Origin of the sequence: Chryseobacterium sp. (assembly GCF_022869225.1) — a bacterium.
Classification (GTDB): Bacteria; Bacteroidota; Bacteroidia; order Flavobacteriales; family Weeksellaceae; genus Chryseobacterium.
In genome coordinates this window covers 1,209,926-1,267,596 of record NZ_JALIHL010000001.1, presented here as the reverse complement: position 1 = coordinate 1,267,596, position 57,671 = coordinate 1,209,926, and the positions used below count along the sequence as shown (strand labels likewise).

General features: G+C 37.7%; 50 protein-coding genes, 1 tRNA gene and 1 pseudogene (2 of these 52 running past the window's edge). 21 read left to right on the top strand and 31 right to left on the bottom strand.

Annotated features, from left to right (window positions below; all coding sequences use genetic code 11):
• Positions 1 to 644, top strand: partial view of a T9SS type A sorting domain-containing protein gene (locus MUW56_RS05965; protein WP_292012332.1) — the 3' end only. The gene continues 1,069 nt to the left of window position 1, outside the view; only the last 644 of its 1,713 coding nucleotides appear in the window; the start codon falls outside the window, past its left edge; it ends in the stop codon at positions 642 to 644.
• Between the two features lie 203 nt (positions 645 to 847).
• Here the strand turns inward: MUW56_RS05965 and lnt are convergent, their stop codons facing one another.
• A complete protein-coding gene (gene lnt, locus MUW56_RS05960; RefSeq protein WP_292012331.1) occupies positions 848 to 2,482 on the bottom strand; it encodes an apolipoprotein N-acyltransferase in 1,635 nt (544 codons plus the stop codon).
• Positions 2,483 to 2,537: 55 nt separating this feature from the next.
• Between lnt and MUW56_RS05955 the strand changes: the two genes are divergently transcribed.
• On the top strand, positions 2,538 to 2,951 hold the full coding sequence (locus tag MUW56_RS05955) for a VanZ family protein (RefSeq protein ID WP_292012330.1): 414 nt from the start codon (positions 2,538 to 2,540) through the stop codon (positions 2,949 to 2,951).
• Here MUW56_RS05955 and proC read toward each other — a convergent pair.
• The 4 genes from proC to MUW56_RS05935 all read right to left on the bottom strand — a co-directional run bounded on the left by proC (position 2,941) and on the right by MUW56_RS05935 (position 6,767).
• Positions 2,941 to 3,744 (bottom strand): pyrroline-5-carboxylate reductase, encoded by an 804-nt coding sequence (gene proC, locus MUW56_RS05950; RefSeq protein WP_292012329.1) that lies wholly within the window; start codon positions 3,742 to 3,744, stop codon positions 2,941 to 2,943. The two genes, MUW56_RS05955 and proC, sit on opposite strands and share 11 nt — an antisense overlap.
• 308 nt (positions 3,745 to 4,052) lie before the next feature.
• Positions 4,053 to 5,072 carry a UDP-N-acetylmuramate dehydrogenase gene (gene murB / locus MUW56_RS05945; RefSeq protein ID WP_292015386.1) on the bottom strand — a complete coding sequence of 340 codons (1,020 nt, stop codon included), beginning with the start codon at positions 5,070 to 5,072 and terminating at the stop codon, positions 4,053 to 4,055.
• On the bottom strand, positions 5,069 to 5,551 hold the full coding sequence (locus MUW56_RS05940) for a hypothetical protein (protein ID WP_292012328.1): 483 nt from the start codon (positions 5,549 to 5,551) through the stop codon (positions 5,069 to 5,071). The genes murB and MUW56_RS05940 overlap by 4 nt, the downstream gene beginning before the upstream one ends.
• Before the next feature lie 10 nt (positions 5,552 to 5,561).
• The gene (locus tag MUW56_RS05935; protein WP_292012327.1) at positions 5,562 to 6,767 is read right to left on the bottom strand and encodes a pyridoxal phosphate-dependent aminotransferase; all 1,206 of its coding nucleotides are present in this window, start codon (positions 6,765 to 6,767) and stop codon (positions 5,562 to 5,564) included.
• Between the two features lie 223 nt (positions 6,768 to 6,990).
• Here MUW56_RS05935 and MUW56_RS05930 point away from each other — a divergent pair, with 223 nt between their 5' ends.
• Complete coding sequence (locus tag MUW56_RS05930; RefSeq protein ID WP_292012326.1) at positions 6,991 to 8,787, top strand: T9SS type A sorting domain-containing protein; 1,797 nt, start codon at positions 6,991 to 6,993, stop codon at positions 8,785 to 8,787.
• Between the two features lie 112 nt (positions 8,788 to 8,899).
• Positions 8,900 to 9,355 (top strand): DUF1801 domain-containing protein, encoded by a 456-nt coding sequence (locus MUW56_RS05925; RefSeq protein WP_292012325.1) that lies wholly within the window; start codon positions 8,900 to 8,902, stop codon positions 9,353 to 9,355.
• 197 nt (positions 9,356 to 9,552) lie between these two features.
• On the opposite strand, the gene MUW56_RS05920 is transcribed toward MUW56_RS05925, so the two are convergent.
• The 5 genes from MUW56_RS05920 to MUW56_RS05900 all read right to left on the bottom strand — a co-directional run bounded on the left by MUW56_RS05920 (position 9,553) and on the right by MUW56_RS05900 (position 16,522).
• Positions 9,553 to 10,821 (bottom strand): TolC family protein, encoded by a 1,269-nt coding sequence (locus tag MUW56_RS05920; RefSeq protein ID WP_292012324.1) that lies wholly within the window; start codon positions 10,819 to 10,821, stop codon positions 9,553 to 9,555.
• The gene (locus MUW56_RS05915) at positions 10,811 to 13,927 is read right to left on the bottom strand and encodes a CusA/CzcA family heavy metal efflux RND transporter (protein ID WP_292012323.1); all 3,117 of its coding nucleotides are present in this window, start codon (positions 13,925 to 13,927) and stop codon (positions 10,811 to 10,813) included. The genes MUW56_RS05920 and MUW56_RS05915 overlap by 11 nt, the downstream gene beginning before the upstream one ends.
• Before the next feature lie 227 nt (positions 13,928 to 14,154).
• The gene (locus MUW56_RS05910; RefSeq protein ID WP_292012322.1) at positions 14,155 to 15,258 is read right to left on the bottom strand and encodes an efflux RND transporter periplasmic adaptor subunit; all 1,104 of its coding nucleotides are present in this window, start codon (positions 15,256 to 15,258) and stop codon (positions 14,155 to 14,157) included.
• A gap of 284 nt (positions 15,259 to 15,542) precedes the next feature.
• Positions 15,543 to 15,800: a cation-transporting P-type ATPase gene (locus MUW56_RS05905; RefSeq protein ID WP_292012321.1), complete on the bottom strand. Its 258-nt coding sequence runs from the start codon at positions 15,798 to 15,800 to the stop codon at positions 15,543 to 15,545.
• A 23-nt stretch (positions 15,801 to 15,823) separates the two neighbouring features.
• Positions 15,824 to 16,522, bottom strand: a complete 699-nt coding sequence (locus MUW56_RS05900; RefSeq protein ID WP_292012320.1) for an MgtC/SapB family protein — start codon at positions 16,520 to 16,522, stop codon at positions 15,824 to 15,826.
• A gap of 537 nt (positions 16,523 to 17,059) precedes the next feature.
• Between MUW56_RS05900 and MUW56_RS05895 the strand changes: the two genes are divergently transcribed.
• Entirely contained in the window at positions 17,060 to 17,905 is an 846-nt protein-coding gene (locus tag MUW56_RS05895) for a DMT family transporter (protein WP_292012319.1), read from the top strand.
• On the opposite strand, the gene MUW56_RS05890 is transcribed toward MUW56_RS05895, so the two are convergent.
• Both MUW56_RS05890 and MUW56_RS05885 read right to left on the bottom strand, forming a co-directional pair.
• Positions 17,895 to 19,262, bottom strand: coding sequence for an ATP-binding protein (locus MUW56_RS05890; protein WP_292012318.1), 1,368 nt, complete (start codon positions 19,260 to 19,262; stop codon positions 17,895 to 17,897). The two genes, MUW56_RS05895 and MUW56_RS05890, sit on opposite strands and share 11 nt — an antisense overlap.
• 27 nt (positions 19,263 to 19,289) lie before the next feature.
• A complete protein-coding gene (locus MUW56_RS05885; RefSeq protein ID WP_292012317.1) occupies positions 19,290 to 19,994 on the bottom strand; it encodes a response regulator transcription factor in 705 nt (234 codons plus the stop codon).
• Between the two features lie 104 nt (positions 19,995 to 20,098).
• Between MUW56_RS05885 and MUW56_RS05880 the strand changes: the two genes are divergently transcribed.
• A complete protein-coding gene (locus MUW56_RS05880; RefSeq protein WP_292012316.1) occupies positions 20,099 to 20,833 on the top strand; it encodes a YiiX/YebB-like N1pC/P60 family cysteine hydrolase in 735 nt (244 codons plus the stop codon).
• Positions 20,834 to 20,950: 117 nt separating this feature from the next.
• Here MUW56_RS05880 and MUW56_RS05875 read toward each other — a convergent pair whose 3' ends face one another.
• Positions 20,951 to 21,385 (bottom strand): IS630 transposase-related protein, encoded by a 435-nt coding sequence (locus tag MUW56_RS05875; protein WP_292012315.1) that lies wholly within the window; start codon positions 21,383 to 21,385, stop codon positions 20,951 to 20,953.
• A 285-nt stretch (positions 21,386 to 21,670) separates the two neighbouring features.
• Between MUW56_RS05875 and MUW56_RS05870 the strand changes: the two genes are divergently transcribed.
• From MUW56_RS05870 to MUW56_RS05840, 7 genes are read left to right on the top strand one after another with little or no spacing between them, the layout of a single operon-like run.
• Positions 21,671 to 22,933, top strand: coding sequence for a T9SS C-terminal target domain-containing protein (locus MUW56_RS05870; protein WP_292012314.1), 1,263 nt, complete (start codon positions 21,671 to 21,673; stop codon positions 22,931 to 22,933).
• A gap of 3 nt (positions 22,934 to 22,936) precedes the next feature.
• Entirely contained in the window at positions 22,937 to 23,218 is a 282-nt protein-coding gene (locus MUW56_RS05865; RefSeq protein ID WP_367118561.1) for a T9SS type A sorting domain-containing protein, read from the top strand.
• A 12-nt stretch (positions 23,219 to 23,230) separates the two neighbouring features.
• Positions 23,231 to 26,563: a hypothetical protein gene (locus tag MUW56_RS05860; RefSeq protein ID WP_292012313.1), complete on the top strand. Its 3,333-nt coding sequence runs from the start codon at positions 23,231 to 23,233 to the stop codon at positions 26,561 to 26,563.
• Between the two features lie 11 nt (positions 26,564 to 26,574).
• Positions 26,575 to 26,976 (top strand): DUF6443 domain-containing protein, encoded by a 402-nt coding sequence (locus MUW56_RS05855; protein ID WP_292012312.1) that lies wholly within the window; start codon positions 26,575 to 26,577, stop codon positions 26,974 to 26,976.
• Between the two features lie 27 nt (positions 26,977 to 27,003).
• Complete coding sequence (locus tag MUW56_RS05850; protein WP_292012311.1) at positions 27,004 to 30,186, top strand: polymorphic toxin type 8 domain-containing protein; 3,183 nt, start codon at positions 27,004 to 27,006, stop codon at positions 30,184 to 30,186.
• 12 nt (positions 30,187 to 30,198) lie between these two features.
• Complete coding sequence (locus tag MUW56_RS05845; protein WP_292012310.1) at positions 30,199 to 30,579, top strand: DUF2750 domain-containing protein; 381 nt, start codon at positions 30,199 to 30,201, stop codon at positions 30,577 to 30,579.
• A 58-nt stretch (positions 30,580 to 30,637) separates the two neighbouring features.
• A complete protein-coding gene (locus tag MUW56_RS05840) occupies positions 30,638 to 31,057 on the top strand; it encodes a hypothetical protein (protein WP_292012309.1) in 420 nt (139 codons plus the stop codon).
• A gap of 95 nt (positions 31,058 to 31,152) precedes the next feature.
• On the opposite strand, the gene MUW56_RS05835 is transcribed toward MUW56_RS05840, so the two are convergent.
• A complete protein-coding gene (locus tag MUW56_RS05835) occupies positions 31,153 to 31,374 on the bottom strand; it encodes a hypothetical protein (RefSeq protein ID WP_292012308.1) in 222 nt (73 codons plus the stop codon).
• Positions 31,368 to 32,291 carry an IS1595 family transposase gene (locus MUW56_RS05830; protein WP_292012307.1) on the bottom strand — a complete coding sequence of 308 codons (924 nt, stop codon included), beginning with the start codon at positions 32,289 to 32,291 and terminating at the stop codon, positions 31,368 to 31,370. Before MUW56_RS05830 ends, MUW56_RS05835 begins: the two co-directional genes overlap by 7 nt.
• Before the next feature lie 572 nt (positions 32,292 to 32,863).
• On the opposite strand from MUW56_RS05830, the gene MUW56_RS05825 reads away from it, so the two are divergent.
• From MUW56_RS05825 to MUW56_RS05815, 3 genes are all read left to right on the top strand, one after another.
• Positions 32,864 to 33,232, top strand: coding sequence for a hypothetical protein (locus MUW56_RS05825; protein ID WP_292012306.1), 369 nt, complete (start codon positions 32,864 to 32,866; stop codon positions 33,230 to 33,232).
• Positions 33,233 to 33,413: 181 nt separating this feature from the next.
• A complete protein-coding gene (locus MUW56_RS05820) occupies positions 33,414 to 33,725 on the top strand; it encodes a DUF2750 domain-containing protein (RefSeq protein ID WP_292015384.1) in 312 nt (103 codons plus the stop codon).
• Between the two features lie 159 nt (positions 33,726 to 33,884).
• Entirely contained in the window at positions 33,885 to 34,196 is a 312-nt protein-coding gene (locus MUW56_RS05815) for a cysteine methyltransferase (RefSeq protein WP_292012305.1), read from the top strand.
• 222 nt (positions 34,197 to 34,418) lie between these two features.
• On the opposite strand, the pseudogene murA reads toward MUW56_RS05815, so the two are convergent.
• Positions 34,419 to 35,725, bottom strand: a pseudogene (gene murA / locus MUW56_RS05810) (UDP-N-acetylglucosamine 1-carboxyvinyltransferase).
• Positions 35,725 to 36,387: a DUF4290 domain-containing protein gene (locus MUW56_RS05805; RefSeq protein WP_292012304.1), complete on the bottom strand. Its 663-nt coding sequence runs from the start codon at positions 36,385 to 36,387 to the stop codon at positions 35,725 to 35,727. Before MUW56_RS05805 ends, murA begins: the two are co-directional and overlap by 1 nt.
• 189 nt (positions 36,388 to 36,576) lie before the next feature.
• Between MUW56_RS05805 and MUW56_RS05800 the strand changes: the two genes are divergently transcribed.
• Positions 36,577 to 38,016, top strand: a complete 1,440-nt coding sequence (locus MUW56_RS05800) for an alpha-amylase (RefSeq protein WP_292012303.1) — start codon at positions 36,577 to 36,579, stop codon at positions 38,014 to 38,016.
• 115 nt (positions 38,017 to 38,131) lie between these two features.
• Here MUW56_RS05800 and MUW56_RS05795 read toward each other — a convergent pair whose 3' ends face one another.
• A complete protein-coding gene (locus tag MUW56_RS05795; RefSeq protein ID WP_292012302.1) occupies positions 38,132 to 38,542 on the bottom strand; it encodes a thiol-disulfide oxidoreductase DCC family protein in 411 nt (136 codons plus the stop codon).
• Positions 38,543 to 38,547: 5 nt separating this feature from the next.
• Positions 38,548 to 39,015, bottom strand: coding sequence for a heme-binding domain-containing protein (locus MUW56_RS05790; RefSeq protein ID WP_292012301.1), 468 nt, complete (start codon positions 39,013 to 39,015; stop codon positions 38,548 to 38,550).
• A gap of 334 nt (positions 39,016 to 39,349) precedes the next feature.
• Here MUW56_RS05790 and katG point away from each other — a divergent pair, with 334 nt between their 5' ends.
• Complete coding sequence (gene katG, locus MUW56_RS05785; RefSeq protein WP_292012300.1) at positions 39,350 to 41,626, top strand: catalase/peroxidase HPI; 2,277 nt, start codon at positions 39,350 to 39,352, stop codon at positions 41,624 to 41,626.
• Between the two features lie 81 nt (positions 41,627 to 41,707).
• On the opposite strand, the gene MUW56_RS05780 is transcribed toward katG, so the two are convergent.
• Positions 41,708 to 43,441, bottom strand: coding sequence for a helix-turn-helix domain-containing protein (locus MUW56_RS05780; protein ID WP_292012299.1), 1,734 nt, complete (start codon positions 43,439 to 43,441; stop codon positions 41,708 to 41,710).
• Between the two features lie 322 nt (positions 43,442 to 43,763).
• Here MUW56_RS05780 and MUW56_RS05775 point away from each other — a divergent pair, with 322 nt between their 5' ends.
• Complete coding sequence (locus MUW56_RS05775) at positions 43,764 to 43,985, top strand: hypothetical protein (RefSeq protein ID WP_292012298.1); 222 nt, start codon at positions 43,764 to 43,766, stop codon at positions 43,983 to 43,985.
• A gap of 88 nt (positions 43,986 to 44,073) precedes the next feature.
• Here MUW56_RS05775 and MUW56_RS05770 read toward each other — a convergent pair whose 3' ends face one another.
• The 6 genes from MUW56_RS05770 to MUW56_RS05745 form a co-directional block, all read right to left on the bottom strand.
• Positions 44,074 to 45,150: a lactonase family protein gene (locus MUW56_RS05770; RefSeq protein ID WP_292012297.1), complete on the bottom strand. Its 1,077-nt coding sequence runs from the start codon at positions 45,148 to 45,150 to the stop codon at positions 44,074 to 44,076.
• Positions 45,151 to 45,401: 251 nt separating this feature from the next.
• Entirely contained in the window at positions 45,402 to 45,965 is a 564-nt protein-coding gene (locus tag MUW56_RS05765) for a DUF6705 family protein (RefSeq protein WP_292012296.1), read from the bottom strand.
• Positions 45,965 to 46,534: a DUF6705 family protein gene (locus MUW56_RS05760; RefSeq protein ID WP_292012295.1), complete on the bottom strand. Its 570-nt coding sequence runs from the start codon at positions 46,532 to 46,534 to the stop codon at positions 45,965 to 45,967. Before MUW56_RS05760 ends, MUW56_RS05765 begins: the two co-directional genes overlap by 1 nt.
• On the bottom strand, positions 46,534 to 47,103 hold the full coding sequence (locus MUW56_RS05755) for a hypothetical protein (protein ID WP_292012294.1): 570 nt from the start codon (positions 47,101 to 47,103) through the stop codon (positions 46,534 to 46,536). The genes MUW56_RS05760 and MUW56_RS05755 overlap by 1 nt, the downstream gene beginning before the upstream one ends.
• Before the next feature lie 17 nt (positions 47,104 to 47,120).
• Positions 47,121 to 48,422, bottom strand: a complete 1,302-nt coding sequence (locus tag MUW56_RS05750) for a hypothetical protein (RefSeq protein WP_292012293.1) — start codon at positions 48,420 to 48,422, stop codon at positions 47,121 to 47,123.
• Positions 48,423 to 48,818: 396 nt separating this feature from the next.
• Positions 48,819 to 48,892, bottom strand: a tRNA-Gln gene (locus tag MUW56_RS05745).
• 260 nt (positions 48,893 to 49,152) lie between these two features.
• On the opposite strand from MUW56_RS05745, the gene der reads away from it, so the two are divergent.
• Positions 49,153 to 50,463, top strand: coding sequence for a ribosome biogenesis GTPase Der (gene der, locus MUW56_RS05740; protein WP_292012292.1), 1,311 nt, complete (start codon positions 49,153 to 49,155; stop codon positions 50,461 to 50,463).
• A 48-nt stretch (positions 50,464 to 50,511) separates the two neighbouring features.
• Here the strand turns inward: der and MUW56_RS05735 are convergent, their stop codons facing one another.
• The gene (locus MUW56_RS05735) at positions 50,512 to 50,994 is read right to left on the bottom strand and encodes a GNAT family N-acetyltransferase (RefSeq protein WP_292012291.1); all 483 of its coding nucleotides are present in this window, start codon (positions 50,992 to 50,994) and stop codon (positions 50,512 to 50,514) included.
• A gap of 145 nt (positions 50,995 to 51,139) precedes the next feature.
• Positions 51,140 to 55,060, bottom strand: coding sequence for a Pls/PosA family non-ribosomal peptide synthetase (locus tag MUW56_RS05730; RefSeq protein ID WP_292012290.1), 3,921 nt, complete (start codon positions 55,058 to 55,060; stop codon positions 51,140 to 51,142).
• Between the two features lie 140 nt (positions 55,061 to 55,200).
• On the opposite strand from MUW56_RS05730, the gene upp reads away from it, so the two are divergent.
• On the top strand, positions 55,201 to 55,851 hold the full coding sequence (gene upp / locus MUW56_RS05725; protein WP_292012289.1) for a uracil phosphoribosyltransferase: 651 nt from the start codon (positions 55,201 to 55,203) through the stop codon (positions 55,849 to 55,851).
• Here the strand turns inward: upp and MUW56_RS05720 are convergent, their stop codons facing one another.
• The 3 genes from MUW56_RS05720 to MUW56_RS05710 form a co-directional block, all read right to left on the bottom strand.
• Positions 55,852 to 56,538 (bottom strand): alpha/beta hydrolase, encoded by a 687-nt coding sequence (locus MUW56_RS05720; RefSeq protein ID WP_292012288.1) that lies wholly within the window; start codon positions 56,536 to 56,538, stop codon positions 55,852 to 55,854. It lies immediately after the preceding gene.
• Between the two features lie 153 nt (positions 56,539 to 56,691).
• On the bottom strand, positions 56,692 to 57,345 hold the full coding sequence (locus tag MUW56_RS05715) for a ComF family protein (RefSeq protein WP_292012287.1): 654 nt from the start codon (positions 57,343 to 57,345) through the stop codon (positions 56,692 to 56,694).
• 88 nt (positions 57,346 to 57,433) lie between these two features.
• Positions 57,434 to 57,671, bottom strand: the 3' portion of a protein-coding gene (locus MUW56_RS05710; protein ID WP_292012286.1) for a helix-turn-helix transcriptional regulator. 1,250 nt of this gene lie beyond the right edge of the window; only the last 238 of its 1,488 coding nucleotides appear in the window; its start codon lies off the right edge, out of view — the gene reads right to left on this strand; it ends in the stop codon at positions 57,434 to 57,436.

Below are 57,671 nucleotides of genomic sequence, written 5' to 3'. Positions count from 1 at the left end.
ATGTATTTGACTTTGACAATGATCATCATCCTGATATCCTTTTAAGCGGATTCGATTGGTCTGATCCAAACATGCCATCGCTGACGAAAATATTTAAAAATACTGCTACAGAAGAAAACTTAAAACCGACACCTCCCGCCAATCTTACCCTGACAAAAAACGGAAACCGTTTCAATTTTACATGGAGCGGAGCCACAGATGACAAAACACCTGTGAATGCATTACGTTATGAAATCAGTGTAGGCTCTACACCGGGCGCAGCGGATATTGCGAAATACATGGTCACAACGCCTTCATGGTTCCTGGAGCTTGATCCGTCTGTTCAGCATGTGTACTGGAGTGTAAGGTCAATGGATGCTGCAAAGGTTTACTCCAATCCTTCCTCTGAAAGCAGTACATTGGCAACAAGAGATATTCCGGTTAAAAATGAACTGGCAATTTATCCCAATCCTGCTTCCGACAAAGTCTATATTAAAGGAGAAAAAGTTTCAGAGGCTGAGTTGTATTCAATGGACGGCAGAAAGCTGAATGTTATTTTAAATGGTGACCAGTCTATTGACGTTTCCCATTTACCCAAAGGGATCTATTTATTAAAACTGAAGATAAAAAACGAAGTAACCACGAAGAAGCTTAGCATTAAGTAATTGAATCATTCTATCTTCTATCAATGAGAAAAGCCAGACGTCCAGCTGGCTTTTCTTTTTTTATCGGTTTTTCCTGTAATAATAGCTGAGATCAGCCTTTATACATCAGTAATCAGCGAAAGTTTATGTTTTTACCGCAGATCCCACAGATAATGCAGCTCTGTACATTGATTGTTTCAGCGTGTAATCCTGTATTGTAAGAATTATACTTTCTGTGTTCTTTCCTTAAACTTTTGAATTAGGAAGTAAAATAATAGGAAGCCTAAAGCGAATATTGAAAATCTTGAAAGAAGATCACCGGCTCTTGTATAAAATGTCATCGTTTCATACAAGTTTACTTTTGCAAATAAGGCAGTCTGATCGCCATAGAATGTATCGGCTTCAACCTCTCCTTTGGCATTAATATGTGCTGAAATACCGCTGTTCGCTGCACGGGCAATTTCTCTTCTGGTTTCAATGGCTCTCAATCTGGCATACGATAAAAGCTGTTGATGTCCTTCGGTAACGCCCCACCAGGAATCGTTAGTCATAATCCCCAAGAAATTAGCTCCTTTCTTTACATAATCAGTAACAAACTCACCATAAATACTTTCGTAGCATATAATGGGAGCTATTTTACCTGTATTGTACGGATTGGAAAATGCGGTCCTTTCCTTGTCTGTCCCCAGTGAAGCTACCGTACCTCCCAGATTCAGCATAGCGTCCCCTAATATGGGTTTAAGGACATTCATATAGGGAAAGATTTCAACACCGGGAACGAGTTTTCCTTTATGGTAAACCTGGGTTTTCTGATTGGGAGCCAGTTGGATGGCGGTATTATAGTTTGCAACCCAAACTCCGGAGTTAAGCTGGTAGGCCTCCTGGGGTAATGTTGCCGGATCAAAAAAGAAACGGTGGGATGAAATTCCTGTAGCAAAAACAGACCCGGGGTGTTTTACCAGAAATTCTTTGATATTGTTGAGCAGTACGCTCTTGTCAAAAGCTGTTTCTGAAATTGAACCTCTCCCCGGAAGGGCAGTTTCCGGTGCTATATAATAATCAATTCGTCCTTTTGAATTCTTTTCGGCAAGTGCCAGCAGATCGTTTTCAATAGTCAGGCTGTCTTTGGAGTATTTTTCAGCATACGGATCAAGATCTGGCTGCAGCATCAGGACATTGACCTGTCCGGAAGGCTTTTCATTAAAATTATTGTACTTGATTAATGAAATAATCATCGGCAGAACGATTAAAGCTCCCACGATAGAAGAATTTCTGATCAGGTCTTTTCTTTTTCTTCCAGCTTCCCAGGTTCTTAAAGTATAAAATAGTAAAACGTTGATCAGTAAGATCCAGAAGCTTCCGCCGGTAGCCCCCAGTGTATCATACCACTGAATAAGCTTAGGATATTCGGAAAATACATTTCCCAAGTTCAGCCATGGCCATGTAAGTTCCCATCCCAAATGGAATTTTTCAAAACTCATCCAGATGGCAATCAAAAACCCTAATCCCCAATAGGTTCCCTGTGCATTTTTATACCAATGATAACATTGAAAAACCAAAGAATATAAGAGAGAATTAATAATAACCGGAAATAAAACGGCCATCAGGGAGTGGCTTCCATCCGGGTTCTTTGAGCCGTATAACCATCCTGTTGTTACAATATTCCAGATAACAAAACACAGGTAGGACAAGCTGAAGACCATCCAGCTTTTTCTTTTATAGTTCGAAAATTTCGAAATTCCATGTTCCATCATCAGAAGAGGAACAAGTGCAAAAAATATAAAAAACGGAACCCCGTACGTAGGCCATGAAACCGACAGCAGCATTGCTGAAATAAGGGTGAGTAAAACGTATTTCATTAAATTATTTTAATATACAAATTTAATGTTTTTGAAATGAATATCTTAGCACCCGATGCTAAAGAAAATATACAAAATCATAATTATTCCCTATCCTTTATTTCTGCTTTACCTGATGTTTTTCGGAATGGGCAGGCATCAAATGGAAGATCATCTGATCAGACTGAACCCTGTTTTGTCTACGATAGAATTTATGAAGGATGCATTTCAGTGGAAATATACTGTTATGATCGTTTTGGGAAATATGATCATGTTCATTCCATTCGGTTTTCTGGGATGGATTTTTCCAAAGTTTAAGGATCTTAAAACCTTACTTATGGCTTTTGTTTCATGTATTGTGATTGTAGAAGCGCTCCAGTACTTTACAAGACTGGGAATATTTGAAGTAGATGATGTGCTCCTGAATTCCTTCGGGGTATATTGGGGATGGCTGCTTAGCAGATGGATTGAAAAAAGACTTACTTATTGAGTTCTTTAGCGCGTTTTTCAGCATTCAGGATTCCCTGCTTTATAATATCTTTAAAATTGTTTTCCTCAAATGTTTTCAGAGCGGCTTCCGTAGTTCCTCCTTTAGACGCCACATCCCGGATCAGTTCTTCAAGGTTTTTTTCAGAATTATTGATCAGATGGTAAGCCCCCAGCATGGTTTGTTTGACGAAAAGCTGAGATAGATTCTCTTCAATTCCCATTTCAATACCTGCTTTGATCATGGCATCGATAATATAGTAGAAATAAGCGGGCCCGCTTCCGGAAAGGGCGGTAACACCGTCCAGAAGTTCTTCGTTTTCAAGATAAACCGATCTTCCGGTGCTGTTCAGCAGTCTTTCAATACTGATAAGCTGGCTGAAAGAAATGCCGTTTGCTGCTGTATATCCTGTAATACCCATCCCTAAAAGAGTAGGTGAATTAGGCATTGCCCTTACCACAAGCGGATGGTTTAATGAGTGTTGAATCTTTTCAATATTGATCCCGGCCATAATGGATAAAACCATCTGGTTTTCCTGAATGGTAAACCGGATATTTTGAGCAACCTGTTGAAAATCCTGCGGCTTCACAGCGATGATGATCAGATCTGCATTCAATGCTTTGACCTCTTCAAAAGTGGAAATTTTTGATTTCGGAAAATCTTCAGCTATTTTAGAAATTTTGGAAGGGTTTCTGAGGATCAGATGGAGATTTTCCGGTTTGATCAGTTCGTATTTCAAAAAGGATTTTGAAAAAGAAAGTCCCATATTTCCGGCTCCTAAAATTGCTATTTTCATAGGGTGTCTATTTTTTTTTAGCTAAAATAATAATTTTATAGGGATAAGATGTGAACTGGCTGCCGTATAGTATCTTGGTAAACGCAAGGGGGCAAAGAAATTTACATGGTTTATAAAGCGCAAAGGTTTTATCTGCGGTGAAATTTTAGGTTACCTCATTTCTTCTTTACCAATCAACTGCTCATCAAACGTATTGAACATCTTTGTTATTCTTGCATTTTAACAGGATTATACCATGTTTCTGGCCGGCAGTTTAATTTATAAATAAAAAGGCTGTATTCAATATTGAATCAGCCCGGGTATTTTCATTAAATGATATTCACTTCCCGTTCAAGCTCTATCCCAAACTTTTCCTGTACAGAGTTAATGATTTCCGTGGAAAAATCAAAAATTTCTTTCCCGGTTGCATTTCCGGTTGCATTGATGATGACTAATGACTGGAGTTTGTGGGAAGCCACATTTCCGATCTGTTTTCCTTTCCATCCGCATTGTTCGATCAGCCATCCGGCAGGAACTTTTACTCTATCTCCATTAGGGTATCCCTGAATGTTCTCAAATTTTTCTTTTAAAAGGTCAAACTGAGCCAAAGGAATGGTTGGGTTTTTGAAAAAACTTCCTGCGTTCCCGATTTCTTTAGGGTCCGGCAGTTTGCTTTGTCTGATATTGATAACCGCTTTGGAGACTTCCTGTATGGTAGGGTTTTTAATTCCTAAATGTTCCAGTTCAGATTGGATCGCTCCATATTCTGTTTTAATATGGTGGTTTTTTTTACTGAGTTTAAAAGTAACTTCCAGGATTACATATCTGCCTTTTCCTTCCTGTTTGAAAATAGAATCTCTGTACCCGAACCTGCATTGTTCCAGGCTGAAGGTTTTATGTTCAAGATTTTCCAGATCCAGCACCTTACAGCTGACAAAAACATCCTTTATCTCTGTACCATAGGCTCCGATATTCTGCATGGGAGAGGTGCCTACATTTCCGGGGATCAAAGAAAGGTTTTCAAGCCCGCCGTAATTTTGTTGAAGGCAGTACAGAACAAACTCATGCCAGTTTTCACCGGCTTTTGCAGTGACGAGGACTTCCTCTTCATTCAGATCTTGTTCAGAAATACCTTTTAAATTAAGTTTAATAGCAAGACCGTTAAAGTCCCTGGTCAGCAAAATATTACTTCCGCCCCCTATAAACAGAAGTGGGAGAGACCGGGAATCTGAGAAGGTAAGGGCTTCTTTTAATTCTTCTATCGTATTGACCTCGATAAAGTACTGGGCCTTGGCATCAACGCCAAATGTATTATATGGCTTTAAGGAAAAGTTTTCTTGCATGTTTATCTGTATTCTTTGGGAAGAATGGTGTATAGTTGTTCTTTAAGCTGTTGGAGTTGCCTGTAGTGTACGGTGTCAACATAAGAATTGACATAAATATGTGACTTTTTCGGAGTACGGATTTGAAAAGTTTCATCAATTCCGTCTACAGACTGCTGGCTTGGGGAGCTTTTAATATGATCAAGATCCACCATATGAATGGATGAGGTAAGCTGTTTCCAGGTATTGTCACTGACCGCTGAATCCCATTTTTTATGAGTCTGATTGGAGGTTGCTCCTTTTTCAGCTGAGATCGAATTTTTGGAGACCTTTATGATTCTGTAATTGCCAAGAGTCCCTCCGATATGGGATAGGCTTATAGACGTAATTTCGTGTGGATCTGTACCGACAGTTTGTGCTGGCTCTTTTTTATTACATGAAAAAAATGCCGACAGCAAAAAGATCGAAAACAGTATTTTCAGATGTGTATTTTTTGTTGTCGGCATAGTATATTATTTATAGGCTAAATTCTTCTCTGTACTGCTTTAAAGCATTTTTAAGAATTTCAGCACTTCTCTTCAAATCTTCTTCTTTCAGAACGTAGGCAATTCTAACCTGTTTCTTACCTAATTCCGGATTGCTGTAAAAACCTCCGGCAGGAGCAACCATAATGGTTTCATTATTCAGGGAATATTTTTCCAATAACCATTGAGCGAATTTTTCAGTATCATCTACAGGAAGTTCAGCAACGCAGTAGAAAGCTCCTTTTGGCTTAGGGCATATTACCCCCGGAATAGCGTTCAGAAGATCTACCAATATATTTCTTCTGTGGGTATATTCTTCTCTTACTGCTCTGATGTAGGCTCCGTCATTCTGGTGTGCTGCTGTGGCTGCAATCTGTCCCAAAAGAACCGGGCTTAATCTTGCCTGTGCAAAAAGCATAGCTGCATTACGGATTTTATTGGAACGGGTAAGCATACATCCGATTCTTACTCCGCACATAGAGTAACGCTTGGATTCTGAATCAATGATAATACAGTTTTCACTCAGTTCAGGGAAGTCGAGCATCGAAATCTGCTGTTTCCCGTCATATACATATTCTCTGTATACCTCATCAGAGATGATTACAATATCATATTTTAAAGCGATCTCTGCAAGCTTCTTCAGCTCTTCACGGGTGTAAAGATATCCTGTTGGGTTGCCAGGGTTGCATATAATGATCGCTCTTGTTTTTTCTGTAATTTTTTTCTCAAATTCTTCTACCGGCGGAAGAGCAAAGCCTGTATCAATAGTAGAGGGAACCGCTACTACATTGACATCGAATGTACTGGTGAAACCATTGTAGTTCGCATAATAAGGTTCAGGGATGATCACCTCATCACCATCGTCACATAATGTGGAAATAGCGAAGTTTAAGGCTTCAGACCCACCATTGGTAACAATGAAGTTATCAGGTGTCAAATCTGAGAAGCCTAATGAATGGTAATATTCAGTAAGGGCTTTTCTGTATTCAATATTTCCTTCAGAAAGTGCATATTCCAATACTTTTAAATCAATATTTTTTAAAGCATTTAAAGCTGTTTCCGGAGTTTCAATATCAGGCTGCCCGATATTAAGGTGGTATACTTTTATTCCTTTCTGTTTTGCTTGTAATGCAAAAGGAACGAGTTTTCTTACCGGCGATGGCGGCATGTGCAGAGCTCTGTTTGAAATATTCGGCATTTTATAAAAATTTGTATGACAAAAATAAGATTTAATTTCTCAATAATAAAATTAAGAAGTAAGAAGAACCTTTCTGTTGTGCTGTAGACGCCTTTTTTCAGTATTTTGGCCGTAATATTTGAATGCTGAATTTAGGTTAAAATAAATTAAATTTTGAATATTTATTAAAAATAACATTTTTATATTATTATTTTTCTTAATTTACCGTTTAAATGTATATAAAATGGTAATAAATTTATTTTTGAGAGCAATTCCTTCTATTGCTCTATTTTCAGCAGCCACAATGATGGCTCAAAATTTTCAAACAATGCCTGTCCAGTCAGGATATACGGATGATGTGATCGCCAATGGTACAGGCTCTTCCATGACTTCTACAACTACAGATGTTGACGGAGTTTCCTACAATTTTGTAGCAAGGGATTTTAAACTCACTCCAACAAGTTCCGATCTCACTTACGGGCTGCCCACAAATGGGATTATTAATTCAGTGGTGGCCTCAACACCGGGATTAAGTTTCCAACTTGGGAATCTGAGCGGAAATAATTCCTTAAGGATCAATAGCAGTGCTGCGGGAAGTAATACAGGAACCCTTGTTTTTACAAATCCTGTGGCGGCCTTTAAGTTATATATGCTTTCCACCAGTGGGAGTGGAAGTTCCAGTGTTACTATAACAGTTAATTTTACAGATAATACTTCTCAGGTATTTAGTAACCAAAGTATTTCAGACTGGTATGGAGGCAGCAATTTTGCAATTCAGGGAATCGGGAGGATTCTCAGAACTACTGATGTATTAGATGCAAACACTACCAATCCGAGACTCTACCAGACCGTTTTAAATATTGATGCTGCCAACCAGGCAAAACCAATCCAAAGTGTTACGGTGACCAAAACCAACAGTGCCGGTGTAGCAAATATCTTCGCTTTCTCAGCTGATGCGTATACAAGCTGTGTGGCACCTACCTTATCACCTGTGGGAAGCATCTCTTCAAATTCTGCACAGATTTCATGGACGGTCCCTTCCGGTACACAGGCAGCCAGCCATGATATTTACTATAGTACAAGCCCGGCTGTTCCCAACAGCAGTACAGTACCCAGTTATCCGGGAGTTACAGGAACATCTTATACTATTGGCAGCTTATCTGCAAGTACCACCTATTACTATTGGGTAAGAACCAACTGTAGCACAGGAACAAGCCAAAGCTCATGGTCATTTGCCGGAACGTTTACCACCCTGTGTGGTACAGTGGTTCCTTCATATACCAATAATTTCACCAGCTTTCCGGGAACCTGTTGGGCAACCAATATTTCGGGAGGAACTCCTTCTACAGGACCTACGGGAACCACGTCTTACTGGTTTCAGCGTAATTTTTTAAATGGAGCATCCAACGGATCTGCCAATATGAACCTGTACAGCACCAACAGAACAGGCTGGATTAAAACTGTGCCTTTTGACCTTTCAACAGGAGGTTACAGAGTGAAATTTAATCATGGTATAACAACGTATTCGGGAACCGCTGCTTCCCAGATGGGATCTGATGATGTGGTGTATTTCCTGGTTTCCAATGATGGCGGAAGTACATGGACGATCCTGCAGACATGGAATGCCGGTGACAGTCCTTCTAACACCTCTACTGAATATATTTATAACTTAACAGCTTATACTAGTGCGAATACTGTATTTGCTTTTTATGGAAGTTCCGGAACTACATATGATAGCCAGGATTATAATTTCTATGTCGATGATTTTACGGTTGAAAATGCTCAGCTGAGCGTTTCAGAAGTCAGCGGCCAGGTGAAAAAAACGGCAGTTCACCCAAATCCTTTTAAAGATGTTCTGTATATATCAGATACAAGAGAGGTGAAATCAGCTGCTGTAGGAGATACATCCGGAAGAGTCGTACAAACGATTGAAGGGCCTGTAAAAGAACTTAATTTAAGCAATCTGAACTCAGGACTGTATTTTGTTACTCTTTATTTTAAAGACGGATCTCAATCTACTGTAAAAGCGATCAAAAAATAATTTTTTTAATGTAAATAAAGCGGAGCGGCAGTATGTTTAAATATACTGTCGCTTTTTTTATCAAATGATCCGTATTTTTTATTAATTTGACCTTTTAAAACTTATTCTGAAAATGCAGATTTTATCAGACTCAATTGAGGACTATATTTCAAAGATTCCTGAAGAAAGACAAGACGCTTTTAAAAGGCTTTTTGATACCGTTCATATGAATCTACCGGAAGGTTTTGAAGATACCGCCAGCTATGGAATGGTAGGCTGGGCGGTTCCCTTGAAAACTTATCCTGCAGGCTATCATTGTACTCCAAATACTCCTCTGCCTTTTATCAACCTTGCTTCACAGAAAAATTTTATAGCGCTTTACCATATGGGGCTGTATGCAAGACCGGAGCTTCTGGATTGGTTTGTCGCTGAATATCCGAAATATTCCAAGAGAAAGCTGGATATGGGTAAATCATGTATCCGCTTCAAAAAAGTGGAAGATATCCCTTTTGAATTAATTGCAGAGCTGAGTAAGAAAATGAGCGTTGAAGACTGGATCGGTTTTTATGAATCTCAATATAAGAAATAAAAAAAAGCTCTGAAATCTATTTGATTTCAGAGCTTTTTTTATGCTGGAAGCTGGAGGGTCGAAGCTGGAAGTAATCTTTGTGTTTAAAAATCACTGGTCATCATTTGATGATAAGTAATTTGAAGAGCTCATGAAATGGTGATACATCTATCTAACGGCTTCCAGAAACTTCCATCTCCCATCTTCGAGCTTCTCTTCTAAAAATCAATATCCCAGATTCCTGCTTTACGTTCAAGCTCAATTAAAGCGGCTGCATTATCTGCAAGAGCCTGGTAGTAATCTTTTCTTATTCCATTATAGGTTCTCTGGGCATTCAGTACTTCCAGGATAGAGCTTTCCCCTCTTCTGTAACTGTACGTAATTCCGTCCAGTATACTTTTCGCTTCTGTGAGCATTCCATTATGGAACTGTTTTACCTGCTTTTGGGTAGCCGTATACTGCTGGTAGGCCTGCATTACTTCAGCTTGTATGCTTTGTTCAATCTGTTGGTACTCAACTTTTGCCTGGGAGTGGGCCATTTCGGCTATTTTCAATCCTGCATTTCTTTTGTTGGAGAACTTCAGCGGGATACTAAGGCCTAGCTTTACTGCATTTACAGTGGGCGAAGGAGCTATTTCATTAGTCGCTTCCGTGTGGCGTTCTGCACCGGCATTGATTCCTAAATCGATGCTCCGGTTGGCCTTTTCTAGACTGATCTGACTTTTGGCAACCTGGGTATTTTGTTTGGCAGCCAATATATCCGATCTTTCATTTAATGCGTGGATAATAAGGTCATCAATACTGAAATCCCGGTTGAAGGCATTAAAATTTCCGGCAACATCTCTACCTGTCATTTTATTGTCACTCAGGAATATGGATAGATTAGTTAATGCTTGTTGTTCGGCACTCTCGGCCTGATATACTTCGTTGAGCAAGGACGCTGCTTCCAATTTACTCTGCTTTGAGGTGACCAGTGATATGGTTCCTAAGCGGTACCGGATGCTGTCAGACTTTGCCAGCTGCAGTATGTTTTTATAGGAATCCTGCTGTACTTCCAGAAGAGCTTTAGACTTTAAAGCATCCACATAACTTAAGCCGGCATCCGCCCGAAGGTTTCTGAAAAAATCCAGCAGCTGTATTCTGCTCAGTTCCGACTGGCTTCTCGCGAGATTGACTCTGGCTTTTCTCTTGCCACCCAGTTCCAGCGTCCAGCCAATGGATGTTCCGTAAACATAACCCATATCTTTTCCCACACCATTGTTGGTGGTTTCCATTTCCAACTGCGGATCGGGAAACATACCGGCAGTCTGAATCGCTGCTTCAGCCATACTTACATTGTATTTTTGGGCCGCATACCCGAGATTTTTCTTTCCGACAAGACTTAAATATTCTTCAAAGCGGATCACTTCTTTTTCTTGTGCTTTTACCATATCTGTCATACACAGAAATGACGCAGATAATATGATAAAATATAGATTAGTTTTCATGTGTAGGGATAAGTGCTTCATCTGATTCCAAATTTTGTTTTTCGTTGCGACGTTCAGCCATAAAATAAATAGCAGGCAGAACAAACAGGGTTAAAATAGTAGAGAACATCAATCCGTAAACGATTACTGTTGCCAGAGGCCGTTGTACATCTGAACCGATTCCTGTAGCCAGTGATGCAGGGAATAATCCGATTACCGCAACTGTTGCTGTCATCAATACCGGTCTGAAACGGTCTTTTGCTCCTTTGATCACCGCAAGTTTCAGATCATACCCTTTCTTACGAAGATCATTGATATGGGAAATCATGATGACCCCATTCTGGATGGCTACCCCGAACAAGGCAATAAAGCCTACGGCGGAAGACACATTAAGGGACATCCCCCGAATATTGAGAGCGAGCATTCCTCCGAATAGGGCCAGTGGAACAATAGACATCAGAACCACTGCCTGTTTGAAATCCCCAAATGCACCATATAATAACAGGAACATAATAGCCAATGCCAGCGGAACAATAAATGCCAGCCTGGAATAAGCCCTGTTTTGATTTTCGAACTGTCCGCCCCATCTGATCTGGTATTTTTCGTGGTCATACTTAATGTCTTTTTCAATCTTATCCTGAGCTTTTTTCAGGAAAGAAGAAAGATCGGTCCCTCTTAAATTCAGCTTTACGGTAAGATGTCGCTTATTCATTTCCCGGGTAATGGTACTTTCACCGGTGCTTAATTGTACCTCTGCTACCTGTGATAAAGGAATTTTGGCTCCTGAAGCTGAGGTAAGCATCAGGTTTCCTATTTTATCCGGGGTATCCCGGCTGTCTTCCGTATAACGACAGGAGATGTCGTATACCTTATTCCCAATAAAGATTTGAGAAATTGCTTTTCCTCCCAGTGCCACTTCAATAAGATCTGCTACATCTGCTACATTCAGTCCATATTGAGCAATCTTGTCTCTGTCTGCGATAATCTGCAGCTGAGGTAATGGTGGTTCCTGGTCAATAGCAAGGTCAGCTGAACCTGGAATTTTATTCAAAGTGGATAACACATTTTCAGCAATTCTCCTGGTTTCCCTGAAGTCTTCTCCATATACTTTGACGACCAGTTCACTGTGGGCTCCGGAGATTTTATCCATTACTCCGTCGATCATTGGCTGTGAAAACCCCACGGTAAACCCCGGCATATTTTTATAATCTGTAGCCAGTTCTTTAATCAGGTCTGCTTTTGTTTTTCCGGATGGCCATTCGCTGTAAGGTTTTATTCCAATAGAAACTTCAAAGTGAGAGGCCGTCCATGGATCGGTACCATCGTCATTACGTCCTGCTTGAATCATCATGTAGGTAATTTCCTTATGTTTCAATGTACGGGCACGAAGGGTATCACTCATTTCTTTGGATTGGGCTAAAGAAATACCGGGAGGCAGTTGTACCTGCAGCCATATAGAGCCTTCATCCAGTTCAGGAAGAAAATCTTTTCCTACGGTATAGGAAAGAATTCCGGCGGATAATAGGACGATGCCGACCGGTATAATAACTTTTTTAGGAGCCTGCATTATCTTTTCTATTCTTTTTCCATAGGCGGCACTTATTTTTTCCAGCCATTTGTTGTGATATATTTTTTGGGGTTTACGGTAGATCACATAAGCCAGCCCGGGAATAAGGAGTAATGCTACGGCAAGCGCACCGAATAAGGCGTAACCTACCGTGAATGCCATTGGGGTAAACAGTTTTTTCTCTACTCTTTCAAAGGCAAACAGAGGAAGATAAGCGGTAATGATGATGATTGTAGAAAAGAAAATAGGCTTAGCCACTTCAATCACCCTTTGGGTAATGGTTTTTTCCTCCAGGGCCTCTTCCGGATTTTCTTCTCTTTTTTTCAGGATGGTTTCCAGCATTACAATGGCACCGTCTACAATAATTCCGAAATCAATAGCTCCTAATGAAAGAAGGTTGGCAGGAATATCTGTAAAATGCATTAAGATAAAAGCAAACAATAAAGAAAGCGGAATGGTAATAGCGACCAATAAAGCCCCCCGCCAGCTTCCAAGGAATACAATCAGTACAATAATAACCAATACAATTCCTTCGGTAAGGGTGTGGGATACGGTGCTGAGGGTTGTTTTTACGAGATCCGTTCTATCCAGGAAAGCATGGATTTTTACACCGGGAGGAAGAGTCTCATCATTTAATTCATCAATGGCCTGATGAACACCTTCCAGCACCTGTGAAGGGTTTTGTCCTCTTAGTAAAAGTACGATTCCTTCCACACTTTCAGAATAATTGCGTTTTCTGTCGGTATAGCCAAGGATACCCTTTCTTTCCAGGTTTCCGTATTTTAGATTTCCTACATCATTTAAGAAGACAGGAACCCCATTTTGGGTTTTTACCACAATTTTTCCAAGGTCATTTAAATCTTTTACCAGGCCTATCCCCCGAATGACATAGGCTAGATTTCCACGGGGAAGCATACTTCCTCCGGCGCTGACATTGTTTTTAGAGATGGTTTCGGTAACTTCAGATAATGAAAGTCCGTATTGTTCAAGTTTATGAGGATCCAGTTCGATCTGAAACTGTGTGGTAATTCCCCCGAAATTGGTGACATCAGCAATTCCTGAAACCTGCTTGATACGTGGAATGATCACAAATTTTTGTAAATCCGTAAGCTCCCGTAAGCTGTGGTTGTTGCTTTCAATAATATAACGGTACACTTCACCGATAGGAGAGGTAAGAGGATCCAGTCCCGGCTGTGCACCGTAAGGAAGCGTCACATCAGCCAGTCTTTCCTGGATCCGTTGTCGCGCCCAGTAATCGTCTATTCCGTCATCGAAAACCATTGTAATAATGGAAAGCCCGAAGGTACTTTTACTTCGCATGACATGCATTCCCGGAAGCCCGTTCAGAGATCGTTCCAGGGGAATTGTGATTTGTTGTTCTACCTCTTCGGCAGCCAGTCCCGGAACCTGGGTCACCACCTGTGAGGTTACATCGGCAATATCCGGATAAGCTTCTATGGATAATCTGGTCCAGGAATAATAACCAAAGAACCCCAGTAAAAGGAAGAGAGCGAGCATGAGCCACCTCTTTTGTATAGAGATTGTAAGTAATTTCTTCATAATTCTTGATTTTTGTATAAAATGTAAAGCAGGGTATGATGTATTTGTGCTGAATTGTATAAAATGAAATTGTTCAAACTTTTCCTAAGTTTTTGAAAATCTCTTATTTTTTTATATGAACTTTTTATACCGTATTATTTTACACTAACTTACGTGAACCAGCGTGTTTAAAATAAAAGCTTTTTGGTTATAAAATACTTTATACGTTTTACATTATATATTTTATATTATTTTGCATCCAGCATATAAATTCCGCCTTCGGTCATGATCGTTTCCCCAAGCTTTAATCCCGAGATGATTCTTACTGTGTTCTGGTTGGTTTCCCCTGTTGTCACTGATCGTTTGGTAAATTGATTTTTACCTGTTTTTACCCATACATACTGGGAACTGTCTTGCTGCATTAAAGCAGTAACGGGAATCATAATCGTTTTTTCAGGAGTTGTTGAAAAGTTAACGGTAGCATACATGCCCGGTTTTAATTTTCTGTCAGGATTATCACATTCAATGAGTACTTTTATACTGCGGGTATCTTCATCTACGATTTCATTGATATGATATACTTTTCCGGTAATATTCCTGTCAGGATAAGCACTTATCTTTACATAAACATGATCTCCGGTATTGACAAAACGGATGTCTTTTTCTTTTACATCACCGGAAATCCACACTTTAGACAGTTCTGCAATAATAATGACAGGATCGGCATCTCCTTTCAGATATTGCCCGTTAACAATCTTGTTGGAAATAACTTCTCCGCTGATAGGAGCTCTTACAATAAGAGGGCTTCCTATTCCGCCTCCTTTGCTGTTATATACCTTCAGGGCAGAAGAAGCGTTGGAAAGTGAAGTCTTTTTATTTTTAAAATCTGTTTCTGCTTCATCCAGTTCTTTTTGAATACCTACCCCATGTTTTACAAGATCTTGTTGACGTCTGTAGTTTTTCTCTGCAAGCTGTACATCATTCAGGGCATCTGTATAATCTTTTTGAACTGAAAAGTAATCTGAGGAAAGGATCTCAAAAAGAGGGCTGCCTGCTGAAATATTTTGTCCAAGCTGAATAAAAGATTTTGTAATCCTTCCGGAAAATGGGCTCGCAATTTCTGCATAATGATTGGGAATTGCCTGGATGGTTCCAGCTGAAACTATACCGTCGCTGTGCTCCTGTCCGGTGATCACTTCAGTTTTTATTTTTTTGAAAACAGGATTGCTTTCCGGAACAATGACATTATTTCCTTTTACCAGGAGATCGTGATCCTGAGGGGCTTCACTTTTAGAATCTTTACAGGAGGTAATAGAGGCTAAGAGGACTATTGTTAAGATTGTTTTTCTCATATAAAATGTTTATAATCAGTAATTTAATTTTAATTTGCTTTTTTATTAAATATTTGCATACTCCTGTGAGAATACCTGACAGATAAGGAAAATAACTCAGGGGTAACGGTTGCATTTTCAGATATGAGGCCATAGGGGTGAAGGGTATCAGAATTCTTTATGGCTTCGGAATTCCTGAGTAAACCTTATAACAGTACTGAACAGAAGCATGATCGAAATAATAATGCTGGTGCTGAAGTCTTTCTCGTCTCCAGGAGCAAGGATCCCATCAATGAACAAAGAGATCACGGCGATGCTGCCAGGATATAATTGAAAGGATTAAAAAAAGAATGAGCAAACTGTTTCAGCCATGAAGATGCCCTTTGGGTAGCAATTTCATTCTTACCGTAAATTTTCAGACGATCCTTTACCGTGTTCCCGCTGAGTCCTTCTTCTGAAGTTTCCAGCATAGCACAAATCATTTTTTCGTTCTCTGCAGCCGCTTCTTTTAATTTGACAAGAGCTGCTGAATTGAGATTTTTGTGGGAGGATTTTTTTACCATTGCTTCAGATGTTGTTTTACATGTTATAAATCATTTTCAGTACCTATAATTTCCCAGCTTACTTTGATGACTTTATCTTCAATGGTTAGTCTGCTGGCTGTTTTTTCCATACAACTGTCCTGTGGAGTAGAAGCTTGAACTTCTGCTGTAATGATGGCATTTTCATGAACATTGTTGTCATCACTGGTAAGGGATTTCAGTAATATTTTATCATTTCCGCTTAAGGACTGCATCAGCTGTACCCGGATGTGGTTTTCCACCTCACTTTTACAGGTAATACGGATCAGGTATTCGGTATAATGATTTCTGTTGCTGATCGTGTCGCCAAGCCGGAGACCCAATGGGCGGAGAATGATGTGGGTGAAGATGATAAATCCGCTGGTAATGGATGCTTCAAAGGAGAGTCCAATGGCACTGAGAGCTCCTACAGATGCCGAGCACCAAATGGTAGCAGCAGTATTGAGTCCCCGGACTGTAAGCCCGTCTTTCATGATAACGCCGCCTCCTAAAAAGCCAATGCCGCTTACAATATAAGAGGCTATTCTGCCTGTCGCATCGCCTCCGATCCTGATGGAAAGAAGAACAAATGCTGCAGAACCAAGGCATACCAGGGTATTGGTGCGGAGACCTGCACTTTTTTGACGCCATTGTCTTTCGAAACCAATACCAGCGCCCAGCACAAATGCAGTGAAGAGCCGGAGGGTAAATTCTAATGTATTCATAACCTTTCTGTTTATGGCATTCAGCCGGTATCCAGAAAGGGTATACAGCTGAATTTTTAGTTGTTGTAATAATGTGAAGGATCGGTATCCATAGGGGTTTTTATTTGTTGCAAAGGTATTCTACCTTTGAGAGAGAAGCTGTTAGAAAAGCTTTAGAATATGATTAGAAAATCATTAGAGCCAATGCAATTGGGTGTTTTGAGATCAAATGGGTATTGGGTAGTATCAAGTATATGAATTGCACCTGTCAAAAATTTACACAGCAGTTTGGATCTGAAATGGGCTGTCAGGCAGGCGAAAATTTAAAATACAGGGATTAATGGAATGTCAGTCTCTGGAAAGCCGACAGGAAAATTATCATTGATTAGGTCCTGGTAATAAGTGAAATCTGTATCCATTTTAAAAGCCAAAATTTCAATACATTTGAAGGCAGACTATTTTGCATGATGGATTTTTGTAGTTTATAATAAATGTAATAAGAGTTTGTTCAATCCCGGGGACTTCTTCCCAAAGTTTTTTGAATTAGATATTTTAGAAATGAAAAAATCAAACATAGCGATATCTGCCACACTTTTGTCTATCATCTGTGTACAGGGAGGAGCATCTATTGCCAAGCAGCTTTTTCCTGCTATAGGAGCTATAGGGACCGTTACTTTAAGGATTGTACTTTCTGCTGTTTTGCTGACATTGATTAACCGTCCGAAGTTTTTGCAGTTTACCAGACAAAAATGGCTGTATTGCGGAATGTATGGAATAGGCCTGGCAGCCATGAATCTTATTTTTTATATGGCAATTCAACGGATTCCGTTAGGTTTAGCGGTTACTGTAGAGTTTGCCGGACCTTTATTTCTTGCCTTGGCATTGTCCCGTAAGTTGCTGGATGTATTGTGGGCGTTATTAGCCTGTGCAGGAATTCTGCTTATCGTTCCGTGGCAGAGTAATAATATAGATTTGGTAGGGCTGGGGCTAGCTTTTCTTGCCGGTATGTTTTGGGCTGTTTATATTGTAATGGGAGGAAAAGTCGCTAAGATAATGGATGGAAAAGACGCCGTTACTACCGGAATGCTGTTTGCAAGTCTTGTGATCATTCCTTTTACTTTGTGGGATGGTGCTGTTTTTAACCTTACTCCTTCTATTTTTGTGAAAGGACTGGGAGTAGCAATTCTCTCGAGTGCATTGCCGTTTTCGTTGGAAATTATGGCTCTGAAAAGACTTCCTGCAAAGACTTTTAGCATTCTGATGAGCCTTGAGCCGGCATTTGCGGCCCTTTCAGGATTGGTATTCCTGGCCGAAAAATTAACTTTTTTACAATGGATTTCTATTCTATGTGTGATCACGGCCAGTATAGGAACTACAATTTTCAGTAAAGTTTCTAATGATTGATCCCATCAAATATGAGTGTAAAAACAGTCTCATTATTGTCCGAGACTACTGTTATTGCAGCATTATGGAGATGAATGATTTTCTCAGTGAGGAAAAGTCCGATTCCATATCCTTTTTCTTTTCTGGAGGTTTCGCTTCTGTAAAACGGTTCAAAAATATGCTGTAAATCTTCCTGGGAAATACTGACCCCTGTATTGGCAAAACTGATATGAAGCTTCTGAGCGCTCACTTTTACCTCTATAGAACTCGTATGCTCAGGCGAATATTTGCAGGCATTATCAATAAGGTTGTTAAAAGCCACCTGCAGCAGGTACTCATTTCCCTGTATGATCAGTTGATGCTCTTCCACGGCATCTTCTATATTCATGGAAACCTTATAAACTGAACTCTCTTTTGTTATTTTGGTGTAAGATTCGAGAAGGATTTCATCAAGGCGTATTTCAGAGAAGCTGATTTCATTAGGATCGTAGCTGGCCTTGGCCAGATCCATTAAGCTGTTCGAGAGTTTGGCCATATTACGGGCATCATCCAATGCACATTGAACAGTTTGCTGATACTCTTCCTTAGTCTGTTCTTTTTCAGAAGCCAATTCCAGCTCGGTAATAATAGCGGATAATGGAGTTCGGAGCTCGTGGGAAATATTGGACACAAAATGTTTCTGGGCTTCAAATGAATTTTCAAGCCGTTCTAACATTCCGTTAAAATTTTGAGCGAGTTCATTAAGTTCATCTTTTTCCCCGGTAGTTTTTAAGCGTAATTGTAATTTCCCGGCTGTAATTCTTTTAATTTGGCTCACCATTTCGCTCAGAGGGCTCAGCGTTTTTTTGGAAAGGAATATTCCTGCCAGATAAATTAAGATCAGAATGCTGATGAAAGCAATCATACTGATGGTCAGGAGATGGGTGAGATATTCATAGCCGTACTTATCATAGGAGGCTGCTGTTACGGCATAGGATTGCCCTTTATAATGGTAAACCATCCCAATTACCTGCAGGTCATCCAAAAAGAAGCTAATTTTCTTTTTTTGGAAGATCTGTGCCAGCATTTCCTGGTTTTCCTTTACATAATCTACCTTAGCATCGTCATGATAAATAAGCTGGTCCCTGGAATTATAGATGGCGACCTGCACTTCATTGAGGGTTCTGTTGTTGTTTTTGTACAGCTTATGCATTTCCTGCTCGGGCAGGGAACTTCGGAAAAATAAGTCAGCTTTGGCAATGGCTTCGTTCTGCAGTTCGCCGTAAAAAGACTTCTCTCTGGCTTCTTTTGATGAATAATAAATCGAAAAACTGTAAATGCCTAAAAGCATTGCAGTGATCAGGGTAAAAAGGAGGGTAAGCCTGGTTCTTATTTTCATCCTTATCGGTTTAGCTTTACGCTGTGATTACTGTATGAAGCCTGTTTCGTAGTCTTTTTTCAGAATAAATCCCATGCCAGCTTTGGTATGAATAAGCTTGGTTTCAAAATCTTTATCAATTTTCTTTCGCAGATAATTAATATACACGTCAATAAAGTTGGTTCCGGTATCAAAATGGGTTTCCCATACTTTTTCAGCGATTTCACTGCGGGAAAGAACCCTTTCAGAATTTTCCAGCATGAACTTCAGCAGATTGAATTCCTTAGGGGTTAATTTGATCGGGACATCATCCCTGTTAACCGTTTTCTGCTCGAGATTCATTTCAATGCCTTCATATTTCAAGACGAAAACATGCTGCTGTTTCTGCTGCGAAAAGCGCTTGAGAAGAACTTTGATCCTTGCCACCAATTCGCGCATTTCAAAAGGTTTGGTCAGATAATCATCTGCCCCTGCATCAAAACCTTCCAGTTTATCATCTGTGGTTCCCAACGCGGTAAGCATAATTACCGGAAGATTGGGTTTTAACGTTTTTATTTCACTGCAGAATTCAAGGCCGTTTTTTTTAGGAAGAATAATATCTGTTACCACCAGATCAAATTCTGTCTGTAATGTCAGTTTCATCCCTGTAATTCCATCATAGGCAATCGTAACTTCAAATTCAGATTCCTGAAGTCCTTTAGCAATAAGTTTTGATAGCCTGTCGTCGTCTTCAACTAATAGAATATGTGGCATAAGAATTTTGGAATGTTGAGTTGGTATGAAGAATTCCTGCAAATGTAATGATTTCTATTTTGTAATTTTGGCAAAGAAATAATATTTGGATGCCTGGATTTAAAATGTCTTTTAATAAAAAAACCACGATGGCCGGAAGTGTATTCCTATTGATTCTATTGCTGGTCAACTGCAGTTCTTATCAGACATCACTCCTGAAAAACGGAGACTTACTTTTTGTAACGGCGAAGCAGACCGGACTTTCCGGAGCAATCAATAATGTTACCCAGAAGCAAAAAGCGGCTTCATTTGATCATATAGGCATGCTGGAAAAAGACGGCAAAGAACTTTTTGTATTGCATGCGGCCCCTCAGGGAGGCTCCCAAAAACAAAGATTTAAGGAATTTATCAGAGATCAGGAAGAAGATGGTCAAAAAATAGTGGTTTACCGTTTGAAGCCTCAATATCGGAAAGCAATTCCGCCTGCCATTCAAAAGGCTAATCAAATGCTTGGTAAGCCTTATAATTTCAACTATATCCTGGATGAAAACTCCTATTACTGCTCAGATTTTATTGAAAGAGCATTCAGGCCAGATCATATCTTCAGATTGGAACCGATGACCTTTATGGATCCAAAGACAGGAAAAACTAATGTGTTCTGGGAAGAATTTTATAAAAAGAAAAATCTGAAAGTGCCGGAAGGTGAACCTGGCTGTAATCCCAATGGGCTGGCGGGTTCAGATAAGCTGGAAAAGATAAGGGTGATATCAAAGAATTTATCTCTTCCTATTTTAATAGATCTTAATGATTCTTTCAAAATAAAATACAGTTTTCTTGCTCCTATAATCTGGGCATTTTGATACGGATCTTTTCTACCAGCTCTACAACCTCAGAGGCCTTGTCTCTACAAGCTGCTGTACGTTTGATACTTCTATAATAGACTTGTCTATTCCACCCTAACAATCCACAAGTAAAAATCAACGTTTCTTTCTCTTTATTGCGGAAGTAATTGACTGCTCGGGTGGAGAGTTTTTTCGAATATCAATATGGTATTCTTTCTCGGCAAGATCGATCATCATACCAAAAAATATAGCTTTTTTATCAGCAATATACGCCTGTTTTTCTAAAAAGGCTTTCTGTTTTTCAAGAAGCTTTACTTCAGCTTCTAGTTCCATAATACGCTGTTCCGGTGTTTTTTGCATGGCATAAGGTCTTTGATTTTCCCAATCAAAGTTACCATATTTTCTAAGCCAATTCAAAACCGTAGCATGAGATTGTATCCCATATCTCTTGCGACAGTCGGTAATGGTGCATTCTCCCGATTCAATTTCTTTTACAATTTGAAGTTTTAAACTTAAACTATAATCTTTCTGGGTACGCTTTATGTAAAGCGAGTTTAAATGTTCTTTCATAACGATTCTTTTTTTTTGTATCGCTATTTCAGGACTAGACATTATCGCGGGTGCTATGATTCGCGATAAAATGCGACAGGTTCTGTCGCCCTGCGGATATATCTTTGCTACATAGAAAAATGATAAATTATTAAACTTAAAAAGTAATGAAAATACAGAACCGTTCCGGCTAAAAAAATGATTCCCGCAGATCCCAATTTAAAAATATGGGGTTTTTACGGATTGTAAAAAACAGACAAATACAATAAGTTGGCAAAATTTAAAACCAATTTAAAAATTAGAAAAATGAAAAAAATTTATTTCAGTGCACTGAGTCTATGTGCATTTATGGGCTATTCCCAACAAACTGAGATAATCTGGCAACGAGACATCAAGTCCTCTACTCAGGATTTTTTAAGTCAGGTTACGACCACCCTTGACGGTCAGTACCTCATCTCAGGAAGTTCCATTCAAACAGGTAAGCTACAAACTTCAGACAGTAAGCAGAATAATGGTTTCGATTATCATTTGATAAAACTCAATCAGCAGGGAGAGCAGGTCTTTGAAAAATACTTTTCCGGAAATAACCATGACTTTCTTACATCTACGGTAAATACTGAAGATGGCGGATTCCTACTTTCAGGGACGAGTTTCTCAGGGAAAAACGTGGACAAAAAGGATGATTCCAAAGGATCATCTGATTTATGGCTTGTAAGGATTAACGAGTTTGGGGACGAAATCTGGCAGAAGACAATCGGAACTCAGGCAGATGAAGAGGCAAGATCAGCCATTCAAACAACGGATTTAGGATTCTTTGTTGCGGGTAATGTCCAGAACTCTGCTAAAGGTTATGGTTCCAAAGATGTCTTAATAGTAAAACTAGATAAAAATGGAAAAGAACAATCCCAATTAATTTTAGGCGGAAAGGCGAATGATGAGGTAGAAAAAATGATCCCGACAAAAGACGGCGGTGTCTTACTAGGGATATACTCACGAAGTGGTATCGGAGGCTCAAAAAAGACCGAAAATTATGGCGAAGGTGACTATTATATCATCAAATTGGATAAGAACAATAAGATCGAATGGGAAAAGAATTTCGGTGGAACAGGTGACGACCATTTAAGAACTCTCGCCTTAACCTCATCAGGATATATAATTGGTGGTGAAAGCCGTTCAGGTCGAACAGCTAATAAATCAGTAGGAATCGAGGAAGGAACAGACCTTTGGTTGATTTTTTTAAATGAAAAAGGAGAAGAAATCCGGCAGAAATCCTACAATTTCGGAAATCGTGATGTACTGATGGGAATGAGCGTTTTGCATAGTTCGGACGATAAGACCTCGAAAGGCGTGTTGATCGGTGGCTACACTCAGGCGGAAGGGAGAATAGAAAATAACGACGAGACGTTTTGGCTACTCTATGTCAAAGAGGATGGAAACGAAGAATGGCGTAAATACATTAAAGGCGAGTCGAAAAAACGTGAAGAGCGGTTATCAGATATAAAACTCAATCGGGATGGCTCGATCATTCTAGCAGGAACCAGTGCAAAGGAACTCGGAAAAGAGAACTGAAAGATTGTAAAGCTTGGAGATAAACAAATCGATCAGTTAATAGAAAAACAGGATATTAAAATTTATCCTAATCCGGTATCAGATTATGCTTACGTTGAAATTGGATATAATTTCTCAGATGCAGAAATTTTGCTATATGATATGTCAGGTCGCCAACTGCAAAACCTGAAAACCAAAAATAAGGTAACCAAAATTAATACTCAGCCTTTGATTCAAGGAGCTTACCTCATCACTATAAAAACGGATACGAATAAAACGGCTAACGCAAAACTCATCAAAAAATAATAAACATAAATTATGAAAATAAAAATTTTAACGCTTCTTTTAGGCGGTATGCTTTATGCACAGTCGGGAGGAACAGGAGGCAGTAATCAGGATAAATTTCTCCCGAATATTACCCCTCCATCCCCGCAGGCAGGTACACTGGGAAATTACGGGAATGTGCCTGTGGGACTCTTTACAGGCACAGCTAATATTTCTATCCCTTTATTCGACTATAAGACATCGGGTATTAGTCTTCCGATCCATCTTTTTTACGGATCGAACGGGACTAAAGTTGATGATATTTCGGGAAGTTTTGGTCTCGGCTGGAACCTGAATTTCGGCGGGGTCATTACAAGAACTGTAAGGGATCTTGCCGATGAATCACAGCAGGGAATCGATATTCCTGATAGTGCCAATGGCGGGTATGGCAATGCTGTTGCTGCTGCTTTTTTCAGTTTAGCAGGCAGTTCTTCTGCTGATACAGAACGGGATTTATATTCATTCAGCTATAATGGTAACTCAGGTAAATTTGTGTTTGACAAAAACGGAAATCCCATACTTTCAGACCAACAGAAAATAAAGATTGAAACCCTTTCTAATCTACAGGGTTTTATCATCACGGGAGCAGATGAGGTGAAATATTACTTTACTGAAGTAGAGCAAACTATGTTTAGGAGTATAGGAGCCGGACATTCTGCACCGGACATTTATCCTACAGCATGGTATTTAACAAAAATTGTCCATCCTTCGGGTGATGAGATATATCTTACGTATGAAATTAACAATTATGAGTATACGGCTTCAGAATCACAGAATATGTCGTTTTCCTATCCCGTCATGCAGGTAAGCTGTGGCAATACCATCTATTCAAAAACGGCGGAAATCAGTGGAATAGTTTCTCATACCATGAGGGTTGTCGGGAAGAAAATTTCTAAGATAAGCAGTAATAACCCTGTATATGGAGAAATACGGTTTACCTACAACTCAGCTACGGATGCCGAGTTAACGTCAGGAGCCTATAATAAAATAGTGTCCATATCACAATATGATAAAAACTCCAATCTGATCGATCAGGTTAATTTTAACTACCTTTCAACCACAAACAACAGGACTTTTTTACAAGGATTAACATTTAAAGAGCCTGGTAAAACCTATGGCTTTGAATATATAAATCCGAGCGTATTTCCTGCAAGGCTATCGAGAAGTCAGGATCATTGGGGATATTTCAACGGACAGAATAATAACAATATTGTTCCTTTAAATTTATCCGGTTACGGACTTGAAAACATGAGTTATTCAGGGGCAAACAAAGAACCTCAGCCGAGTTTTGCAAAAACAGGAATGCTGAGTAAAGTCATTTACCCCACAAAAGGATACACAGAGTTTGATTATGAAGGAAACGACTATTTTGGAACAAGGACAATTCAACCCCCACTGGCGACAGAGTTTGTTGAGGTGTCGGGCGGAGAAAGCCAGTTTGGGGTATCACAGGAAAAAATAATAAATAATGGGGTACAGCAATATGTAAAAATTACAGGATCAGCAAGTTTTAATCCTTCATGCCCTCCAAATAGTGATGTAGGGAAAAGCAAAGGATTTTTAACTGTTACCCGTGTGGAAGATAACACAGCGGTACAGTTGTTGGTATTATCGCAATACGGAACCTATATCCCTGCTTCAACGAATCAGCTTTTATCAAGCCAGAGTACTTATTATTTCAATGCAGAACCAAATAAAACGTACAAAGTAAAATTAGCCACTTCGTTTGAATGTACCAATTCATCGGTTGCCATTACCTATAGAAAAGGGCTTCCCCAGACAGTTGAAGAAAACATTATTACAGGAGGTATCAGAATAAAATCAACTCAGGACAGAGAAACGGGCACTGGTAATAGTATTTACAAAAGATATTTTTATGCCAAAAAGAATTCTTTACAAAAATCAAGTGGTGACAAAGGGGCTACACCCGTTTATTATGATCTTAAAACAATCCGAAACAATTGTGATGCAGGTCAATGTATTTATTATGACACAACCGATATGATGGTTAATTCCAGCAGTATGCTGTCATTATTTGATACCGGAAATTCAAATTGTTATTACAGGGATGTTACGATCAGTGAGGGAGGTGATAACTTTGAAAACGGAGGTGAGACAAAATCTTTTCAAATCACCAGAGATTATATAGGGAATCAGGTTCTGGGAAACAACACAATATACAGCTCAGCATGGACAAATTTTGGATATAATAACGGACAGGAATTAACATCTGAAATATTTGATAAAACCAAAACTCCGTTAAAGCAGGTTATAAGTGAATATCAATTGGAAGATGCTTTCAATAAGGAAGTAAAATCATATGCTGTAAGAAAGAATTTTGAATTAATCTGCGGAAACAATACGCTTCATTTCTGCACACAGTATGAAACGCAGAATTATCCCGCTAATCCTTGTTACGGAAAATCGCAAGGAACTCAGGTCTATTTGCCGGATGTCAGCAATTTGGATGTTATGGAGTACAAGCATATTTCTTATTGGAATCATTTAAAATCACAAACCACAACAGAGTACTTAAACGGAAACCCAGTTACAAGCCAGACCGAATATTTTTATAATAATCCTTCTCATTATCAGTTGACAAAACAGAAAACCACAACAGCAGATATATTACCTGTTATCAATGAAACCAACTATAGTTATGCCCATGAAAAAGGCAATCAGTTAATGATCGATAAAAACATGGTTGGAATTCTTTTGGAAAAGACAGAAACCCAGACAACCGGAAGTGTTGCGAAAACCATTGATAAAACAGAAACAGTTTATCCGACATTATTACCTACAGCACAAGCCGGAAGCTTCGTATTGCCATTATCTGTAAAATCTTATGATACACTCAATACTACCTCATCTACAGACGTAACCTATGATAAATACGATGATAAGGGGAATATTGTCCAGTACACAGAAAAAGACGGAACACCTGTAACAATCATTTGGGGGTATAATAAGACAGAGCCGATTGCAAAAATTGAAGGAATGACCTATGACCAGATTTCGGCTTTATCTACAACTTCAGCGATTATCTCGGCTTCCAATGAGGATGCTACAGATTCTACAAAAGAAGGTTTGTTATTAACTGCACTAAACAATTTTAGAAAGGAATCGACATTATCAGGAAAGAAAATCACGACCTATACGTATGATCCGCTAATCGGGGTAACAAGTATTACACCGTCTACAGGAATCAGGCAAATATTTACATATGATTCGGCAGGAAGGCTGAAAGATGGGAATATCAGGTTAAAGAATACTTCAGGAGCAGATATGATAAAAACGGTTAAAAAGAATAATTACCACTACAAATAATAATCACAAATATGAAAAAATATAGTATCACAAAAATAGTATCATTTCTCGGCTTGATGGTGGCAGGAATGAGCTATGCACAATCCAATGATAATTATGTACAGTCCACAACCTGTCTAAATGATGATTGTTCCAAAAAATCGGAAATAATAACCTATTTCGACGGACTGGGACGAGCAAAACAAATTATCAATGTTAAAGCTACACCAACAGGTAAAGATTTAGTTACGTCCGTTACTTACGACGGATTCGGAAGACAGGGAAAAAATATTTTACCTGTTCCGGTGGCTACGCAAAATTCATTAATTCATTCGGGAATTACCAATGAAAGTACAGCTAACTCTTATTATGGAGTTTCCAATGCCTTTACAGAAAAAGAAATTGAAAATTCACCGTTAGACAGGGTTTTATAGCAGGCTAATGCGGGGGAAGCATGGAAAATGAGTTCAGGAAAAACGCAGAAATATAAGTATGAAACCAACACAGGAAATGAAGTTAAAGCATTTGTTACCACTACCTCAACCAATACGGTAAACGGTGTTCCAAATACTGTTTCCGCATTGTCGGTTTCTTCGGCTAATTCAGGGTTTTATCCGGTAGGAACATTGTACAAAAACACAGTAACAGATGAAGACGGAAATTCTGTTGTTCAGTTTCAAAACGGAAGAGGGCAAACGATTTTGATTCGTAAAAATGACGGAACGCAGAATATTGATACCTATTATGTTTTCAATGAATACAATCAGCAGGCTTTTATCATTCCTCCAAAAGCGGTAAAACAAATTGAACAGAGTAATAATACGGTTACAGATGCTGTTTTAAACGAACTCTGCTATCAGTACCGATATGATGGACAAGACAGGGAAGTCGAGAAAAAACTACCAAATAAAGGCTGGGAGTATTCTGTCTATGACAAACAGGACAGGCTGGTGTTAACGCAGGATGGCTTGCTCAGAACCGTAAATAATAATTTTAATTCCAAAGGCTGGATTTTCAATAAATATGATGAGTCCGGACGTATTGTCTATACAGGGTTTTATCCTAATTCTGATACAAGGCAGGCGATACAGAATCAGGTAAACACTATTACAACAAGCTCATTAAATAATGAGCAAAGAATTACGAACCCTATTGTTTTAAGCGGTACTAATTTATACTACAGGAATTTGGCTTTCCCTTCGGCTGGGATCACTCTTTTAACGGTTAATTATTATGACACCTACCCGCAGGAAGCCCCTGCGATACCTACAACAATTTTGGATCAGTATGTTTTGCCCCAGACACTGGATGCAAACAATGATGCTTCCACTAACGGAGTTTTGACTGCTTCATATGTAAAGAATATTGAAGACAATAATTGGACAAAAGCGTATGATTATTATGATTCGATGGGAAGGCTTATTTCAACCAATACCATTAATCATTTAGGCGGTTACACAAAAACTGAAACCGAGTTTGATTTTGCAGGTGCTCCCCAAAAGAAAAACACCTATCACCTGAGAAAGCAGGGAGAAACCGGAGTAACCATACAGGAAAGATTTGTCTATGACAATCAGAATAGGCTTTTACAACATTTCCATCAAGTGGACAGCCAGCCGGAAGAACTATTGGCTGAAAACTCTTACAATGACCTTTCCCAACTGATTAATAAGAAGGTTGGTTCTGTTTCAGGTTCTGCGCCTTTACAGAGTATCGATTATGATTATAATATTCGTGGATGGCTTACCGATGTGAACAAAAACCAGATGAGTATTTCTGATTTAAACGGGAAATTATTTTCTTATAAAATTAAATACACCAACAGAGACGGAATCGAAAACCCTGATCCGGTACAATTTTCAGGAAAGAATGTGCTTCCTAAATACAACGGGAATATTGCTGAAGTAGATTGGAGAGCCATTGAAACTATCGGTGTAAACCCGTCACTCACCCCAAAAAGATACGGTTATTCGTACGATAGATTAGACCGATTGACCGCAGGATTTTACCAGAACCCGAACAATCCTTACAGCAAGGAAAATACAGAGTCCCTGAGCTATGATCCTAACGGAAATATCTCGAATCTGCACAGGACATCCGTTATGGAATACGGAAGCAACACCGCGACGGTCATTGATAACCTTGATTATACGTACTTGGGAAATCAGGCTGTCAAAATTCAGGATAATAGCGGAAACTCTACAGGATATGAAGGAACGGCAGGAAACCCAATTGAATATGACGTAAACGGCAACATGAAAAATATGATCGATAAAAGCATTGCAGGAATCGGTTATAATTACTTGAATCTTCCGAGTTCTGTTAATATCAATTTCGGTCAATTGACAACGGATATTGCCACAAAATACCGTGCAGACGGGATTAAGGTAAGAAAAGAAACCACGAAAACATCTATAGGTATTGGCGGGACAACCTCATCAAAGGAAATTACGGATTACTTAGACGGGTTCCAGTATTACAACCTGGCAGGAGGAAGTGATGGCGGTGGTTCAGAAAGCAGGATGTCAAGAGCCTTCGAACCACAGGCTTTTACTCCGATAGAAATCTCTGATCCTACGATTCAGCCAATAGGTGATGCATGGACGGGAACTCTTACCCCCTCCAAAACACCTGATCTTCAATTTTTCCCGACGGAAGAGGGGTTTTATGATTATATAAAAAATCAATATATTTACCAGTACAAAGACCACTTAGGAAATGTAAGGGTAAGTTTCGCAAGAAACAGCGCAGGAGTTCTTACCATTGTTGACAGCAACGATTATTACCCGTTCGGGATGAATCATTTGAAATCTGGAAATGCATATTTTGGTGGAGGTTCATATAAGAACTATAAAATGCAGGGGCAAGAATTGCAGGAAACAGGATTCTATGCTTACAAGTGGAGAAACTATATGCCGGATGTTGGTAGATTTTTTAATGTCGATCCACTATCTGAAGAGTATGCTTATCAGTCTCATTATAATTTCTCTGAAAATAGAGTTATTGATAATGTTGAATTAGAGGGCTTAGAGGGAGAGGACTTCCGTTTCAGAATGGCAATGAAACAAAAAGGAGGCGTTCAGGCTAGAGCTGAGAGAGAAGATCAAGAGGCAAATAGTGGTGCTTTTATGGCTGTTATAAGAACTGTTACTCCGATCGAAGAGATTTATACCTTAGCAAGTGGAAGAGATTTAGATGGTAATCCTGCTAGTAGAAAAGAAGCAGTTAAACTCCTTGCTTTAAACTTTATTCCAGAGGTAAAAGCTGAAGCAAAAGCTGCAAGTGTTGTATTAAAAGCTGAAACCAAAGCCGAAGCAAAGGCAACAGCCAAAGCTGAAGCAAAATCAACAATTAAAGCTGGTCGATCAGGAAAACAGGCGAGATTAAGACAATTAGCAAATGAACCCAAATTAGGAAAAGCTGATAAAGGTTGGCTCAAATCTGAAATAAATAAAGTTGCTAATGGTAAAAGACCTTCTATCAGAAATCCTCCCGGAAAAGATTTAGCTCATGAAAGAGGACGAGAAGCTGCTAAAGGTTATTCTTATGAACATTCACACTTGCAAAATAGAAAAGACCATAGAAATCAACACAAATATGATAATGGTGGAAGAAAAAATAAAGAGAGACCTATTGTTCAATAGATAAAAGAAAAAATGAATCAAAAAGAAATTGAAAATGTTATTTCATTAGAACCATTTGACAGATATAAATACTTTGTAAAAAAAATTGCTGATTTGGAAGTTTTTTATAGTCTAGTTGATACTAATGAAAATTATGTGTTGTCAGACCTAGATGGCAATAGATTAATGCCTTTGTGGAGTGATAAAGAGTTTGCGGAATTATGCAAAGTATCTGGATGGGAAGATTATAATATTAAAGAATTAGACCTTGATGATTTGGAAAATCAAATTATAGATTTTATTGTTGATGAAGAGTGTTTAATTAATGTATTTCCCGTTTATGATAGAACTGGTTTTGTTGTGAATTTGCAGGAATTCACACGTGACTTAAACGAAGAGTTGAAAAAATTCTAATAATAGAGAAATAAGCCACAAATAAAATGTGGCTTATTTTAATACTTAAACTAAATGTATGAAACTAATAATTATTGTTCTTTCTGTCTTTACTCTTACTAATTGTACGAAAGCAAGAGATAATAGAAAACTATTATGTAACGATTTTAAAATTGGAAAATTTCAATTAATCAATAATCAGAGTAAAAGAAAATATCTAATAGAAAGGACAAAAGATTTTCAGATTGAGCAAACCTTTGATCTGATTACTAATCAGAAGATTAAAAAGGATAGGTATTATAAAATATCTTGGAAAAATGATTGTGAATATAATTTAATAGTTGATACATCAAAAGGTGAACATGATGAATTTGATACTTATATTAATTCCATAGGCGGATATAATTGTTTAATTGCTAAAATAGAAAACAAATGTGCAATAGTCCAAACGAAAGTTGAGAATGAAATATCTGAATCGTCAATTTGTAAAATTGAATAAAATAATAAATCCCTCCTGCCTAATTAATACAATTAATTTCAAGAGGGATTTTAATTTAAAATTAGGTAATTATATATTATTTTACACTAAACAGGTTAATCCTTCTTAGGAAAGACCTGTTTAATCATTTTGTCAAATTCAGTTGTGCTATGTACATCTTCTGCTTTAATTAAAGCAACATTATTAATGTACATTATCTTACTCACATCTACTTTAAGGTCGGGATGATTAGTTTTTATATCCTGAACATCAAAGTATTCAATGTCATTTATCATAACATTTTTCACGCCTTTTCTTTTTAATTGTGTATTTAACATAGCTCTTTATATTTAGTTCGGACATTTGAATTAGATAGCAAATATCTGAATTTTTCTTGGTCTGATACCTTTTTCAAGTTAAATCTATAGACAAACTCATCAACATATTTCTGAAGGTGTTTCTTTGAAACATGATTATACATTCCTGAAACACTTTTCTTCAAGATATTCCAACTCCCTTCAATATTGTTTGTATGAATAGACCCATCTTGTAAACTCACATACTCTTTCTTTGAATGATCTATAATTCTATGATCGTAATATTTGTTTAATCCTGTATATCCTAACCATTCATCAGAAATCAGGGTTGTAGTTTCTGGATTTACATATCTGCAAACCAATGGTTGAATACTATTTCTTTTTGTATCGGAAACAACAAAAGCATTCATTTTACCATCTCTTTGCAGCATTCCCATAACTGGTGTTTTATCCTTAAAACTACGCCCTTGAGAATTTTTGACCTTTTTATCCTTGTGTCTGTTTTTATTCTTCCCTCCAATAAAAGTTTCATCACATTCAACAATTCCTTCTAATTCATTGTTGTTTTCTATTCCGAAACAGGCACGAATTCTCTGTAACATAAACCAAGCTGTCTTTTGTGTAATACCTACATCTTTTGATAACTGTATTGAACTAATTCCTTTCTTATGAGAAGTCACCAACCAGATAGCCAAAAACCATTTTCTCAAACCGATTTTAGAATTCTCAAACATTGTTCCTGTTTTAGCATTGAAATACTTTCCTGTGTTCTTACATCTGTATTTGTTCTTACTACATTTATAAACCCGTGATAGTGAATCAAAAGGACTTTCGATAATTCCTCCCCATCTTTGTTCTTCTAAATAATCAATGCAGGATTGTTCTGTTGAAAAGGTTTGTAATAGTTCTAATACTGACTTAATATTTGTGTTTAACATTCTGATTTTATTTAAGTTACATTAAGTTACGAATTATTTTGATATGTCTATTTTGTCTATTATCTTTGTAAACTTACAAGTACTGAGGAGGTAATTTTAAATTAAAACTCTTTGTTTATGCAAAAGTTAAAAGGAAAAATTTCCTCGCATCTGATAAAGATGATAGGTAAAGCAGTAATTAAATACTCTATACAATTTATCCTGAAGTATGTCTTTGAACACTTCAGCCTATGGGACTGGTAACGGTCATTAATAAAAAGTGAGAGGGTCAAAGGAAATAAAATCCTCTCACTTCCAATAGGAAAGAGGTTCTTTCGCTCCTCAGTCTTGTAAATTTTATTGTTAAAAAGAAGCTGTTAGCTTTTTATTCTGTTAATAGGAATCTGGTAAATTCATTTGAAACACAGAATAAATAAGACTCACACATCCTATACGGGTGTGGGTTTATGTCTTGTTTGTGTTTCAAGGTTTACCAGAACCTCTATTATCAAATGAGAACTACAAACTCACACCTTCTTTATTTTATATTAACTACACTTTTGAGTTTGGGGTGAAAATTATTTTTCACAATTATGAAACAATACGATGAAACTGAGTTTACTTTAATTTCTCATGAAGAAAAGAAAACTTATCAATGGTTAATCAAAGAAAACATCAAACGTAACAGAAGAAACGGTATAATTGCAAATGTTATCATTTATACTTTTATTTCTGTGATCGCTCTTACATTTATATTCATGGTAACAAAAGATATTTTCTTTGAGAACTATCATTTCAGTCTATTTAATCAGGAAGAAAGAATAAAAATTCAGGATCAGAAAATCAATGATATTAATCAGCAAATAAAAATGGAAGATGATTATAAATCACTTGAAACTCCAACTATTAATACTAAAGTTCAAGAACTCGAATCAAGAGTAGATGATATTGAGGACAATTAGTTTGGTGTAAAGTTGTATGTAGTTACCTAAAATTAATTATACTCATGGAGAGTAAGATTACGTATCAAAAATGTTTTTCCATTATTAATGGGATTTAACATGGAGAAAATTTAATAAAAATAATTAAAAAACGGGTAACTTTTTTGGGGCATGTCCATTTGATGAAAGATATGATTATTTCATCAGAAAAGTTGCAGATTTTGAAAAGATCTGGGGACTTAGTGACAATAGCTGGGCGTTACTTGGTGACAATAACGGAAACCAAATACTTCCTTTGTGGCCAGAAAAAGAGTTTGCTCAACTATGTGCTGTAGAACAATGGAAAGAGTATAAACCGGAATCAATAGAATTAGATAATTTTATACAGAAATGGATTCCTGGAATGATGAATGATAAAACATTAGTAAATGTTTTTCTTACTCCAGATGCAAAAGGAACAGTAATATCACCTGATGATCTTAATTCTGATTTGCAAGATGAATTAGAACTTTAAAAAAAGAAATGAAAGAAGCTGTAATCGCTTCTTTTTTTGTTAAAAATTAAAAAATATTAGTCTACTAATTTGGTAGACTAATATTTTTTTATATTTTTGTCACAGATTTAATGCAGAAAGCAATATGATCTGAAAGTGTTTAACCCAAAATATTTCGCAATGATTACACCTAATCCTGGCCTGAAGGTTTTACAAAGTAAATTGAACCTGCCTAAAAAAGAATTGATACTGGAAATAGAATTGAATGGGAAAATGAAATTTGAACATCTAATGAATACCATTTATAATCAATTGGGGATTTGTCACAGAGTGTTGTCTGCCAATGTGGAATATGTGAACGGGTACAGTTTCGGTACCGTACAATTATATATTAATGTCAATTCAGAAGATTTTCAGCATCTTGAATTCTATCTGAATAAAAATAAACTTCTGAGTACGACAGTGGAATATATCTGCCGTAAGTATTCTTAAGATAGATTCATATAGTTTTAATTACAAAGTGTCCCGGTTTCTATCGGGCACTTTTTTATTTTGCCCATAAAAACCTAAGATTTTCATTCTTACTTCTATGTGACCATTCCCCCTCCCTTGAGAGAGACGGCAAATCGTAGAGCTGACGGGGTGCTTTTTTTACTATCCAAAAACAAAAAAAGCGTCCGGATGACTCAGAACGCTCTATAAATAAAAATAAGTTTAAATTCTTTCGATATCAGCACCGATTGCTCTCAGCCTTCCGTCGATATTCTCATACCCTCTGTCGATTTGTTCGATATTGTGGATAATGGATTTTCCTTCCGCGGAAAGAGCTGCGATCAGAAGTGCATTTCCGGCTCTGATATCCGGGGAAACCATTGTTGTTCCTCTTAACGGAGCTTCCTGGTTTAGCCCGATTACGGTAGCCCTGTGCGGATCACATAAAATGATCTGAGCTCCCATATCAATTAATTTATCAACGAAGAATAATCTGGATTCAAACATTTTCTGGTGAACCAGAATACTTCCTTTAGCCTGGGTGGCTACGACTAAAATAATAGATAAAAGATCCGGTGTGAATCCCGGCCATGGAGCATCGGAAATCGTAAGGATAGATCCGTCGATAAATTTCTGGATTTTATAATGTTCCTGAGCAGGAATATAAATATCATCATTGCTCTGCTCAAGCTGAATTCCTAGTTTTCTGAATGTATTTGGAATAACTCCCAGCTGGTTCCAGTTTACATTTTTGATGGTAATTTCAGATTGGGTCATTGCAGCAAGGCCGATCCATGATCCGATTTCCACCATATCCGGAAGCATGGTATGCTCAGTCCCTCTAAGATAATCTACTCCTTCAATGGTAAGAAGGTTAGAACCGATTCCTGAGATATTGGCACCCATTCTGTTCAGCATTTTACATAACTGCTGAAGATAAGGTTCGCAGGCAGCGTTGTAAATTCTGGTTTTTCCCTTGGCCAGTACAGCAGCCATCACAATGTTCGCTGTTCCGGTTACAGATGCTTCTTCCAGTAAAATAAATTTACCCCTAAGTTCTGTAGCTTTTAAAGAATAGAAATACTCCTCTTCATCGTAATTGAATTCAGCACCAAGTTCCACAAGGCCCTGGAAGTGGGTATCCAATCTTCTTCTTCCGATCTTGTCCCCTCCCGGAGTCGGCATATAAGCTTCTCCGTAACGCGCAAGCATTGGTCCCATAAGCATGATGGAACCGCGGAGCTGGCCCCGTCTTTTTTAAATTCGCTGGATTTTATATAATCAAAATTAACCTGGTCTGCCTTGAAAGTATAATCTCCCTGTCCGTTTTTAGTAACCTTTACCCCAAAATCTCCAAGGATTTCAATCAGTCTGTTAACATCGTGAATATCAGGGATATTTTTGATTCTTACTTCATCATCTGTTAATAAAACCGCACACAAAATTTGGAGAGCTTCATTTTTAGCCCCCTGTGGAGTTATTTCACCCTGCAGTCTTTTCCCTCCTCTTATTTGAAACGTTCCACTCATTATTTTCTGTTTTTATGATTGTTATTATGCCTCCTCTTGTTATTAGGCTGGTTTTTATTATTGTTATTATTGCTGCTGTTATTGTTCTTATTGTTCCTGTTGTTATTGCTGGTATAATAGATCTTACTTTTTTCAAGAGAGTCAATTCCTGTAAGATCTAATCTGTTTTCAGACAATTCCTTCAAATGACGGAAAATAACATCATCCGTCACATGTTCCTTATTATATACATTGTAAGACTTCTTCATATTGTTGGCAATCACTTCGATCAGGGCTTCTTTTTCATCCCCTGCTTCCAGTTCAATTGCTTTTTCTATCAATTGAAGAATACTTTTTCCGTAAAACTTAAAGTCTCCCTGAAGTTTGGGATATTCCATTTTTTTAGGTTTTTCTGCCAATTGTTCTCTGGTAGGAAACGGGTAAGGAGATTCTACATCCAGATCATAATCTGCAAGAATAAAAAGATGATCCCAAAGTTTATGTTTATAATTTTCTTCGTCGCGAAGTTGCGGGTTTCTCTGACCCATAAAATCGATGATGGCCATAGCCATTTCACTTCTTTCCTCTTTGGAAGAAAGTTCTTTGCAGCGCTCAACCAACTGTTGTATAATTCTGCCGTATTCGGGCATATGAAGCTGAGTTTTTTGGGTGTTGTATTCCATAGTATGCAAATATATGCATTAAAAGAAAAATTGTTTCGAGAATCTTAAAAATTTATGATTTTTTAATGAAAAATTAAATGAGGGCTTTTTACAGGTTTTATTGTTAAAAATCAAAATATTTCACTTCGAATTGATTTTGTTTGTAATAAAATTGTAACTTGGATAGTATATTGATAATTAAATATCACAATGAAAAAAACTTACTTTCTTCTTTCTGTATTGGCTTTAGGGCTTGTAGGTTCTTGCCGGAACAATGATGAATTTGACAATCCCTCCTCCAAAAATACAGAGGTGCATGATCAAATTGTAAATGTAACGAACCATGATGGGAGGCCTTTCAGTACCGGAAAAGGTTTCGGAGCTGTTCAGGGTAAATTTATAGCCGGGCCGGGAGGTGGAGTGTTGATGCAGGGTTTTTACTGGGATGTTCCGGATGGAGGAAACTGGTGGAACACCGTCAAGGATAAATTGACAGCATGGTCCAATGCCGGAATTGGGGCGGTATGGCTTCCGCCGGCTTCAAAAGCACAGAATGGAGCCTATTCTATGGGATATGATCCTACAGATTATTATGATTTTGGAAATTTTAATCAAAACGGAAGTGTAGAAACCCGTTTTGGTTCAAGGACCGAGCTGGAAGCATTGATTGCCAAAGCGCACACTGAAAATATGCAGGTATATGCGGATATTGTGATCAACCATAACAGTGGCGGGCAGTCTGAAGCAAATCCCTATACGGGAACAAATACCTGGACTGATTTCTCGGGGGTCGCTTCCGGAAAATTTCAGAGAAACTATAACGATTTTTATAAAAATGCCTACGGAAATAATGATGAAGGCTCTTTTGGTGGTTTTCCGGATCTGTGTCATTCCAATCCTCATGTACAGGACTGGCTGTGGGGAAGGGATGATTCTGTGGGGAAATATTATAAAAATGTGATGAAATTTGACGGCTGGAGGTTTGATTATGTTAAAGGTTTTGGCCCTTGGGTGGTCAATACCTGGAATTCCAATGTGGGCGGATTTTCTGTCGGAGAATTATGGGATTCCAATGTTAATACATTAGAATGGTGGGCCAATAATGCGAACAGTTCCGTATTTGATTTTGCAGCTTATTATAAGATGGATGAAGCTTTTGACAACGGAAATTTAAATGTTTTGAACGATGATATGATGTGGAAGAGAAATCCATATAAGGCAGTAACTTTTGTTGCTAATCATGATACAGACATTATTTACAACAAAATGCCGGCCTATGCTTATATTTTGACCCATGAAGGATATCCCACTATTTTTTACAGAGATTATGAAGAATGGCTGAATAAAGAAAGACTCAATAATCTCATCTGGATTCACAACAATAAGGCCACCGGAACAACCTCTATTTTATATACGGATAACGATGAATATATCGCAAGACGTAATGGATATAACGGAAATCCGGGATTGGTGGTATATATCAATACCTCATCAAGCTGGCAGGAAAGATGGATTGAAACCAACTGGAGCAGTCAGCAGATCAAGGATTTTACTGGAAGTTCAAGCTGGTATCCTACTACACAAGGGGATAAATGGGTAAAAATCCAGTGTGCACCAAATAGTTATTCGATATGGTCACTGAATCAATAAATCATGAGAAATCTATTTGAATGCTAAACTTTGCCTTATAAAAAAACCGTTAGGAAAATCCTGACGGTTTCTATCTTTATATTTTCTCGCCAATTGAATTGGGTAAGCTTTTACTTTAGATCTGAATAAACTTTTTTTTCTGATGCTGATCCGGTAAATAACATTTCTGATTAGCCAGTTTCATTCTGTTTCTTGAAATAACATCGTAGGCTTTGTCACTTAAAAATGTGGGTATTATTTTTCCGATGGCAGAAAGTTTATAAATTCCACCCAACAGATCTGCAATTGTAAGCACAGCTCTTGATTTTGTCAGATAGTACTGCTTTGGTTTCCAAAGGTACATGGTGTTAAAGTCATTTGTTTGCAGACCCCTTTCTGATAAAAACTGCTGTCCGAAATCAGACTGTAATGAGGCAAACATAAACCTGTCATTTTTATCTCTTTCAAGGATCCATTGCACCCAAAAATTGCAGACTCCACAGTCTCCGTCAAAAAATACAATGTGTTTATTTTCCCAGTCCTTCATGATTTCTATTGATTAAACATGATATTTCTCTCGGTATCTTCCTTTACTTTCTTTAAATAACGTACAAGTTCTGTACGCTGTTCGTCTGTTAGTTTTGCATTCTGGTGCCCAAGGTAGTAGGATTCGAGAGGCATTTCTTTCTTTTGAACCATTTCAATAGCCTCTTCCAGTTTATGAAGCTGTCTCTTAGGTTCATATACTGCAAAGGTAGAAAAATTAAGATGTTTTCTCCCCTCATTAATATGATTTTTTACAAACCATGAAGCGGGTGAAATATTAGAGTACCACGGATATTTAGTTTCATTGGAGTGGCAGTCATAGCAAGAGGTACGGATGATTTTGGCAACATGATCCGGAGTTTCCTTAATTTTCAGAAAGTCCATACCGGGAGTAGGGGGCGGATTCGTTTTATCAATAGGAAAAAACTGGATCATAATGAATGCCACAAGAATAACAATTAATACTTTTTTCATAGCCAATATTTATGTTCTTAAAGGTTAAAGATAATTAAATTATTTTTTATTAAAAGTATGAATAGCTGAGGAAAAAATAATGTTCTGTTGATTTATTCTAAATATGGCAGGCAATTAAGGTTTTTTATTCAGATTACTATAAAAAATTGCTAACTTAATACCACAATTATGTCCTTGGTTCATATGCTGTCAAAAATATTTAATTATAGTTTTTGACTATCGTTGAAATAATTATTAATAGATTGTATTTATTGTTTAAGCTTTGTAAGTTTGTCATGCTCTTACAACAGCGGATTACTTCAAAATAATATTAATCAAAAATAAATAAACGACAATGGAAAAAGATTTGAATGACATCAGTAAATGCCCTTTTCATAATGGGACCATGAAAAAGAATGTAGCAGGTGGCGGGACCCAAAATCAGGATTGGTGGCCGGATCAGCTTAGAGTAGATATGCTGCGGCAGCATTCTTCACTGTCTAATCCGATGGATAAAGACTTTGATTATGCAGAAGCATTTAAGGCTCTGGATCTTGACGCGGTAAAAAAAGACCTTCATGCCCTGATGACGGATTCACAGGACTGGTGGCCAGCAGATTTCGGTCACTATGGTCCCCTGTTTATCCGTATGGCATGGCACAGTGCCGGAACCTATCGTGTAGGAGACGGTAGAGGAGGAGCGGGAGCCGGACAGCAGCGTTTTGCCCCATTGAATAGCTGGCCTGATAATGTGAGCCTTGATAAGGCAAGAAGACTGTTATGGCCCATCAAACAAAAGTATGGTAGAAATATCTCCTGGGCAGACCTTTTAATCCTTACCGGAAATATTGCTCTGGAGTCTATGGGATTCAAGACCTTTGGTTTTGCAGGAGGCCGTGAAGACGTATGGGAACCCGATATGGATGTGTATTGGGGTTCTGAGAAAACCTGGCTGGGAGGAGACCTGCGCTACGCTCATGGATCAGAAGGGGTTGTAGAAAGCCATGCTGTACTCCCTACCGATGATAATGCAGATGGGGATATTCACTCCCGGAACCTTGAAAAACCTTTGGCAGCCGTACAGATGGGATTAATCTATGTAAACCCGGAAGGTCCGGACGGAAATCCTGACCCTATTGCAGCGGCAAAAGATATTCGTGATACATTCGGACGTATGGCCATGAATGACGAAGAAACCGTAGCACTGATTGCGGGAGGTCATACTTTTGGAAAAACCCACGGAGCAGGTCCTGCCGATCATGTAGGAAAAGAACCCGAAGGTGCAGGAATCGAACTCCAGGGATTAGGATGGACAAGTTCGTATAAATCAGGAAGCGGAAAAGATGCTATTTCCAGCGGATTGGAAGTAACCTGGACGGAAACACCGACCCAATGGAGCAATTACTTCTTTAAAAACCTGTTTGAAAACGAATGGGAACTCACAAAAAGTCCTGCCGGAGCTCACCAATGGGTAGCAAAAGATGGAGCGGATATTATTCCCGATGCCTTTGATTCCACTAAAAAACATAAGCCTACCATGCTTACAACAGACCTTTCATTAAGACTGGATCCTGTATACGAAAAAATTTCAAGACACTTTTATGAAAATCCTGATGCCTTTGCAGATGCTTTTGCCAGAGCCTGGTTTAAACTGACTCACAGAGATATGGGACCTCGCGCCCGTTATTTAGGACCAGATGTACCACAGGAAGAACTGATCTGGCAGGATCCTATTCCTGAAGTAGATCACGAACTTGTTGACGAAAATGATGTAGAAGCATTAAAATCAAAAGTTTTAAACTCAGGATTACGTATTTCCGAATTGGTGTCCACAGCCTGGGCTTCTGCTTCTACTTTCAGAGGAAGTGATAAGAGAGGAGGAGCCAACGGGGCAAGAATAAGACTGGAACCTCAAAAAAATTGGGAAGTCAATAATCCTTTACAGTTAAACAAAGTATTGGGAGTATTGGAGGGAATCCAAAAAGAGTTCAATGATTCCCAGATGGGAGGTAAGAAAATATCATTAGCTGACCTTATTGTTTTGGCAGGAACGGCAGCTGTAGAAAGAGCAGCAAAAAATGCCGGACATGACAGTAAAGTACCCTTTGCTCCAGGCAGAATGGATGCTTCCCAGGAACAAACCGATGTAGAATCTACGGGCTATCTGGAACCTATCGCTGACGGATTCCGCAATTATCTTAAAAGAAAATTCTCAGTATCTACGGAATCTTTATTAATTGATAAAGCCCAGCTGTTAACCCTTACCGCTCCTGAGCTCACAGTGCTGGTGGGAGGAATGCGTGCTCTGGATACCAATTTTGACGGTTCAAAACATGGGGTGTTTACCAGCCGTCCGGAAGTTCTTACCAACGATTTCTTTGTGAATCTTTTGGATATGGGAACTCAATGGAAAGCGATGTCGGAAGATCAGGAGCTATATATGGGAAGTGACAGGTCAACAGGCCAGCCAAAATGGACGGCTACCCGTGCGGATCTGGTTTTCGGATCCAATTCAGAACTGAGAGCAATATCTGAAGTGTATGGAAGTGCAGATGCACAGGAGAAATTTGTGAAGGATTTTGTAGCCGCATGGACGAAGGTGATGAATTTGGGTAGGTTTGATCTGGCTTAAAAGACTATTATTATATATTATAACAACAGAAAAGACAGCATCAGTGCTGTCTTTTTTTATAAGGATTCATTGTAAAGGAGCTTATTGATCTTTTTTCGAAGCTTCTGATTTTTCAATTTCTTTCAGATAAATACTGAGGGGAGTTCCGGTTCTCTTTTTGAATGCCATAGTGAATGCCTGCTCATTATTATAGCCTAGTTCTTCAGCAATAAAAGGAATTTTATAAGAACGGAATTTTCTGTCATTGGCCAATCGGTTAATAGCATAATCAATGCGAAGATCATTAAGATAGGCTGCAAAATTTTTCCCTTTATGGGTATTGATTATTTCTGATAAATATTTAGAATTGGTCTTTATTTTTTTGGCAAGTGTTACTAACGTAATTCCTTTATTTAAAAATTGTTCCTTAGATTCAAAAGTCTCAATATCTTTTAAGATGGCCTGTGTAGTGTCTTCAGAAATAATACTGGTATTTTTATCTTTTACAGGGTCCGCCTGTGGAGGGGTTGGGGAGACTTCCTTTTGGGATTCAGCTGCACCGCCGGATAAGATTTTTGTATGTGCTTTCAGGATCAGGTCCTGGGCAATTTTTTTATGATGTTTTTCCCGCCTTTTTGATTGGTAATAAAGACAGAGAACGATAAGCTGCGCAAATAATAAAATGATCAGTGAAATATAAAAGAATGCTTTTTTGAATTTGAGATCATTGAGAATATTTTCTTTTTCTTCGATAAGTTTTGGAGTATCATACAGTCTGGGCAGTTCACGGGAAACATATTTAAAGTGCGAATCCAGGGTCTGGTCGATCTTTAAAAATCTTTCTACATAATAAAGCTGTTTTTCGTGATCGTTTTTATCTTTATAATAATCTATCAGATATGTATAAGTTTCTCTTAATTCAGGAAAGATATAGGCTGTCTTGGTAATAATAGAGTCTATTTTCGTAAAGTTTTCTACTGCCTTTTCCTTTTCGTTTAATTCTGCGTAGGATTTTCCTAAATACAGAAGAGCGTATGTTTTTTCTCTGATATCATCATTAGCAAGGAAATAGGTTGTACAGGCGGTCAGGTCATTAAGAGCATTGCGATATTTCTTGAGTTTTAAATGATAGAATCCTGATAATCCCAAATATTGATAATACCGGTAATCGTCTTTTTTTCTGAACGTTTGTAAGCCTTTGCTGATAAGTATCTTGGCAGAGTCCGGTTGATTGATTTCAATATAGCAGTCCGCAAGATTTACCCGGATTTTTTCAAGTTCATTTTCAGTCAGATAATCTGTATTGTCCATATAGTAACGCAATACCTTAGCGGCTTCCGCATCTTTTCCAATATAACTGTTTAAATAAGCAATATTGGTCTCCGCCAGGGCAATCTGTCTCTTATTATTTTTTTGCCTTGCATATTTTAAACCAATAATATAATTGTTTAAAGCTTCCTTTTGGTTGTTGAACTTGAAGTATATATTCGCTTTCATCAGATAGATCCGTGCAGGGTAGGCGTCCTCTGTTGAATGTTTAGTCAGTACAGCTACACTATCTATATACTTCAATGCATCTTTTTCATTTTCATTGGCGTACATGAATGCATAACCTTCAGCTATTTGTGAAGTGTTTTTTTCCTGCTTTGCTTTTGCTAAATAGTATTGAGCGATCAGTTTTGCTTTTCCGGGTTTTCCATCGTAGTTATAATTATAAAATTTTTCCTCTAATTTTTCATAATTATAGTGTTTTAAAGAATCTGTTCCGGTCTTTGTTTGGGTATATGAAAGATAATATCCAGTCAATATAAATAATAAAAGAAATTTTATTTTCATCGAGTTTTTAGGTTCATTTAGCCATTGGCCATACAAAATTATAGTTTATTTATAAAAAAATAAATAGGATTTAATTTATCATAGCGGCATTAAGCAGTTTGAAATGGTGATTTACGATCATCTGTTGCAATATTATATAACCGAAGCCTATTCAGCAGCTGTTTTTAAATAAAAAAATCATTCAATATGTTTTCATTAAAAAATAAAAATAATGTTATTTTTTTAATTTTTAATCTTAAATTAGCGAAAACAATAAGGTTAAAATAGTCTTTAATAAGAAAATTTTAAATAAAAAAATAGAACTTTAAAAACAAAACCAACCATGAAAAAGTTACAATCCATTTCAAATTTTAAAAGTAAGGCACTTGCTGCAGATTCAAAATTATCAATTTCAGGAGGAAAACTGCCTGGCGGCGGGGCATCCACGCTTCAACCTCAGGAAAATATTACTTGTGTTAGCTCTCAGGGATCTGATACACAGACGGTAACTTATGATGATGACCGTACAGTAGTGTCTACAGGACCAATCATCATATGGAATTAATGATTGGATATCATAACAATAATAAAGAAGAGCAATACTGTTGCTCTTCTTCTTTTTTTACTGAAAATGGCGTTTCAATGGTAGCCGATCATAAGTATTGTCTGATCTGTATACTGGATACTTTTTTTAATGAGCCGGTGGTCCTGTTTCGTCTGAATACGAATACATCTCCGCTTCCTGTATTGGTTGCCACTAAAAATTTTCCGGTGCTGTCAATGGCAAATACCCTTGGATGCTTTCCTTTGGTGGATTGATAACCCACGGATTTTAAGGTGCCGTCGGATTGGATCGAAAATATAGCAATATTATTTTCATACCCGCGATTGGAGGCATATAAATAGCGGCCGTCAGGGGAAATGTGAATATCGGAACTTTCAAAATCCTCTTTCAGTTTTTCAGGATGGGTATTGATCCTCTGAATATCATTTAATTTTCCGTTTTCATATGCATAGGCAGATACTGCCCCTCCCATTTCTTCAATGCAGTACGCGAACTTTCCATTGGGATGAAATGTAAAATGTCTTGGACCGCTTCCGGGAGTGGTAGCCGTGAAAGGTTTTTCTACAGCAGTAAGGGGTTCACGTTTTTCGTGATCGAATGCATAGACCCTGATTTTATCTGCTCCCAGGTCAGGTAAAAATACATAATCAAAATGAGGTGAAAATACTGTTGAATGAATATGGGAACGTTCCTGCCTTCCAGGATTGATGCTGCCTTCCATAAACTGAAAATGCTGAACACTAGGCTGTATCCGGCCATTTTCCAAAACAGGATATACCGATACACTTCCCTCTGTATAATTTCCATTAATCAGCCATTTTCCATTTTGGTGGGCCGTTAGGTAAACCGGATTTTCGCCGCCGCTTTTTTGGCTGTTGATAAAATGGAGCATCTTTTTTTGCGGATCAAATTCAAAACTGCTTACACTTCCTGCATTTTTTGTTTTACTTTCCGTACAGGCAAAAATATATTTTCCATTGGGTGATAAAGTCAGAAAAGATGGATTCAAAATACCTTTAAAAGAGGTAACTTTTGAAAGTTTCCCCCGGAGGGTATCCAGTTGATACACATAAATTCCTTCCGCATCTTTATCCAGGTTAAAAGAACCAAAAAATACGTACGTATTCTGTGAATATAAATTTATCCATGATAAAATTATAATCATTAAACTTAATGCTTTTCTCAATTTTATTAGTTTTATTGGAGATTGTGGGGAATTTTTGCGGAAGCATACAAATATAAACTATTTATAGAATCTGATGGAGAGAATATGTCATCCCACGATAGAAAAATACGGAGGAAGACCTCAGAGCAGGAACTGAAATAAAAAAAAAGCAACCAACTGATCAGTTGATTGCTTTTCATGAGTGAATTCATCTAAACTTTTTGAAGTTTATAAGGTACAAACTCTGATTCTTATTGTTTTGTAAAAATCAAATCTTTGGTTTCCGGAAGATAAATATTGATGTCTGTTCCTGGAGGGCACTTGCTATCATCAAGAATAATATCATTAGGTTTATATTCCCATGAAAGCTGTGTTGAATTTATTTTTTTTAGAATTATTTTACCCCATCCGACACCACAATTTGTACCACTATAAAAGAATATAGCAGAATTATCATAAGATTTTGTTCCTATACTATAAAGATTTATTGAGGGGATATTATTATTCTTGGTGTCTTGCAAAACTACACCAGAAGAATTTTTAACAACATACTTTATATCTAGAACATCTGAATAATAGGTTTTTTGTGAACTTTTTTGTAGTTTATTTTCAATTTTTGTGATATATAGTATGATATTTTTCCCTTGAAAATTTCCTTGAAATACTCCAGTATATGAATTTAATTCATTATTTAAATCTTTTAAATAAGAATTAGCAGGAATATCCTTTAAAGAAGTGTTTAAAGGGAGTGTTGTTTGTGCTTTACAGAAAAATACAACAAATACTGCTGATATAATGACCCACTTATTTTTCATTATTGTTTAGTAAAAATCAAGTCTTTTGTTTCAGGAAGATAAATATTAATATCCGTTCCTGGAGGGCACTTGCTATCATCAAGGATAATATCATTAGGTCGATATTCCCATGAGATTTGCGAAGAATTTATTTTTTTTAAGTAAATATCACCCCATCCTACACCACAATTAGTCCCAGCATAATAAAGTAGTAACTTATCATCTTTTATCCAGCGGCTGTATATAGTATGTTTTAATTGATTGGGTTGAAATATCATATTCTGAGTATCTTGAAGTGTAATTCCAGAAGTATTTTTTGTGATATACTTTATAGATATTACATCCTTGTAATATTTATATTTATTGATTTCAAAAAGCACATGAGTTTGCTTGTTGATAAATAATGTAATTTGTTTACCTTGGAAATTCGACGTATAATTTCCCACAAAAGAATCTAATTCATTGTTAGTGTCTTTTAGGTATGAATATGCAGGAATTGTTGTATAATCTGTTTTTAATGGATATTCCAGTTGTGCTTTACAGAAAAATACAACAAATACTGCTGATATAATGACCCACTTATTTTTCATTATTGTTTAGTAAAAATCAAGTCTTTTGTTTCAGGAAGATAAATATTAATATCCGTTCCTGGAGGGCACTTGCTATCATCAAGGATAATATCATCCGGACGATATTGCCAAGAAATTTGAGTCGAATTTATTTTCTTTAAATAAATATCTCCCCAGCCCACACCACAATTTGTGCCACTATAATAGAAAGCAATAATGTTTTTGTTAGGATATATGTGATTGCTGTACAGTTCTATTTTAGCAATATTACTATTCTTAGTATCCTGTAAAATAACTCCATTTGAGTTCCTGACTATGTATTTTATTATTAACACATCACTATAAAATTTTTGATCACCATAATCCATTAATTTATTCTCTTCCTTTGTTATATATAAAATAATTTCATTTCCTTGGAAGGTGGCTTTATAGGTACCTATATATGGAATCAACTCATTATTAGTCTCTTTCAAATAAGCATTTTGAGGGATATTATATAATGCTGTATTGAGTGGTAATGTCTGTGCCTTACACAATATTATAAATAGTAAACTTAATATTGTTGTTATTTTTAAACTTATAATTTTCATTTCTATATGTTTTATTGTTAACAAGATGTGGGAATTGGTTGACTGTTATTGTCTAAGTTAATGTTTTTTACAGTCCCATCATTTTCAATTCTTTGTAGGTTGACTTTTCCTTCTAGTCCCATACTCTTTAATGTTTCGAAAAAAAGCTTTTCTACACCTAAATTATTAATTGAACCATCACTGTTCATATATTTCATTCCACTTATGGTTTCATCTGTCAAATCTTTTTCAAGCTTTCTGTACTTTTGAGTATATTTATTTAAACTATCCTGTGAAAAATTAGTCAAAGCATCTTGATAAGTCCCATTAAACCAAATAACATAATGTATACCATTAGGTGCTATCATTCCAACAAAAGCATTCTTAACATTAGCTGGGTTAGAAGTAGGTTGTGCTCTTGCAAATCCTAACAACTGATCAATATCTGGTGGAGATAACATAGGTATTCCTGTTGGTGTATGATTGTGATAGCCTCCCGCGTACCCTGTTTTATCTCCAAAGTTAACACTGTGAGCTCCTCCATGAATTATACCTGAAGGAGTTCCGTCGGTCTTAAACTTTGCTCCTTTTTCCCCACCTAATGTAGATTGCTGTTTTAATGAATCTATAACAGGTTTAGATTTAGGATTAGTAATAATTTTTTTCGTTTGCTCACAAGGATTAGTATTTGTCGCAGGAGGATTACCGATTCCTCCTCCAAAATTACCATTCCCACCACTGGCTAAATGTCCACCGCCTTGTCCACCGTTTCCTTTTGTGGGTCCTTCCATCCAGATATCGTAACTTGTAAGCTTGATAGGCCTTATTACGGTAATTACAATTGGGTCAATTTCGGTAGTGTCGCTTCTGTTTTTGGAAAGATTATCGTAATACTCCTGAAATCTGGAAATAATGTACAGAACATCAGGATGCTCATTGACCCACACATCATAATAAAGATAATCTCTGCTTCCGTTCACGACACCTGCCAGGATAGCGGTAACTTTTCTATTTTCATCAAGTATAGGAAAGAAAATCAATTTTTCACCTTCATCACCGTCAATGGATTGGGTAGAAACATTTCGGTCAAAATATCCATATTTTGAATTGAAAAATTCCTGTGTTTTGGTATTGTTTTCAAAATAATACTCAATACATTGGGCAAAAGGTTTTGCATAATTGGTTTCTGTACTTTTTGAAAGAGCTAAATTCTTTTCAAATTTTTCAAAAAAAGAAATTTTTTCTTGCTGTGTTTCTTCTGTAGTATGGGTTATTTCATCTGTCCTGCAGGAGTGCAAGAAGGTCACTAAGGCTATTAGAAACAATAGCTGTGAAATCATTCTCTTTCTCATCGTCTTTTTTGATTTTTAAAATGTGTTTTCATTGTAAATCTTGTTTATCATGGGATTAGTAGGGACAAAATTAATCTTTTTATTATTTCAATACAAAGAGATTTATAAATTCAGACAAAGATATAACCTCTATACTACGGAATCTGTCGTATTATAATTATTTTTAGATCGCAACATTTAAAAAATAAAAGGCTGACAGCAGAGGGTTTTTTCTATATTTTGAATAAAATATCTTTCTTCAAATTCACCCGTTTGATAGAACGATATTAATTTTTTAGAGAATTCTTTTTCTGACAGTCTGAGTTACCCTCGGAGTATTGTTATAAAAAGCAGTTGGTAAAATAAAAAAAGCAACCAACTGATCAGTTGATTGCTTACGCTTGATGGTAGACCCACAGGGATTCGAACCCCAGATGACTGAACCAAAATCAGTAGTGTTACCGCTACACCATGGGTCTGTTTCAATGCCGCGAAATTATAGAAATTATTTTAAATATAAAAATCAAATGTGAAGATAATATAACATATTGATTGGTCTGAATGGTTTACTGACTGATATCCAAATATTTATTTTTTTATAAAAAAATTTCAAAACAGATGATGTTTTTAATCCTAAAGAATAAAACCTTATCTTTGCAAAAAAATTGGGCTCCAAAAGTTGGAGTGACCCGTTAATAACTTATCCTGAGCATAGCAAAAGGATTATTAAACATTTTTTATGTCAAATATTGTCGCAATCGTTGGACGTCCCAACGTAGGAAAATCCACGCTTTTTAACCGTTTATTAGAGAGAAGAGAAGCCATTGTAGATTCTACAGCCGGCGTCACCAGAGACCGTCACTACGGGAAATCTGACTGGAATGGAGTAGACTTTACCGTGATTGATACCGGAGGATATGATGTAGGTACGGATGATATCTTTGAAGAAGAAATCCGTAAGCAGGTACAGTTGGCCGTGGATGAAGCTACTTCCATTATCTTTATGATGAACGTGGAAGAAGGGCTTACCGATACAGACTATGAAATTTACAGATTGCTGAGAAGGTCCAATAAACCGATTTATATCGTAGTGAATAAAGTAGATTCTGCAAAAGAAGAACTTCCTGCAACGGAATTCTACCAGTTAGGAATCGAAAAATATTACACGCTTTCTTCTGCTACAGGTTCAGGAACCGGAGACCTTTTGGATGATATCGTTAGAGATTTCCCGACGACAGAATATAAAGATCCTTTCGAAGGGCTGCCTAAAATTACAATTGCCGGTCGTCCAAATGTAGGAAAGTCTACACTGACGAATGCCTTGCTTGATGTAGAAAGAAATATTGTAACTGATATTGCAGGAACTACAAGAGACAGCATCCAGACATTATACAATAAATTCGGTCACGAATTCGTACTGGTAGATACTGCCGGAATGAGAAGAAAATCTAAGGTAAACGAAGATTTGGAATTCTATTCTGTCATGAGATCTATCCGTTCTATTGAATATTCTGATGTGGTGATCATCATGGTAGATGCTACACAGGGCTGGGAGTCTCAGGATATGAATATTTTCGGACTGGCACAGAAAAACAGAAAAGGGATCGTGATCCTGGTCAACAAGTGGGACCTGATCGAAGACAAGCAGACCAATACCATCCGTGATTTCGAAAAATCAATTAAAGATAAGATCGGACAGTTCCAGGATATTCCTATTTTATTCGTTTCAGCGTTAACGAAGCAGAGAATTCTAAAAGCTGTAGAAGTGGCGATGGAGGTTTATGAAGACCGTAAGAAAAAGATCAAAACTTCAAAACTGAACGAAGTGATGCTTCCTATTTTTGAGCAGACGCCGCCGCCGGCTAACAAAGGAAAATATATTAAAATTAAGTATTGCGTTCAGCTTCCTACCCCATCACCGCAGTTTGTATTCTTCTGTAACCTGCCGCAGTATGTGAAGGAACCTTATAAAAGATTTACTGAAAACCAGTTGAGAAAAGAATTCGGATTTACCGGAGTTCCGATTGAAGTGTATTTCAGACAAAAATAAAGGAATGATATTCAGGAAAACTGGCAATGAAATTTGCCGGTTTTTTATTTATAGCCACTTCTCATATACCAACCTTACCGGACGATATCCCTGGGAAGCGAGCCATCGCTGCATCGTATCATTATTGGAGAGCGTATACCGGTATATTTTTCGGATGGTATACGTTGCATAAGCATTTTCAAATGCTTTATTGAGAGTAGAATAAATACCCTGTTTTCTGTATTCTTTTTTTACATATCCTTCAGAAACATATAGATCGTCACCTTCACCGAGCTCAAAATTGCTGTCATCCCTTTCATCAATATAACCAAACAGAAAACCGATAGCTTTTCCATCAGATTCTGCAATAAGGAAGGTGCCGTTATTTTCATCTTCACACGCTGTCATAAAGCGGAGATAGTTGCTCCTGATCTGGGCCCAGTCGGCTGTCTTATCATTCATATCCTTTTCAGAAAGGTGAAGTTCGCCTACCAGCTCATCTATAATCGGGAGATTCTCCGCTATTTTTATTTTTTTGATGGAATAGATCATGTTATTTTTTTTATAGTTGGTGTTGGAAGAGAAGCCGGGAGTTTCATTGTGCATTGATTATATAATGGTCATTTAAAATAATCTCAATAAAAGGATGTTAATCGCTTTTTCAATTTAATAATTCTCCCCCTTCAAGTTTCCTACTTTATTTTCCTCTCAGTGGACTTCCGTACCAAGACGTATTGTCAGAGAGGATTTCCCCTTTCATTACCAGTGAAAGAGCATCAATATTGACATTATTTCCAATTTCGCTATCATATAAAATAATAGTCCTTGAATTAATAGTCGTTTGACGGCCTATTTTAACACTTCCGATCTTCATGATTCTATCTTCAAAAAGATGGGTCTGAGGACCGCAGTCTTCATTCAGCATGGCTTCATCACCTATGGTCACCATGTCAAATTCAGTAATATCAGTGGTATTAAGCCAAACTTTTTTACCAATTTTTACTCCCAGAAAACGCATGAAAAATGGCAGCCACCAAGTTCCCCGCAGAAAATCTAAAAAGAACAGCACGGGAAGTGCTTCATAAATGGTGGTGATTCCTTCACTAAGCCACACCTTTAAACTGTACATCGGCATTTCAGACTTCTTATACTTTCCGACGAATATCCACTTGAGCAATACGGTGAAGAAAAAAGAAGGCAACGCAACAATTCCTAAGTAGTAGAATGGGGCTAACAATAGCAGATAATGGATGTTTCCCTCCAAGTAAGTACTGGTATAAGCAATAAACAAGACACTACAGATAATAATCACCGTTTGCGGAAGAATAATTCTGATTCCTTCTACAATAGCTCTTGCCAGTTTAAGGCGGAAAGGAGGATTATAAGTTCGGTTGTCTCGGAATATATCAGATTTTTGTCTGGAAGGCAGGCCAATAGGAGGAGATCCGAACCAATCCTTCTCAGAGGAGTTTTTCAACTGCTCTTCAGAAGGAGCTTTACTCAGTACCCCGATCAGCATATTATCACCCAGCTTATATCCCTGTGGGATAAGGCCGCTGTTTCCTACAAAACTATTATTGCCTATGGATGTTTTCGATAAAATCAGTTTCTCATTTCTTACATCATGTTCCCCGAGAATCACGGCATCCGCAATAAATGAGCCTTCACCAATTTCCAAAAGATGATGGGAAACATCGCTGGCCGTTGAGATCTCTGAATTTTTTCCCACTTTGGCCCCCATCATTCTGTAAAATTTACTGATGTAAATAGAAGCAAAAAGGGGATGTACAATGATGAGTGACAGGTTGAAAATTTGATCCTTTACCCATTTTTTATAATAGGTAAAGCTGTACACCGGATAGGTTCCCGGTTTCATATTATACTGTAAAAGCCTTGTCAGCAGACTCACAACTCCAATAAACAGTAAAATATAAACTGTAGAAAGAATAGGAGCCTGCCACAGGTAATAAAAATTATAATCTGCTGCACGGTCATCCAGGTAATATAACGTATAAAGAGTAGGAGCTAGAGGTAAAACAATAAGAAGGGGAAAGAAAAACAAAGAACATGCATAGATCAAAGCAAACCTGTTTCTTTTTCTGGCGGAGGCCAGTTGTGGAACTGTAACTTCTTCCTCTGTTTTTACGCTTACTTTTTCAGCAGGACTTCCGTTCCAAACCTCGCCAAATCCAATTGTTCCACCCTCATTGAGACAGCTTAAATCCTGAAGTTCCCCAAATTTTTCAATTACCGTATCTCCGCATACAATTACAGAAGAACCTAAATAGGCATGCGCCTTAATATGTACTTTTCTGATTTTTAAAACACCGTTTTCAACAGAGGCATTGTCAATACTAGAGCCGGAACTGGTGTTTACGTTTTCGTCAATAGTTACAAGATCTTCTGCTGCAATGGGAAGAAGACTGAGCTGTGCACTGGGATGCACCTTTACTCCAAGAAGTTTTAAATATTTCGGATATAAAGGAGTTTCTACAATAAACTCAGAAGGCATCAGCCTTTTGATGGTTTTCCATAGCCACCACCTGAAATAATACCAGCCCCAAAGCGGATAGTCCCCTTCTTTTATTTTTCCTATAATAAGCCATTTCGTTAACACTATAATGGTGGAATAAACGGGCGGGATTAATGTATAGAGTAAAATAGCACTTAGTAGGGCATAGTGGAGCCCATATCCATTAATTTGGAAGTAATAATAACTTAAATAAGGGAAAAATATCTGTATACTAAGCAAAGCAAAGACGACCAGGAGACTTATGGTTTGAGCAATATTACAGGCCATATACTGTAAGGTTGAAACTCTTTGAAAAGGCTCCTGATGGGATGTTTCCTGTGTCTGTTTATTTTTTAAACATTCTGAATAAGCCGATAATGGACGGTTTTCATAAATTTCCTTTAGCGAGGCAGTAGGAATACCTGCTTTTTGACGCAAATGTGAAACCAGCGTGGCAGCAAGTAAGGAATGGCCGCCCAGATCTGTGAAAAAGTCCTGATCCAGATGAATATCTTTTCCCGGAAATACCCACTTCAGGGTCTGTAAGAGCCTTTCTTCCACAGAAGTATCCAAATCAATCTTAATATCTTCATTTTTTTCGTGAATACTAAAACTTTCCGGGATGGGAAGCCGTTTCCGGTCTATTTTCCCACTGGGCATTCTGGGCATTTCGTTCATCTGAATAATTGAAATAGGAACCATATAAGGGGCAAGGAATTTTGCCAATTCCTTTCTTATTTCATTTTCATTAAGTGGCGAATCATTGCGCATTACAGCATAACCTACAAGCTGGCCCTGTCCGTTGGAATCTTCTTTTACAGTAACGGCAGCAGAGGAAATATCCTGAAGCTGATTCAGACGTGCCTCTATTTCACCAAGCTCTATTCTGTAGCCCCGTAATTTGATCTGATCATCTATTCTTCCCTGGAAATCAATAAAACCATTTTCCCGGATAATGACGGCATCCCCCGTTTTATAAATGGTATTTCCCGGAAGCTCAGGGAATGGATTCTGTAAAAATTTCTGTTCAGTAAGGTCCGGAAGATTAAAATATCCATGACTTACCCCCGGACCTGAAATAATCATCTCGCCCCGTTCCCCCCTGGGCAAAATATTCATACTGTCATCAACAACAGCTATATGGTAATTGGGAAGAGGAGGGCCTATTGTAAGTTCTTCCTGGCTGTTAAGCTTTGCCATATTAGAGGATACGGTTGTTTCTGTAGGACCGTAGCTGTTGATAAATATCCTGTAGGGTTGTGCCCATTTTTCCTGTACCTGTTTTGTACAGGCTTCTCCACCGGTATTAATAAGCCTGATGGCAGGGACTTCATCAATAATGGCCAGGATACTGGGTACAGCATGAAGAACTGTGATTTTATTTTCAGTTAAAACACGGCTGAGTTCATCGATAGCCTTTACAGTAGTGGCATCAGCTATCCATATTGTTGCTCCGGCGAATAGACTTATCCAAACTTCTTCGCACCACATGTCAAAAGAAACAGAGAACCCCTGATAGACAATGTCATTATCTTTTATTTCTATAAAATCCTGCTCAGACCGTATTAAATGGCAGATGTTTCTGTGGGAAATGGGAATTCCTTTCGGATTTCCGGTGCTTCCGGACGTGAATAGTACGTAGGCCCAGTCGTCCGGCGAAGTTTGAACAATAGAAGAAGGAACAGTATTTTCAGGTTGTGTTGCTATTTTCAATGGCTGGCAGTGAATATGAGCATCCGTATCAGAAAAATAAGTCTTGACATTGATATCTGTGAAAACTTTTTTTATTCTGTCTTCAGGCATTTCTCTGTCTAAAGGAATATAACAAGCACCAGCTTTTATAATCCCAAGAATGGCAACCGGGAGTTCCATGCTTCTTGGGTACCATACTCCGACGCGGTCTCCGGGCTGTACCCCTTGATTTTGCAGTTGGAGTGCAACGGCATTGCTCCAGCTGTCTAATTCGGCATAGGATAGTTTCTTATCTTTATATATAAAAGCTGTTTTATCCTTATTTTTTTTAAACGTGGGAACCAATAATTCAGGCAGAGTTTCATTTTTTATTAGCTCTGGGCTGATTTTTCCTAAAATCAGGCTTTTCATCATATTAAAAAGTTATAATCGGTGTTTGGGAAACTTTATAAATATACTTTATTTCTCGTGATATTCAATCGACCAATTCGTTTTTTAGTTGTAATTTTGCAGGAATTAATATCATTACCTGTAATTTAAAACTTAGGATATTCATGCTTACTATTTTATCTCAAAATTTTTCTCTTGTAAATGAATGGATTAATGAACTTCGAAATGTTGAAGTTCAGCATGATCGGATGAGATTCCGCAGAAATATGGAAAGAATCGGAGAAATTGCAGCTTTTGAAATCAGCAAAAGATTGGAATATCGGGATGTTGTTATCCAAACCCCTTTAGATACAATAAAAAGCAGAGAAATTGCAGTACAGCCGGTTATTACCACCATTCTGAGAGCAGGAGTACCATTGTTTGAAGGAATTCTTAACTATCTTGACAGAGCCGACTGTGGTTTTGTTGCTGCCTACAGAAAACACGATGCCAACGATTATTTCTCTATCAAGCAGGATTATCTGACTTGTCCCAGTATAGAAGGAAGACCTTTAATCGTAGCAGATCCCATGCTGGCTACCGGAGCTTCTTTGATTGAGGCGATCAAAGATTTGCTAACGAACGGAAACCCGACTCAACTTCATATTGTAGCAGCTATTGCTTCCAGACAGGGAGTGGAAACCGTTCAGAATGCTTATCCTGATGCCCAGATTTGGGTAGGAGCTATTGATGAGCAATTGACCTCAAAAGGATATATTACCCCAGGCCTGGGCGATGCAGGAGATTTAAGCTATGGGGAAAAACTTCAGCGATAATTAAGAAAGATTCCAGAAATCTTTTATCATATCCAGTAACAGAGCCGGCCGTATTTTATCCATCGGGTGTTTGGTATCCGGAAGTACGGCTAATTTTGCATCAGGAAGACTTCTATAAACGGTTGTACTTTCTTCAATGGTTACCATATTGTCTTGATCTCCCACCATAACCTGTACAGGAACAGTAATAGCAGAAAGATTATTTTTTAAAGGCGGATTTTTTCCCAGATCAATCATAAGATCAGCAACAGCAGGAAGCAATTGTTTCCATTTTGAGCCATGCTGTGATTCTAAAAGCTGTGCATATTTCGGAACTTTTTCGAGGATAACATCAGGATTCAGCATTTTGCTTTCTTTAGCAGCCTGTTCTCCGGTCCAGTCAAATTTTGTTCCCAGTGTCATGATCGAATTTACATTCTCAGGAGTCTTCATGGCATAGCAAAGGGCAACATAACCTCCCATACTATGACCGAAAATAGAAACGTCTGCCAGTTGGTTCTTTTGGCAATATTCGGATAATTCCTGGGTATATTTTTCTATACTGATTCCATCTTCCGGAAGCCCGCAGTCTCCATGTCCTGAAAATAAGGGAGTATGTACAGTGAAATACTGTGATAAAGGGTTCAGATAAGATATGAAAATATCACTGTGGCCTAAAGCTCCGTGAAGCAAAATCAAATGGGGCATAATTATTTAGTTTTTCCGAAATTATGAAAAAGAATTGAAAGCATGAAAAAGTTAGAACGGTGAGAATAGGAAGGCTTCTGAATTAATAATAAAAAATGGTTTTAAGATCAAAAAAACAGCCAAGAATTACCTGCAACGATCAGCAAATACCTGTTAAACATCCATTGCCATCACGAGGACACTCACTTTATTGTCTCCGGCATTTAAAATGTTCCATGCTATGGAAGAAACCGTATTCCCGGTGGTAAAAACATCGTCAATCAGTAAGATGTGTTTTCCGGTAATTGCTTCAGTGATTGAAAAGGTATTGCCCGATTCTATACGGTGTTCTTTATCCTTCAGGGCCTGTGCTTTTGAATACTGATTTCTTTTAATTAAATCGTGGCTGAACGGAATTTCATAAAATCTGGATAAAGTTTCAGTAAAGAGATGAAGCTGGTTATAACCTCTTTTCATTAATTTCTTAGGATGCAAAGGAACACTTACCAGAAGATCAGGTTTCGGACTTTTAAAATCCAGGTGTTCTATTGTCCATTCTGCAAGGATTTTTCCGGTTTTCTGCCTGCTTCTGTATTTTAATTCGTGAATAATTTTCCTGCTTAAGCTCTCTTCCTCAAATTGTATTAAAGCATAGGCATTTTCAACCGGGAAAAGTAACCTGCATTTTTCTGCCACAGGATTGTTTTTATAATAATCAAAGTGGGTGAAATGTATCTGGCTGAAACAGAGGCTGCATACCAAAAGCTCAGGCTCAATAATTCTATTGCAGCAGATACACCGGTTAGGGAAAAGCAAATCCAGTATCATAAATGTGTTTTTGACTAAGTTAAGAAATAGTTTTTTGCTAAAAAATATCTTACTTACATTTTCGCACCACTCTCAAATCCTTACATTTTCAAACATTCCTGCTCTCAAACTCCTTCCTGATCTTCTCAACAGAACTCTTCATGCTGAGATTGAAATGCTCTTTTTCAAGCCGTACAGGAGGAGCCTGCCTTACTTCGCAATCAGCGATACTGCAGGATTCACACGTCACGCCCACATTAATGGTTTTCAGTGAAGGAGACTTTATAAATCCAATTTTTTTAATAATCTGCTGATTCAATAAAATGCCCAGGCAGTAGCTTCTGTTG

Bases quoted from the DNA above. Each gene is read 5' to 3' on its own strand.
- lnt (WP_292012331.1), bottom strand. From the start codon at position 2,482: ATGAAATACGTTTTACTCACCCTTATTTCAGCAATGCTGCTGTCGGTT.
- MUW56_RS05955 (WP_292012330.1), top strand. From the start codon at position 2,538: ATGCTAAAGAAAATATACAAAATCATAATTATTCCCTATCCTTTATTT.
- proC (WP_292012329.1), bottom strand. From the start codon at position 3,744: ATGAAAATAGCAATTTTAGGAGCCGGAAATATGGGACTTTCTTTTTCA.
- MUW56_RS05940 (WP_292012328.1), bottom strand. From the start codon at position 5,551: ATGCCGACAACAAAAAATACACATCTGAAAATACTGTTTTCGATCTTT.
- MUW56_RS05935 (WP_292012327.1), bottom strand. From the start codon at position 6,767: ATGCCGAATATTTCAAACAGAGCTCTGCACATGCCGCCATCGCCGGTA.
- MUW56_RS05930 (WP_292012326.1), top strand. From the start codon at position 6,991: ATGGTAATAAATTTATTTTTGAGAGCAATTCCTTCTATTGCTCTATTT.
- MUW56_RS05925 (WP_292012325.1), top strand. From the start codon at position 8,900: ATGCAGATTTTATCAGACTCAATTGAGGACTATATTTCAAAGATTCCT.
- MUW56_RS05920 (WP_292012324.1), bottom strand. From the start codon at position 10,821: ATGAAAACTAATCTATATTTTATCATATTATCTGCGTCATTTCTGTGT.
- MUW56_RS05915 (WP_292012323.1), bottom strand. From the start codon at position 13,927: ATGAAGAAATTACTTACAATCTCTATACAAAAGAGGTGGCTCATGCTC.
- MUW56_RS05910 (WP_292012322.1), bottom strand. From the start codon at position 15,258: ATGAGAAAAACAATCTTAACAATAGTCCTCTTAGCCTCTATTACCTCC.
- MUW56_RS05905 (WP_292012321.1), bottom strand. From the start codon at position 15,800: ATGGTAAAAAAATCCTCCCACAAAAATCTCAATTCAGCAGCTCTTGTC.
- MUW56_RS05900 (WP_292012320.1), bottom strand. From the start codon at position 16,522: ATGAATACATTAGAATTTACCCTCCGGCTCTTCACTGCATTTGTGCTG.
- MUW56_RS05895 (WP_292012319.1), top strand. From the start codon at position 17,060: ATGAAAAAATCAAACATAGCGATATCTGCCACACTTTTGTCTATCATC.
- MUW56_RS05890 (WP_292012318.1), bottom strand. From the start codon at position 19,262: ATGAAAATAAGAACCAGGCTTACCCTCCTTTTTACCCTGATCACTGCA.
- MUW56_RS05885 (WP_292012317.1), bottom strand. From the start codon at position 19,994: ATGCCACATATTCTATTAGTTGAAGACGACGACAGGCTATCAAAACTT.
- MUW56_RS05880 (WP_292012316.1), top strand. From the start codon at position 20,099: ATGTCTTTTAATAAAAAAACCACGATGGCCGGAAGTGTATTCCTATTG.
- MUW56_RS05875 (WP_292012315.1), bottom strand. From the start codon at position 21,385: ATGAAAGAACATTTAAACTCGCTTTACATAAAGCGTACCCAGAAAGAT.
- MUW56_RS05870 (WP_292012314.1), top strand. From the start codon at position 21,671: ATGAAAAAAATTTATTTCAGTGCACTGAGTCTATGTGCATTTATGGGC.
- MUW56_RS05860 (WP_292012313.1), top strand. From the start codon at position 23,231: ATGAAAATAAAAATTTTAACGCTTCTTTTAGGCGGTATGCTTTATGCA.
- MUW56_RS05855 (WP_292012312.1), top strand. From the start codon at position 26,575: ATGAAAAAATATAGTATCACAAAAATAGTATCATTTCTCGGCTTGATG.
- MUW56_RS05850 (WP_292012311.1), top strand. From the start codon at position 27,004: ATGAGTTCAGGAAAAACGCAGAAATATAAGTATGAAACCAACACAGGA.
- MUW56_RS05845 (WP_292012310.1), top strand. From the start codon at position 30,199: ATGAATCAAAAAGAAATTGAAAATGTTATTTCATTAGAACCATTTGAC.
- MUW56_RS05840 (WP_292012309.1), top strand. From the start codon at position 30,638: ATGAAACTAATAATTATTGTTCTTTCTGTCTTTACTCTTACTAATTGT.
- MUW56_RS05835 (WP_292012308.1), bottom strand. From the start codon at position 31,374: ATGTTAAATACACAATTAAAAAGAAAAGGCGTGAAAAATGTTATGATA.
- MUW56_RS05830 (WP_292012307.1), bottom strand. From the start codon at position 32,291: ATGTTAAACACAAATATTAAGTCAGTATTAGAACTATTACAAACCTTT.
- MUW56_RS05825 (WP_292012306.1), top strand. From the start codon at position 32,864: ATGAAACAATACGATGAAACTGAGTTTACTTTAATTTCTCATGAAGAA.
- MUW56_RS05815 (WP_292012305.1), top strand. From the start codon at position 33,885: ATGATTACACCTAATCCTGGCCTGAAGGTTTTACAAAGTAAATTGAAC.
- MUW56_RS05805 (WP_292012304.1), bottom strand. From the start codon at position 36,387: ATGGAATACAACACCCAAAAAACTCAGCTTCATATGCCCGAATACGGC.
- MUW56_RS05800 (WP_292012303.1), top strand. From the start codon at position 36,577: ATGAAAAAAACTTACTTTCTTCTTTCTGTATTGGCTTTAGGGCTTGTA.
- MUW56_RS05795 (WP_292012302.1), bottom strand. From the start codon at position 38,542: ATGAAGGACTGGGAAAATAAACACATTGTATTTTTTGACGGAGACTGT.
- MUW56_RS05790 (WP_292012301.1), bottom strand. From the start codon at position 39,015: ATGAAAAAAGTATTAATTGTTATTCTTGTGGCATTCATTATGATCCAG.
- katG (WP_292012300.1), top strand. From the start codon at position 39,350: ATGGAAAAAGATTTGAATGACATCAGTAAATGCCCTTTTCATAATGGG.
- MUW56_RS05780 (WP_292012299.1), bottom strand. From the start codon at position 43,441: ATGAAAATAAAATTTCTTTTATTATTTATATTGACTGGATATTATCTT.
- MUW56_RS05775 (WP_292012298.1), top strand. From the start codon at position 43,764: ATGAAAAAGTTACAATCCATTTCAAATTTTAAAAGTAAGGCACTTGCT.
- MUW56_RS05770 (WP_292012297.1), bottom strand. From the start codon at position 45,150: ATGATTATAATTTTATCATGGATAAATTTATATTCACAGAATACGTAC.
- MUW56_RS05765 (WP_292012296.1), bottom strand. From the start codon at position 45,965: ATGAAAAATAAGTGGGTCATTATATCAGCAGTATTTGTTGTATTTTTC.
- MUW56_RS05760 (WP_292012295.1), bottom strand. From the start codon at position 46,534: ATGAAAAATAAGTGGGTCATTATATCAGCAGTATTTGTTGTATTTTTC.
- MUW56_RS05755 (WP_292012294.1), bottom strand. From the start codon at position 47,103: ATGAAAATTATAAGTTTAAAAATAACAACAATATTAAGTTTACTATTT.
- MUW56_RS05750 (WP_292012293.1), bottom strand. From the start codon at position 48,422: ATGATTTCACAGCTATTGTTTCTAATAGCCTTAGTGACCTTCTTGCAC.
- der (WP_292012292.1), top strand. From the start codon at position 49,153: ATGTCAAATATTGTCGCAATCGTTGGACGTCCCAACGTAGGAAAATCC.
- MUW56_RS05735 (WP_292012291.1), bottom strand. From the start codon at position 50,994: ATGATCTATTCCATCAAAAAAATAAAAATAGCGGAGAATCTCCCGATT.
- MUW56_RS05730 (WP_292012290.1), bottom strand. From the start codon at position 55,060: ATGATGAAAAGCCTGATTTTAGGAAAAATCAGCCCAGAGCTAATAAAA.
- upp (WP_292012289.1), top strand. From the start codon at position 55,201: ATGCTTACTATTTTATCTCAAAATTTTTCTCTTGTAAATGAATGGATT.
- MUW56_RS05720 (WP_292012288.1), bottom strand. From the start codon at position 56,538: ATGCCCCATTTGATTTTGCTTCACGGAGCTTTAGGCCACAGTGATATT.
- MUW56_RS05715 (WP_292012287.1), bottom strand. From the start codon at position 57,345: ATGATACTGGATTTGCTTTTCCCTAACCGGTGTATCTGCTGCAATAGA.